Origin of the sequence: Robertmurraya sp. FSL W8-0741, assembly GCF_038004005.1 — a bacterium.
GTDB lineage: Bacteria > Bacillota > Bacilli > Bacillales > Cytobacillaceae > Robertmurraya > Robertmurraya siralis.
On the sequence record NZ_JBBOQG010000001.1, the window covers coordinates 1 to 57,671 of the forward strand.

General features: G+C 40.1%; 53 protein-coding genes, 11 tRNA genes, 1 rRNA gene, 1 pseudogene and 1 riboswitch. Of the genes and pseudogenes, 12 read left to right on the forward strand and 54 right to left on the reverse strand.

Translation table 11 applies throughout. The features are described 5' to 3' along the window. The 13 genes from NST02_RS00005 to NST02_RS00065 all read right to left on the reverse strand — a co-directional run. Positions 1-1,256, reverse strand: a 16S ribosomal RNA gene (locus NST02_RS00005); the annotation flags it as partial. A 135-nt stretch (positions 1,257-1,391) separates the two neighbouring features. Beyond that, a tRNA-Gly gene (locus NST02_RS00010) sits at positions 1,392-1,465 on the reverse strand. Positions 1,466-1,687: 222 nt separating this feature from the next. Further along, positions 1,688-1,764 (reverse strand) — tRNA-Pro (locus NST02_RS00015). 5 nt (positions 1,765-1,769) lie between these two features. Continuing rightward, a tRNA-Arg gene (locus NST02_RS00020) sits at positions 1,770-1,846 on the reverse strand. A gap of 74 nt (positions 1,847-1,920) precedes the next feature. Next, positions 1,921-2,006: transfer RNA gene (locus NST02_RS00025), tRNA-Leu, on the reverse strand. 69 nt (positions 2,007-2,075) lie between these two features. Beyond that, positions 2,076-2,157, reverse strand: a tRNA-Leu gene (locus tag NST02_RS00030). A gap of 91 nt (positions 2,158-2,248) precedes the next feature. Continuing rightward, positions 2,249-2,321 (reverse strand) — tRNA-Lys (locus NST02_RS00035). A gap of 159 nt (positions 2,322-2,480) precedes the next feature. Beyond that, a tRNA-Gln gene (locus NST02_RS00040) sits at positions 2,481-2,555 on the reverse strand. A gap of 14 nt (positions 2,556-2,569) precedes the next feature. After that, a tRNA-Asp gene (locus NST02_RS00045) sits at positions 2,570-2,646 on the reverse strand. 154 nt (positions 2,647-2,800) lie between these two features. After that, a tRNA-Glu gene (locus NST02_RS00050) sits at positions 2,801-2,875 on the reverse strand. Between the two features lie 13 nt (positions 2,876-2,888). After that, positions 2,889-2,979 (reverse strand) — tRNA-Ser (locus tag NST02_RS00055). Between the two features lie 14 nt (positions 2,980-2,993). Next, a tRNA-Asn gene (locus tag NST02_RS00060) sits at positions 2,994-3,068 on the reverse strand. A gap of 288 nt (positions 3,069-3,356) precedes the next feature. Continuing rightward, the gene (locus NST02_RS00065; RefSeq protein ID WP_095311793.1) at positions 3,357-3,818 is read right to left on the reverse strand and encodes a SprT family protein; all 462 of its coding nucleotides are present in this window, start codon (positions 3,816-3,818) and stop codon (positions 3,357-3,359) included. 94 nt (positions 3,819-3,912) lie between these two features. Here NST02_RS00065 and cmpA point away from each other — a divergent pair, with 94 nt between their 5' ends. Beyond that, entirely contained in the window at positions 3,913-4,026 is a 114-nt protein-coding gene (gene cmpA / locus NST02_RS00070; RefSeq protein ID WP_087946650.1) for a cortex morphogenetic protein CmpA, read from the forward strand. A 320-nt stretch (positions 4,027-4,346) separates the two neighbouring features. On the opposite strand, the gene NST02_RS00075 is transcribed toward cmpA, so the two are convergent. From NST02_RS00075 to acpS, 14 genes are all read right to left on the reverse strand, one after another. After that, the gene (locus NST02_RS00075) at positions 4,347-6,524 is read right to left on the reverse strand and encodes a Tex family protein (protein WP_095311791.1); all 2,178 of its coding nucleotides are present in this window, start codon (positions 6,522-6,524) and stop codon (positions 4,347-4,349) included. 405 nt (positions 6,525-6,929) lie between these two features. Further along, positions 6,930-7,526 (reverse strand): PP2C family serine/threonine-protein phosphatase, encoded by a 597-nt coding sequence (locus NST02_RS00080; protein ID WP_095311789.1) that lies wholly within the window; start codon positions 7,524-7,526, stop codon positions 6,930-6,932. Next, complete coding sequence (gene sigB / locus NST02_RS00085; RefSeq protein ID WP_095311787.1) at positions 7,523-8,317, reverse strand: RNA polymerase sigma factor SigB; 795 nt, start codon at positions 8,315-8,317, stop codon at positions 7,523-7,525. Before sigB ends, NST02_RS00080 begins: the two co-directional genes overlap by 4 nt. Continuing rightward, complete coding sequence (rsbW, locus tag NST02_RS00090; protein WP_095311785.1) at positions 8,295-8,771, reverse strand: anti-sigma B factor RsbW; 477 nt, start codon at positions 8,769-8,771, stop codon at positions 8,295-8,297. The genes sigB and rsbW overlap by 23 nt, the downstream gene beginning before the upstream one ends. Beyond that, on the reverse strand, positions 8,768-9,100 hold the full coding sequence (locus NST02_RS00095) for an anti-sigma factor antagonist (RefSeq protein ID WP_095311783.1): 333 nt from the start codon (positions 9,098-9,100) through the stop codon (positions 8,768-8,770). Before NST02_RS00095 ends, rsbW begins: the two co-directional genes overlap by 4 nt. A 57-nt stretch (positions 9,101-9,157) precedes the next feature. Further along, positions 9,158-10,168 (reverse strand): PP2C family protein-serine/threonine phosphatase, encoded by a 1,011-nt coding sequence (locus NST02_RS00100; protein ID WP_095311781.1) that lies wholly within the window; start codon positions 10,166-10,168, stop codon positions 9,158-9,160. A gap of 12 nt (positions 10,169-10,180) precedes the next feature. After that, positions 10,181-10,582 carry an anti-sigma regulatory factor gene (locus NST02_RS00105; RefSeq protein ID WP_095311779.1) on the reverse strand — a complete coding sequence of 134 codons (402 nt, stop codon included), beginning with the start codon at positions 10,580-10,582 and terminating at the stop codon, positions 10,181-10,183. Between the two features lie 4 nt (positions 10,583-10,586). Next, positions 10,587-10,943, reverse strand: a complete 357-nt coding sequence (locus tag NST02_RS00110) for an STAS domain-containing protein (protein WP_095311777.1) — start codon at positions 10,941-10,943, stop codon at positions 10,587-10,589. Then, a complete protein-coding gene (locus NST02_RS00115) occupies positions 10,940-11,773 on the reverse strand; it encodes an RsbT co-antagonist protein RsbRA (RefSeq protein ID WP_095311775.1) in 834 nt (277 codons plus the stop codon). The genes NST02_RS00110 and NST02_RS00115 overlap by 4 nt, the downstream gene beginning before the upstream one ends. A 956-nt stretch (positions 11,774-12,729) precedes the next feature. Then, positions 12,730-13,080 carry a type II toxin-antitoxin system endoribonuclease NdoA gene (gene ndoA / locus NST02_RS00120; RefSeq protein ID WP_019156408.1) on the reverse strand — a complete coding sequence of 117 codons (351 nt, stop codon included), beginning with the start codon at positions 13,078-13,080 and terminating at the stop codon, positions 12,730-12,732. Between the two features lie 4 nt (positions 13,081-13,084). Then, the gene (locus NST02_RS00125) at positions 13,085-13,366 is read right to left on the reverse strand and encodes a CopG family ribbon-helix-helix protein (RefSeq protein WP_095311795.1); all 282 of its coding nucleotides are present in this window, start codon (positions 13,364-13,366) and stop codon (positions 13,085-13,087) included. Between the two features lie 239 nt (positions 13,367-13,605). After that, positions 13,606-14,766, reverse strand: coding sequence for an alanine racemase (gene alr / locus NST02_RS00130; RefSeq protein WP_212934195.1), 1,161 nt, complete (start codon positions 14,764-14,766; stop codon positions 13,606-13,608). 290 nt (positions 14,767-15,056) lie between these two features. Further along, entirely contained in the window at positions 15,057-16,076 is a 1,020-nt protein-coding gene (locus tag NST02_RS00135) for a LolA family protein (RefSeq protein WP_095311771.1), read from the reverse strand. Positions 16,077-16,239: 163 nt separating this feature from the next. Next, positions 16,240-16,593 carry a holo-ACP synthase gene (gene acpS, locus NST02_RS00140; protein ID WP_095311770.1) on the reverse strand — a complete coding sequence of 118 codons (354 nt, stop codon included), beginning with the start codon at positions 16,591-16,593 and terminating at the stop codon, positions 16,240-16,242. Positions 16,594-16,763: 170 nt separating this feature from the next. Here acpS and NST02_RS00145 point away from each other — a divergent pair, with 170 nt between their 5' ends. After that, positions 16,764-17,492: a rhomboid family intramembrane serine protease gene (locus tag NST02_RS00145; RefSeq protein WP_340947548.1), complete on the forward strand. Its 729-nt coding sequence runs from the start codon at positions 16,764-16,766 to the stop codon at positions 17,490-17,492. Between the two features lie 207 nt (positions 17,493-17,699). Here the strand turns inward: NST02_RS00145 and NST02_RS00150 are convergent, their stop codons facing one another. From NST02_RS00150 to NST02_RS00180, 7 genes are all read right to left on the reverse strand, one after another. Further along, positions 17,700-19,154 (reverse strand): PH domain-containing protein, encoded by a 1,455-nt coding sequence (locus NST02_RS00150; protein ID WP_212934194.1) that lies wholly within the window; start codon positions 19,152-19,154, stop codon positions 17,700-17,702. Further along, complete coding sequence (locus tag NST02_RS00155; RefSeq protein ID WP_095311762.1) at positions 19,147-19,626, reverse strand: PH domain-containing protein; 480 nt, start codon at positions 19,624-19,626, stop codon at positions 19,147-19,149. The genes NST02_RS00150 and NST02_RS00155 overlap by 8 nt, the downstream gene beginning before the upstream one ends. Positions 19,627-20,023: 397 nt before the next feature. Then, entirely contained in the window at positions 20,024-21,463 is a 1,440-nt protein-coding gene (locus tag NST02_RS00160; RefSeq protein WP_408014807.1) for a DEAD/DEAH box helicase, read from the reverse strand. Positions 21,464-22,347: 884 nt separating this feature from the next. Further along, positions 22,348-23,046: an alpha/beta hydrolase gene (locus NST02_RS00165; RefSeq protein WP_095311757.1), complete on the reverse strand. Its 699-nt coding sequence runs from the start codon at positions 23,044-23,046 to the stop codon at positions 22,348-22,350. A 98-nt stretch (positions 23,047-23,144) separates the two neighbouring features. Beyond that, on the reverse strand, positions 23,145-24,509 hold the full coding sequence (locus tag NST02_RS00170) for a globin-coupled sensor protein (RefSeq protein ID WP_137744402.1): 1,365 nt from the start codon (positions 24,507-24,509) through the stop codon (positions 23,145-23,147). A gap of 282 nt (positions 24,510-24,791) precedes the next feature. Further along, positions 24,792-26,171, reverse strand: a complete 1,380-nt coding sequence (locus tag NST02_RS00175; RefSeq protein ID WP_095311752.1) for a UDP-N-acetylmuramoyl-tripeptide--D-alanyl-D-alanine ligase — start codon at positions 26,169-26,171, stop codon at positions 24,792-24,794. 371 nt (positions 26,172-26,542) lie between these two features. Beyond that, positions 26,543-27,619 (reverse strand): D-alanine--D-alanine ligase, encoded by a 1,077-nt coding sequence (locus tag NST02_RS00180; protein WP_340947553.1) that lies wholly within the window; start codon positions 27,617-27,619, stop codon positions 26,543-26,545. 367 nt (positions 27,620-27,986) lie between these two features. Here NST02_RS00180 and NST02_RS00185 point away from each other — a divergent pair, with 367 nt between their 5' ends. Next, complete coding sequence (locus NST02_RS00185) at positions 27,987-29,177, forward strand: dicarboxylate/amino acid:cation symporter (protein ID WP_095311748.1); 1,191 nt, start codon at positions 27,987-27,989, stop codon at positions 29,175-29,177. 478 nt (positions 29,178-29,655) lie between these two features. Here NST02_RS00185 and NST02_RS00190 read toward each other — a convergent pair whose 3' ends face one another. From NST02_RS00190 to NST02_RS00265, 16 genes are all read right to left on the reverse strand, one after another. After that, positions 29,656-30,276: a histidine phosphatase family protein gene (locus NST02_RS00190; protein WP_212934193.1), complete on the reverse strand. Its 621-nt coding sequence runs from the start codon at positions 30,274-30,276 to the stop codon at positions 29,656-29,658. A 12-nt stretch (positions 30,277-30,288) separates the two neighbouring features. Further along, positions 30,289-30,966, reverse strand: a complete 678-nt coding sequence (locus NST02_RS00195; RefSeq protein WP_340947557.1) for an AIR synthase related protein — start codon at positions 30,964-30,966, stop codon at positions 30,289-30,291. Next, positions 30,963-31,451 carry an ECF transporter S component gene (locus NST02_RS00200; protein ID WP_340947559.1) on the reverse strand — a complete coding sequence of 163 codons (489 nt, stop codon included), beginning with the start codon at positions 31,449-31,451 and terminating at the stop codon, positions 30,963-30,965. Before NST02_RS00200 ends, NST02_RS00195 begins: the two co-directional genes overlap by 4 nt. Further along, positions 31,432-32,025, reverse strand: coding sequence for a cob(I)yrinic acid a,c-diamide adenosyltransferase (locus NST02_RS00205; RefSeq protein ID WP_212934191.1), 594 nt, complete (start codon positions 32,023-32,025; stop codon positions 31,432-31,434). The genes NST02_RS00200 and NST02_RS00205 overlap by 20 nt, the downstream gene beginning before the upstream one ends. Next, complete coding sequence (locus NST02_RS00210) at positions 32,022-32,432, reverse strand: bifunctional adenosylcobinamide kinase/adenosylcobinamide-phosphate guanylyltransferase (RefSeq protein WP_340947563.1); 411 nt, start codon at positions 32,430-32,432, stop codon at positions 32,022-32,024. Before NST02_RS00210 ends, NST02_RS00205 begins: the two co-directional genes overlap by 4 nt. Then, the gene (locus tag NST02_RS00215) at positions 32,384-32,941 is read right to left on the reverse strand and encodes a histidine phosphatase family protein (protein WP_340947565.1); all 558 of its coding nucleotides are present in this window, start codon (positions 32,939-32,941) and stop codon (positions 32,384-32,386) included. Before NST02_RS00215 ends, NST02_RS00210 begins: the two co-directional genes overlap by 49 nt. 26 nt (positions 32,942-32,967) lie before the next feature. Next, the gene (gene cobS / locus NST02_RS00220) at positions 32,968-33,759 is read right to left on the reverse strand and encodes an adenosylcobinamide-GDP ribazoletransferase (RefSeq protein ID WP_340947567.1); all 792 of its coding nucleotides are present in this window, start codon (positions 33,757-33,759) and stop codon (positions 32,968-32,970) included. After that, positions 33,756-35,258, reverse strand: a complete 1,503-nt coding sequence (locus NST02_RS00225) for a cobyric acid synthase (protein WP_137744405.1) — start codon at positions 35,256-35,258, stop codon at positions 33,756-33,758. The genes cobS and NST02_RS00225 overlap by 4 nt, the downstream gene beginning before the upstream one ends. Continuing rightward, entirely contained in the window at positions 35,255-35,800 is a 546-nt protein-coding gene (locus tag NST02_RS00230) for a bifunctional adenosylcobinamide kinase/adenosylcobinamide-phosphate guanylyltransferase (RefSeq protein ID WP_235879542.1), read from the reverse strand. Before NST02_RS00230 ends, NST02_RS00225 begins: the two co-directional genes overlap by 4 nt. Next, positions 35,797-36,858 carry a threonine-phosphate decarboxylase CobD gene (gene cobD, locus NST02_RS00235; protein WP_212934188.1) on the reverse strand — a complete coding sequence of 354 codons (1,062 nt, stop codon included), beginning with the start codon at positions 36,856-36,858 and terminating at the stop codon, positions 35,797-35,799. The genes NST02_RS00230 and cobD overlap by 4 nt, the downstream gene beginning before the upstream one ends. Further along, complete coding sequence (cbiB, locus tag NST02_RS00240; RefSeq protein WP_095311724.1) at positions 36,815-37,795, reverse strand: adenosylcobinamide-phosphate synthase CbiB; 981 nt, start codon at positions 37,793-37,795, stop codon at positions 36,815-36,817. Before cbiB ends, cobD begins: the two co-directional genes overlap by 44 nt. Further along, a complete protein-coding gene (locus tag NST02_RS00245) occupies positions 37,792-39,261 on the reverse strand; it encodes an adenosylcobinamide amidohydrolase (RefSeq protein ID WP_212934202.1) in 1,470 nt (489 codons plus the stop codon). The genes cbiB and NST02_RS00245 overlap by 4 nt, the downstream gene beginning before the upstream one ends. Continuing rightward, the gene (locus tag NST02_RS00250) at positions 39,254-40,306 is read right to left on the reverse strand and encodes a FecCD family ABC transporter permease (protein ID WP_095311720.1); all 1,053 of its coding nucleotides are present in this window, start codon (positions 40,304-40,306) and stop codon (positions 39,254-39,256) included. Before NST02_RS00250 ends, NST02_RS00245 begins: the two co-directional genes overlap by 8 nt. A 24-nt stretch (positions 40,307-40,330) precedes the next feature. After that, positions 40,331-41,308 (reverse strand): ABC transporter substrate-binding protein, encoded by a 978-nt coding sequence (locus tag NST02_RS00255; RefSeq protein WP_095311718.1) that lies wholly within the window; start codon positions 41,306-41,308, stop codon positions 40,331-40,333. Positions 41,309-41,453: 145 nt separating this feature from the next. Beyond that, a riboswitch (cobalamin riboswitch) is annotated at positions 41,454-41,635 on the reverse strand. A gap of 160 nt (positions 41,636-41,795) precedes the next feature. Beyond that, on the reverse strand, positions 41,796-42,527 hold the full coding sequence (gene sfsA / locus NST02_RS00260) for a DNA/RNA nuclease SfsA (protein WP_095311715.1): 732 nt from the start codon (positions 42,525-42,527) through the stop codon (positions 41,796-41,798). A gap of 13 nt (positions 42,528-42,540) precedes the next feature. Then, on the reverse strand, positions 42,541-43,317 hold the full coding sequence (locus NST02_RS00265; RefSeq protein WP_095311713.1) for a hypothetical protein: 777 nt from the start codon (positions 43,315-43,317) through the stop codon (positions 42,541-42,543). 567 nt (positions 43,318-43,884) lie between these two features. Here NST02_RS00265 and mgtE point away from each other — a divergent pair. Beyond that, positions 43,885-45,243, forward strand: a complete 1,359-nt coding sequence (gene mgtE, locus NST02_RS00270; RefSeq protein WP_095311711.1) for a magnesium transporter — start codon at positions 43,885-43,887, stop codon at positions 45,241-45,243. A 379-nt stretch (positions 45,244-45,622) separates the two neighbouring features. On the opposite strand, the pseudogene NST02_RS00275 reads toward mgtE, so the two are convergent. Continuing rightward, positions 45,623-45,958, reverse strand: a pseudogene (locus NST02_RS00275) (transposase); the annotation flags it as partial. A gap of 250 nt (positions 45,959-46,208) precedes the next feature. Here NST02_RS00275 and NST02_RS00280 point away from each other — a divergent pair. The 3 genes from NST02_RS00280 (at position 46,209) to NST02_RS00290 (ending at position 48,605) form a co-directional block, all read left to right on the forward strand. Continuing rightward, a complete protein-coding gene (locus NST02_RS00280; protein WP_095311698.1) occupies positions 46,209-47,375 on the forward strand; it encodes an FtsW/RodA/SpoVE family cell cycle protein in 1,167 nt (388 codons plus the stop codon). Between the two features lie 87 nt (positions 47,376-47,462). Further along, positions 47,463-48,053 (forward strand): YqaA family protein, encoded by a 591-nt coding sequence (locus NST02_RS00285; protein WP_095311696.1) that lies wholly within the window; start codon positions 47,463-47,465, stop codon positions 48,051-48,053. Between the two features lie 117 nt (positions 48,054-48,170). Further along, positions 48,171-48,605, forward strand: coding sequence for a Dps family protein (locus tag NST02_RS00290; protein ID WP_095311694.1), 435 nt, complete (start codon positions 48,171-48,173; stop codon positions 48,603-48,605). 228 nt (positions 48,606-48,833) lie between these two features. Here NST02_RS00290 and NST02_RS00295 read toward each other — a convergent pair whose 3' ends face one another. Next, a complete protein-coding gene (locus NST02_RS00295) occupies positions 48,834-49,679 on the reverse strand; it encodes a hypothetical protein (RefSeq protein ID WP_340947576.1) in 846 nt (281 codons plus the stop codon). Between the two features lie 89 nt (positions 49,680-49,768). Then, positions 49,769-50,626, reverse strand: coding sequence for a VOC family protein (locus NST02_RS00300; protein WP_137744409.1), 858 nt, complete (start codon positions 50,624-50,626; stop codon positions 49,769-49,771). 98 nt (positions 50,627-50,724) lie between these two features. On the opposite strand from NST02_RS00300, the gene NST02_RS00305 reads away from it, so the two are divergent. From NST02_RS00305 to NST02_RS00320, 4 genes are all read left to right on the forward strand, one after another. Further along, positions 50,725-50,982 carry a hypothetical protein gene (locus NST02_RS00305; protein ID WP_340947579.1) on the forward strand — a complete coding sequence of 86 codons (258 nt, stop codon included), beginning with the start codon at positions 50,725-50,727 and terminating at the stop codon, positions 50,980-50,982. Positions 50,983-51,282: 300 nt separating this feature from the next. Then, positions 51,283-51,516 (forward strand): hypothetical protein, encoded by a 234-nt coding sequence (locus tag NST02_RS00310; protein ID WP_095311685.1) that lies wholly within the window; start codon positions 51,283-51,285, stop codon positions 51,514-51,516. Between the two features lie 53 nt (positions 51,517-51,569). Continuing rightward, the gene (gene adhE, locus NST02_RS00315) at positions 51,570-54,164 is read left to right on the forward strand and encodes a bifunctional acetaldehyde-CoA/alcohol dehydrogenase (protein WP_340947581.1); all 2,595 of its coding nucleotides are present in this window, start codon (positions 51,570-51,572) and stop codon (positions 54,162-54,164) included. A gap of 225 nt (positions 54,165-54,389) precedes the next feature. Next, positions 54,390-54,950, forward strand: a complete 561-nt coding sequence (locus NST02_RS00320; protein ID WP_095311681.1) for an FAD-dependent oxidoreductase — start codon at positions 54,390-54,392, stop codon at positions 54,948-54,950. A gap of 679 nt (positions 54,951-55,629) precedes the next feature. On the opposite strand, the gene NST02_RS00325 is transcribed toward NST02_RS00320, so the two are convergent. Continuing rightward, positions 55,630-55,950, reverse strand: a complete 321-nt coding sequence (locus tag NST02_RS00325) for an antibiotic biosynthesis monooxygenase (protein ID WP_095311679.1) — start codon at positions 55,948-55,950, stop codon at positions 55,630-55,632. 308 nt (positions 55,951-56,258) lie between these two features. On the opposite strand from NST02_RS00325, the gene NST02_RS00330 reads away from it, so the two are divergent. Further along, the gene (locus tag NST02_RS00330; RefSeq protein WP_095311677.1) at positions 56,259-57,275 is read left to right on the forward strand and encodes a DUF1646 family protein; all 1,017 of its coding nucleotides are present in this window, start codon (positions 56,259-56,261) and stop codon (positions 57,273-57,275) included. Positions 57,276-57,671: the final 396 nt, after the last annotated feature.

The following is a 57,671-nucleotide window of genomic DNA, read 5'->3' on the forward strand; positions in this document are numbered from 1 at the left end:
TCCATTGTAGCACGTGTGTAGCCCAGGTCATAAGGGGCATGATGATTTGACGTCATCCCCACCTTCCTCCGGTTTGTCACCGGCAGTCACCTTAGAGTGCCCAACTGAATGCTGGCAACTAAGATCAAGGGTTGCGCTCGTTGCGGGACTTAACCCAACATCTCACGACACGAGCTGACGACAACCATGCACCACCTGTCACTCTGTCCCCCGAAGGGGAACGCCCTATCTCTAGGGGTGGCAGAGGATGTCAAGACCTGGTAAGGTTCTTCGCGTTGCTTCGAATTAAACCACATGCTCCACCGCTTGTGCGGGCCCCCGTCAATTCCTTTGAGTTTCAGCCTTGCGGCCGTACTCCCCAGGCGGAGTGCTTAATGCGTTTGCTGCAGCACTAAAGGGCGGAAACCCTCTAACACTTAGCACTCATCGTTTACGGCGTGGACTACCAGGGTATCTAATCCTGTTTGCTCCCCACGCTTTCGCGCCTCAGCGTCAGTTACAGACCAAAGAGCCGCCTTCGCCACTGGTGTTCCTCCACATCTCTACGCATTTCACCGCTACACGTGGAATTCCGCTCTTCTCTTCTGCACTCAAGTTCCCCAGTTTCCAATGACCCTCCACGGTTGAGCCGTGGGCTTTCACATCAGACTTAAAGAACCGCCTGCGCGCGCTTTACGCCCAATAATTCCGGACAACGCTTGCCACCTACGTATTACCGCGGCTGCTGGCACGTAGTTAGCCGTGGCTTTCTGGTTAGGTACCGTCAAGGTACCGGCAGTTACTCCGGTACTTGTTCTTCCCTAACAACAGAGTTTTACGATCCGAAAACCTTCATCACTCACGCGGCGTTGCTCCGTCAGACTTTCGTCCATTGCGGAAGATTCCCTACTGCTGCCTCCCGTAGGAGTCTGGGCCGTGTCTCAGTCCCAGTGTGGCCGATCACCCTCTCAGGTCGGCTACGCATCGTCGCCTTGGTGAGCCGTTACCTCACCAACTAGCTAATGCGCCGCGGGCCCATCTATAAGTGATAGCCGAAACCATCTTTCCGCTTTCGAACATGTGTTCAAAAGCATTATCCGGTATTAGCTCCGGTTTCCCGAAGTTATCCCAGTCTTATAGGCAGGTTGCCCACGTGTTACTCACCCGTCCGCCGCTCAAGCAACAAGAAAGCAAGCTTTCTTGTGCAAGCGCTCGACTTGCATGTATTAGGCACGCCGCCAGCGTTCGTCCTGAGCCAGGATCAAACTCTCCAATAAAGAGTAAGATTAGCTCTTAGGTTTAAAATAAACGTTGGCTAGTTTCAGCTTCTTAAAGAAAGATAGCCTCCACTATAATTATTTGTTGACGTATGATTTGTTTAGTTTTCAAAGTGCAATTGTGTAAAATTTTATTGGAGCGGGTGATGGGAATCGAACCCACGACAACAGCTTGGAAGGCTGTGGTTTTACCATTAAACTACACCCGCATTTATTATTGTAATTTTACTTAACTTTCCTGCCCTATCTTGGCCTTACATGCCTCTAACTCTTCTTGATTATTCATAGATGATTAATCGTCGAGGCAACTCGTTGATAATTCATAGGAGCAAGGCTCGTGGCTGTGGTTTTACCATTAAACTACACCCGCATTTATTATTGTAATTTTACTTAATCTTCCCTGCTCTATCTTGGTCGTGCGTAACAACTCATGGTCGGGAAGACAGGATTCGAACCTGCGACCCCTTGGTCCCAAACCAAGTGCTCTACCAAGCTGAGCTACTTCCCGATGTATGGCGCGCCCGAGAGGAGTCGAACCCCTAACCTTTTGATCCGTAGTCAAACGCTCTATCCAATTGAGCTACGGGCGCATCCTATCCGAAAGACAACTTAATCATTATATCACAATAACAATCTGATTGTCAACAATTCTTTCAAAACTTTTTGGTGCGGCCGAGAGGACTTGAACCTCCACGGGGTTGCCCCCACTAGGCCCTCAACCTAGCGCGTCTGCCATTCCGCCACGACCGCATTATTCTAAAGAAGCGATAAATAATATTATACGCAAAAAGAATATTATTTTCAAGTGGTAATTAATGATGCGGGTGAAGGGAGTCGAACCCCCACGCCATGCGGCGCTAGATCCTAAGTCTAGTGCGTCTGCCAATTCCGCCACACCCGCAGACTATTATTTTTGCACTTGCAAAATAATAAAAAGTTTTTACTGACGTATATTAAGGAAAGTTATTTCTCCTCCGTCGAAAAAACTTTGATGAGCCATGAAGGACTCGAACCTTCGACCCTCTGATTAAAAGTCAGATGCTCTACCGACTGAGCTAATGGCTCTAAACTAAATAAGTGCAACTGCCAAATTCTTTAAGGCATCTGTGATGTCACCATCTCAGAAGGAGCATTCAAATAACGGATCGACTGGAATAAGATAACAAATTCAAAAATGAATTTACCTGGCTGCTGTACCGTTCTAAGCAATCACTTCTAAAAAATTGGCTGGGCTAGCAGGATTCGAACCTACGAATGACGGAGTCAAAGTCCGTTGCCTTACCACTTGGCTATAGCCCAATATTAAAAAGCAATGGCGGTCCGGACGGGACTCGAACCCGCGACCTCCTGCGTGACAGGCAGGCATTCTAACCAACTGAACTACCGGACCAATGTTTTTTCACTATCGTGAAAATAACTTTCCTTTGTCTTTTTCGACGTAGGAGAAAATAGCTTTCCTTCCTTTTTTCACACTAGTGAAAATGACAATTTTCCGCGTGAGCAAAATCTTTTCAATGAAATAAAGGAAACAGGTTGAGAAGAATTGGTGACCCGTACGGGATTCGAACCCGTGTTACCGCCGTGAAAGGGCGGTGTCTTAACCGCTTGACCAACGGGCCATTAAAAATATAATGGCGGAGAAGGAGGGATTTGAACCCTCGCGCCGCTCGCGCGACCTACACCCTTAGCAGGGGCGCCTCTTCAGCCTCTTGAGTACTTCCCCACAATCCAAAATGGTGGCTCCGCGGGTAGGATTCGAACCTACGACCGATCGGTTAACAGCCGATTGCTCTACCACTGAGCTACCGCGGAATAAAAAATATTCGTTCCTAAGCCCACTATCCCTTACCGATTGTCCTCATCTCAGAAAGACAAACCAAGCAGCAACTCGATGAGTACAACTCGCAGCACTTTCATGATGCTTTGCTCGTTGCTCTACCACTTAGCTACCGCGGAATAATGTGTTTTATACCGTCTCTCTTTTGTCGACTCTTCATATTATAATGAGATGTTATATCCAAGTCAAGAACAAAAATATAAGTAATTTCGACTTACACCTTTGTGCGCGGAAATATAAATTAACATCCTTTTTTCGAAATGTCAACCATTCATTTGGATAAGTTTACCTCGGCACTTTCCGCATACATATCGTAATACATCTACAGCTCTCTTTCTTTTAAAAACCTGACCACAATTGGAGCATTTATAAACATGTAGCTTATAACTGCGTTTTCTCTCCGGACCATCGGGCAATACGTTACAAAAACGGGGAGCTCCAACCTTTTTTAAAAGCTTTTTAAAGTCAGCATCGCGATGCCGATAGCCCTTTCCCTCCAAATGAAGATGGTAGTGGCAAAGCTCGTGCTTAATAATGCCGATTAATTCTTCCTCACCCAATTGTTCCAAATACCTTCGGTTTATTTCAATGTTATGAGATTTCAATAAATAGCGGCCACCTGTTGTACGCAAACGATTATTAAAAATCGCTTTATGTTTGAATGGCCTCTGGAAAAACTCCAGTGACAACTTTTCAACAAGCCCTTGTAGTTGAAATTCCTCCATAAAACGTATTCCTCTCCATTATAAGTAAACATGACAACCCATTATAGCATACATTGTATATACCCTTTGAATTTTAAAACTGGGAGGTCTCACCATGCCAACTTGGTTCCAAAATCAAATGCAAAGAGCCTTTCTTGAGAAAAACCGTCATCAAATTAAATTGCTGAATCAATGCTGGTTCTTTTACAGAAAAAAACACTGCTCCTGAACATGTACTGTTTACAAGCAATAAATTACGATACATCCCCTAATGCTTGAGCCATTGATAAAACACTTTTTTGGCTCATTTCGTGTGAAACCTAGTTTCACATACCTTTCAGCATAACTGAAAGGGTTCCATAAAGCGATAGGAGAAATCTCGTTTTCTCCCATCGTTTTATGGAGTCAGAAAGCAACATCGACATTTATAAGCCTAATAAATGAATTCTTTTTGACCGACCAAGATTCTAATCATTCAAAAAACCAAGGCCGTCAATAAACAAGCTACACAACTCTCATCCGAATCGTGCAGCTTGTCATTTTGCGCCACTATTCCTGTGGTGACAGCATTGTCAAGGCAACTCTTCCTTTTTTCACATCAACAGATTCCACCCATACAGTTACGACGTCACCAACTGAGACAACATCGAGCGGATGCTTGACAAATCCTTGTTTTAATTTAGAAATATGGACAAGGCCGTCTTGTTTCACACCAATATCCACAAATGCCCCAAAATCGACGACATTTCTCACTGTTCCCTGGAGCTCCATACCTGCTTTAAGATCTTCAAGTTTTAATACATCTTTTTTTAACAAAGGTTTTGGAAGATCATCTCGCGGATCGCGTTCAGGACTCATTAACGCATCAATAATATCCTTTAACGTAAGCTCCCCTATTTCAAGCTCTACAGAGATATCCTTTATATTAACCTTTGACAAAACGGTTTTTAACGCTTCTGAACCAAGATCATTCGTTGTAAATCCAAGATTGCTCAAAAGTCGCTTTACTTCAGGATAACTTTCCGGATGAATGCTTGTACGATCAAGCGGTTCAGTTCCATCGATCACTCTTAAAAAGCCAATTGCCTGCTCATAAGTCTTCGCACCCAATCTCGGAATTTTCTTTAACTGCTCCCTTTTACTAAACTTGCCTTCTTCATCACGCTTTTTAACAATATTATTAGCAACTGCTTTAGACAGCCCAGCTACATATTGCAGCAATGAAGCAGATGCTGTATTCACATTTACTCCAACCTGGTTAACAGTCGTCTCCACCACGAAAGTGAGTGATTCATTCAATCTTTTTTGCGAAACATCATGCTGATATTGCCCAACTCCAACAGACTTAGGATCGATCTTCACCAATTCCGCAAGCGGGTCTTGAAGTCGTCGAGCAATTGATACCGCACTTCTTTCTTCAACCTGAAAGTCAGGAAATTCTTCACGAGCGATATCGGATGCTGAATAGACACTAGCACCGGCTTCATTTACAATTAAATAAAAAATCGCCTTTTTTTGTTCCTTTAGTATATCTGCGATAAATTGTTCTGTTTCCCTTGATGCTGTACCATTTCCAATGGCCACAACCTCAACGTCATATTGATTCAGGATCGCTTCAACCTTTTCTTTCGCTTCCTTCGGTTTGGCACTTGGAGGGTGCGGGTAAACAACATCTATTTTTAAAACCTTTCCTGTTTCATCCACGACAGCGAGCTTGCAGCCTGTGCGATAGGCCGGATCCACTCCAAGCACGACTTTTCCTTTTAACGGTGGTTGCAGCAATAGCTTCCGCAAATTCTCTGAAAAGATATGGATGGCCTGTTCTTCCGCTTTTTCCGTTAATTCACTGCGAATTTCCCGCTCAATTGAAGGTTGAATCAAACGTTTATAGCCATCTTCAATCGCCTCTGCTACGAGCTGAGCCGTAATGGCAGTTGTATTTTTAATCCATTTTTTATTCAAGTAAGTTAAAATACGCTCCACATTCGGCTTAAGAGAAGTCCTTAAAATTTCTTCCTTTTCCCCACGATTTAACGCTAAAATACGGTGAGGGACAATTTTATGGACTGGTTCAGAATAATCATAGTACATTTCATAAACATTCTTTTCATCTTTTTCTGCATCTTTAATGGAAGATTCAATAATGCTCGACTTGAAGGTTTCCCTTCGAATCCATTTTCGCCCCTCAGCATCATCCGAAACCGTTTCTGCAATAATATCCTTCGCACCAGACAATGCCTCATCTACTGTGATAACTTCCTTTTCCTCTGATAAAAATTCTCTTGCTTTTTCCTCTATTGACCCAGCAGTCGGAAAAGTTAATATCCAGTCCGCAAGTGGCTCCAACCCTTTTTCCTTTGCAACAGTTGCCTTTGTTCTTCTTTTTTGCTTATAAGGACGATATAAATCCTCGACCTCCTGCAATTTTAGCGAAGCATCGATTTGTCGTTTGAGTTCCGGAGTTAGCTTGCCCTGTTCTTCAATCAAACGAATAACTTCTTCTTTTCTCTGCTCTAAGTTTTGTATGTAATTCCATCTTTCCATGATATTTCGTATTTGAACTTCATCAAGAGCGCCTGTTTGCTCTTTACGATAACGGGCAATAAACGGGACCGTATTGCCATCATTCAGCAAAGATATAACATTTTTTACTGATATAAATGATATTGCTTGCTCTGCAGCGATCATTTTTAAAATAGGTTCTTGCATATCCATTGTTTGCTCCACGAAACGTTCCTCCAACATTTATGATATTGTCGCCTTCTACTTATTCTAACAAAAGTAAGAAACCGATTGCACATCTGAAGGTCAAAGTGTTTTTGCCACAGCCGGTCGCAAACTGCGAGAACACAGAAATAAGGAATTTGCAGACGGAAAACAACCGCTTTTCAAATTAAGCAAATAACCTATTATCCCTAGCGTGGAGGCGGTCGAGTGCCATTCACTTTTACCTTTTCATTTTTGGTTCATTTTGTGTGATGCCAAAGTTTCACACGTCTTATTAGTGATGCTAAATGGTCCTCTGATTCCATGAAGCAATGAGAGAAAATAAGCCAAAAATCAAAACCGGCGTATAAAAAAGCACCTGGGACCTCTTCTTATGTTGAAGCGTGAGGAATAACAGGTACTCATTTAATATAATTTCCCAATGATAAAAGTCGCATCATCAGCGAAAGGAAATGGCCTATTTTTAATATCTTCCGCAATGCTGCTCAATGATCTGATTGGATTCAGCAAATTTTTTAACCCATTGAAATGAAAGCCATCCGAATAAATTAAAAAAGTTGAATATTGCTCATAAGCATAATTCTGTGTTCGAAAACTTTGCGGCCTACCAGATAAATAACCCGTTACTGGCAGCGGATATGTTAATTTCCCGGATGAAGAGTAGAGGAAAAAGCGGATATTCCCTACACAGCTATAAACAAACTCCCTCTTTGAGAAATATACTTTAAAAATAGCTACTGCAGCTCCCCTTTTTTCTGCTAATTCTGCATTACACCTCTCCATCATCGTCTCTACATCTTCATTGTGGTATTGCTTGACGATTGCTACGACAGCGGTAGCTGATTCATAGGCACTTTCTCCACTTCCGAGTCCATCTGCTAATACACAGACAAAATAATCTTCTGTACATAAATAAAAATAATCATCCCCGCACTGCACATTGCCTTCTTTTGTTCGTTGATAAGCGAATACTTCAACATCACCTGTAACGTAATGTTTCATGAATGACACTCCGTGTTAGTATCATCTGCTAATATCGCTTCTTTTAATTTTTTTATTGCTCTGCGCTGCAACCTTGACACATGCATTTGTGAAATACCCAATTTCTCGCCCGTCTCCTTTTGGCTTAAATTATCTAAATAGGTGTACTGAACAATTTCCCTTTCCCGATCTGTCAACACGTAGAGAACCTTTTCCAGCACCAATCTTTGATTGACTTTTTCATACCCTGAATCTTCTTTTCCTACAATGTCTAACAGGGTGACCGTACCGCCGTCTGAATCGGCTTCAAAAGTGTGATTAATCGACAAAGCTTGATAGCTTTTCCCCATTTCCATTGCTTCTAACACATCTTCTTCCGATACATCTAACGCTTGTGCAATCTCATAAATTTTTGGTGAGCGGTGAAGCGTTGTTGTCAACGACTCAACTGTCTTCTTAATTTTTGGTCCAATTTCTTTAATTCTTCTGGGTACATGAACACTCCACGTTTTATCCCGCAAAAACCGTTTAATTTCTCCAATGATAGTTGGAACAGCAAACGCTTCAAAGCTTTTACCCACTTTAGCATCATAACGTCTAATCGCTCCTAGCAATCCAATAACACCGACTTGAACCATATCCTCATGATAGGAGCGTCCCTTTGAATACTTTCGAGCAATATGTTCTATTAAAGGTTTATAATGCAGAACGAGTTTCGCCTGCGCTTCCTCGTCTTCATAAAGCTGAAAGGATTGAATATACTCATCTATCTCCTCTTTTGTTAGCTGATTAGGGTGAGATTGTTTTTGCACCACTCTCCACCTTCTCTCCCTCCAGGTATTTCGTCATTAAGACGGTTACACCTTCGTTGTGGTGAAATTCCACCTCATCCATCAATGTTTCAATCAGGTAGAGGCCTAATCCTCCCTCACGCATATACTCAATTGATTCTTTCTCCTGATCATACGGACCAATTTTTTTTCTTAATTCTTGCAAATCAAAGCTGGTCCCGCGATCAGCAACAATAATTTCCAACCGATCCTTATAAAGACTATAGCCTATCGATACTTCCCCTTTTTCTTGAGATTTATAGGCATGCTGAGCGGCATTCGTACAAGCTTCACTAACCGCAATCTTTAAATCTTCAATTTCATCGTATGAAAAACCCATTCTTCCAGCAATACCAGAAGCTGTAAGCCGGATGACTCCCACATATTCAGGCTTAGCAGGAATTTTCATCTCGATATAATCATAAGGTTGGCTCATTCTTTTTCACCTTCATTCTGACTGTTAATATCCATGATTTCTGCTAAACCAGTGATCTCAAATAATCTTATAAGACGCCTTGATAAGCCAATAAGTTTCAAATCACCATCTTTGGAACGAATGCTTTTAAAGACCCCGACAAATACTCCTAATCCTGTACTATCCATGTACCCAACATCAGTCAAGTCCACTACCATATTCACCTGCTCTTGTTCAGAAAGTGGAAAGAGGGTTTCTCGAAGTTTCGGGGCTGTATAAGCGTCTATTTCACCAGCTAATGTCACCTCTAGCAAGTTGTCATGTTCCATTACCTCTATTTTGATGTTCATAACCGACCTACCTCTCCCCTTATCAGTCTTATTCTCAATTACCCTTTACCGTAAATATTAAACACGTCTTTTAATAATAATGAGGGTAAAATCATCTCTTAATTGAAAATCTTGCAATTTCTCCAGATCTTTAAAGATGTTGTTGACAATTTCTTGAGCGGAACAATGAATATATTTTCGAATGTAGTTAAGCAAGGTTTCTTTTTCTACAAACCCCTCATCCGTGCGACACTCTGTTACACCATCCGACAACAAAATAATCATATCGCCAGGATGAATATTCTTTTCATACTGTCTGTACTTTGTCTTCTTATCAATCCCAAGCATAAGCCCTTTGGCATAAATCTCGGAAAACTCCTCATTTTTCCCATCGTAATAAAAACCAGGCTCATGACCTGCGGAAGCATATGAAAAGACGTGCCGTGCATAATCGTACATCCCATAAAACATCGTTATAAACATGCTCCGATCGACATTCTGTTCGACCACCCGATTTAAATTTTCCAATAGCATGCTCGGCTCATTCCGATTAGCGGGGATGCTGTCCATTGCGTACTTAATCATCGACATGCATAAAGCGGCAGGTATCCCCTTTCCAATGACATCGGCAATGGCTATACTGATGCAGTCATTCTCGTCCTCTACAAAATTATAATAGTCTCCGTTCATCAATCTTGCCGGTACACTTATCGCTCCGATGTCGAGCCCTTCAACTGAAGGAATCTTGGTCTCTAATAGGGTCTGTTGAACATTTGCTGCAATTTCAATTTCTGATCTAAGTTCTTTTTGCTGATCGCGCAGACTTTGGTGCTCTCGATAAGCAAAGCCGTATCCAAGCATAATCTCTAGTAAAATATCAAAGGAATGCACAACATATTCAGGCATATCCGGATATATTTCTTGTAAAATCATTTTATGTAAGCTAATGATCTCTTCAGGAGTAACCTGATTTTCGATCGATTTTCTACTGAATTTTTGTCCTATGTATAATGTTGATTCTGATTGTTCTTTTATATATTTCGTTAGAATGTCTCGATATTTCGCTTCCATCACTTCACGAAAAGGCATACAACGTTCCCCCTAGCGGATCCATTTAGTTGCAACTATTTCTGTTCCTTTTCCTTTGGATGATACAATATCGAATTCATCCATTAGTCTTTTAACTCCAGGTAATCCGGCTCCAAGTCCACCGGAAGTTGAATATCCATCTTCCATCGCCAATCGAATGTCATTAATCCCAGGTCCATTATCTATGGCTACAATTCGCAATCCCGCATGTCCCTTATCGTAGATCTTTTCGATACATACCCGGCCCTTGTTTGCATAGATAAAAATATTTCTTGCTAATTCACTAATAGCTGTAGTTATACGCGCTTGGTCGACAATGCCAAACCCAAGCTCCTTAGCAACATTTCGGCCTAATTGCCTTGCCGCAACGATGTCCCATTCAGTCTGGATATTTACGCAGGATTGGTTTTCCATTCAATTATTCCCCCAATTCCTGTTGTAATTTCTCCAGGCCCTTTTCTAAGTCTAAAGATGTCATAACATCATTCAAACTAATTCCTAGCTCGATTAATGTAATGGCTACGGCTGGCTGGATACCGGTAATAACCACTTTAGCTCCCATTAGCTTTGACATACTAATGACATCTCCTAATACTTTGGCAATGAACGAATCAATAAAATCGATGGAGGTAATATCTATAACAACTCCACTTGCCCCTATTTCATGAATTTTATGTAAAAGATCCTCTTGGAACTGCAGAGCTGTCTGATCGTCTAACTCCCATTGGATCGATACAAGCAAACAATCATATAATTTCAAAATGGGAATTCTCACGATTTTTCACCTACTTGTATGATTTTCTTATTCATTAACTCTAACGCCGCCTCCATCCCTTTTTTCAATGTATTTTTCGTAATAATTTGATTGAGGTCGATACCCAAATTGACAATCGTTTGGGCGATTTCAGGACGTATGCCCACAAGCATGCATCTTGCTCCTACCAACCTTACAGCATCCGCTGCCTGGATGATATGATGAGCTACCATCGTGTCCACAACAGGAACCCCCGTGATATCAATCAATACCACTTCGGAACGATGTTTGACGACTCCATTCAGAAGATTCTCCATAATCTGCTTTGCCCTTTCGGTATCGATTGCTCCAATCAATGGCATCACCGAAATTCCATCAAATACAGGGATTAGCGGTGCTGATAATTCTTGCAGAGCAATTTTTTGCAATGACACGGTTCGCTCCCACGTAGTCGAATAAATATTTACCACTTCATTCGTCATTGGATTTGTCCAGCGATCGATACCATAAAAAAGCTTCATTTCATCCTCTTTGCTAACAAGCTTTTCCTCTTTAATTCCTTCAAAAACAAGCGAAGCAAATACCTGAATACCTTCGGTTACAAAGCTTAGGGGCCAGCCAAGCTTCACGACTTTTTCAGCAAAATCATGCAAGCGCTCACTATATTCGTCATTTGTATCATTTAAATTCGAGCTAACCATTTCCACAAATTCACGGCTTGTGCTGACGAACACTTGGTTGGAGACAACCTTTAGCACACGTTCATCTGATTTCTCCTTCATCCGTTCAACCCATTCTTTTAAAATATATTCCTTTTGCTCCTGTATGTATTTATTAATAATCCTGTTCATGTTCTCATCTCCCATCCGACTTCTTCTTTTATTTTTATGATATCAATTGTCAGAACTTGAAACAATTTGATATTGGTCCCACTAAAGATGGACATTTATTGTCCTTACGACCTGCCCGCTTCTACACTAAGACTGTTTTATTTACCCATTTTCTCATTAAATAAACTCCTTCAAAAGGACTATTATAAAAGCAAAACTGACTATTGAAAGTCCATTTATAGAAAAATTTTTTGACACTAATACTTATGATGAAGCTAATAAAAAATATGGTGTTTCTAGTATGGGAGTAGGACAAAGTGAGGAATTTTTAGCTGTTGGCATACAATGACATTAAATATAAAGACGAAGTTCAGCAATACTTTGAAAGATACCTTTCAACACTTAGCATTACAACTTATATAAATAGATGTATTTTTATATGATGATGATTAAAAATTTGGGCTAGTTAATGAGGTTTTCTTTGTAATTAGCTGCATTGTCTGATGAAATTTACTTTTACAAGTAAAGATTTCTGACGGGAATAATAACAAGATATACTCCATATACCACTGCAGAAGTAGAACCACTTATTAAAGACGGTGGCTGTAACTAAATTTATACTTTCTAACCTATAAAAAAGGACAAGTTTTTCACTTGTCCTTGCAGCACACAGTATGATGAAAGATTTCATTGTAGCACGGAATTGCCCCCTCAAAAAAGGAACAAAATGACTCATAATTTACGTAAAATGGCTCAAACTTATAAGACCCCTTCCTTTAAGAAGAGCTAAATGGTGTAAAAAAACGCTCTTTTTTGCAAAGAGCGTTGTATATCAAAATTCATCTCGGTGAATTCAGATCAGATTTCATTATAGTGTTATTTTATTATTTATTCAAAACCTGAAACATCCTCCACAGATCGTGTAATACCCGGGTTAAAAACTTCCCATTTAGTCTATTTCTTTTTATTGAAGAAGGTTAAAATTCTATGAGACCTAAGCTTATTTGTAATGCTTCGTCCACTTTTTCCATCATCTCGTCATCAAGATGGGTAATCTTATCGGTTAATCGTTGTTTGTCAATCGTTCGAATTTGTTCCAACAGGATTACAGAATCTCTCTCAAACCCATATCGCTTCGCATCAATCTCAACATGTGTAGGCAGCTTTGCTTTTTGAATTTGTGCGGTAATTGCTGCAATAATGACTGTGGGACTAAAACGATTCCCGATGTCGTTCTGAATGACAAGGACTGGACGGACACCACCTTGCTCTGAGCCAACAACTGGGGAAAGGTCTGCAAAATAAACGTCTCCACGTTTAACAATCAAAGGATTATCCCCCGCTTACTAAACGTTCAACTGTGTGTTCTGCCTCATATTCTGCTTGAAAGCTTTCCGAAGCAATAGATAAATTGATTTTCGCCATTTCCATGTAACCACGTCTCATGGACTCACGAATTTGTCTCTTTTTCCGTTCGCGCAAATACATTTTTGTCGCCTGATAAATAAACTCACTTCTGTTAACATTTTCTTGTTTCACATAACCATCCAATTCAGTTAAAAGATGCTGCGGTAACTTTACCAAGATTTCTGTTGTTGCGCTGGACTCAGACACAAACATACACCTCCACCATCACTACACACCATTTTTTGTACTGTACTACCTTGTCCGTGGGGTTTCCAGTTTTTCTCTAAAGCTCTAAATGAGAAAGTCGTTTCATTCTATCTATACCATATTTTATAATACCATCAATCCACCTAGATGCAAAGGCAATTCATGAATTCTTCTGTATTATCGACCAAAAAAAGCAATTTTTATGCATAAATCATGATAATTCACTGACTAAAGGCATGTTAATGAAGAATAGCATTCTTCATATCAACCTGTTTGCCCGCCTGTATATACACCCTAGGCACCCGATTAGAGATCATGCAAGGAATTTCATAATTAATCGTTTCCAGTTTATCTGCAATCTCATCGATGGATATCATCTCCCCTTGGTTTACCCCAATCAATGTAACAATGGTTCCAACTGGTAACTCAAAGGGAAGCTTTATCATACATTGATCCATGCATATTCTACCCACTATGGGTACTCTCATACCCTCAATGAGCACTTCCTGTCCTTGAAGTTTTCGCAACCACCCATCTGCGTATCCAATCGGAACAGTGCCAATCCATTCTTCCTCCTTCGCTTCATACGTAGCACCGTAGCTAACCTTCTCACCAGGCAGAAGCTTCTTCACATGAATAAGCTTTGTCCGTAATGAAAAAGCAGGCATAAGCTGAAAAGGTAGCTCTTCTTTAATTGCTGGAGAAGGAGTTAAACCGTACATTGCAATTCCATAGCGAATACCATTCAAATACGGAGCGATGTTTCGCAGCGCTGCTGCACTGTTGCTAACATGGAGCATCTTCGGTCTTGTTTGAAACGCATTTACCAGCTCCTCAAACCGTTGCAGCTGCAGCTTGAAATAATGTAATTCAGGGCTGTCGGCCGTCGCAAAGTGGGTGAATACGCCCTCTAGCTCCATTCTCTTATCGTCCATAATAAGAGCCTCAATCGACTGTACAGTTGGACACTCTCGAACACCGATTCGTCCCATTCCTGTATCCAATTTAAGATGCAGCTTAATAGTCACATCTTCAGCCAATTGAGCTTGTGCCTCTCTGACCCACTCTTCTTGAAAAAATGTCAACGTTATATTGTTTTTTCCAGCGATATTAATATATTCAGCCCTCGTAGCTCCTAATACTAAAATCGGATCATTGATTCCTTTTTTTCTTAGTGCTAATGCTTCATCAAGAAAGGCTACCGCTAAATAAGATGCACCGCCCTCAATTGCCGCCTTTGCAATTTGTATATCCCCATGTCCATAGCCATTTGCTTTAACAACCGCCATTAACGCAACATCCTGCGGAAGCAAGGATTTCATTTGTTGCACGTTTTCTTTTACGCAATCTAAATCGATTTCTGCCCATGTATCCCGATAAAATTGATTCTGCTCTTCCACTGTTCCACTTCCTTCGATTCTCCGTACATGCTATAAGACAAATTATCAAACTGAAAGTGCAGAATGTCAAATAAGAAAAGCATTGGACCTTAAAAGAGTAAGCAAAGAAGGACCGCTCTTGCAAAACTACCCTTTTTATTGCCGTAGTAGTTCGTTTAAGGAAAAAATCGCTGCTTATTTTCAAACTTGGCAAGGGGTTCTTGTCCCGTCATTTTTCACATCAACAGCTTTTTATAATGAAAACGAAAAAGCCCTTCATCACAGAAGAGCCTTTTCTTGAGAAGATTCGATTATTTCACCATGTCTCCCTGAACTTCAACAGAACGGGCAAGCATTAACATTTCTTCTTCCGATAAATCTTTAGATGCTAATGTATAATCCACACCCTGATAAGTCCAAGTTAATGAGTTTGAGGACAGTGCCCCGATCGTGAAACCGAGATCGACCGGTTCCCCACTTACAGTTGTAGCAGCCATTGTAGTTGGGACCACCGTTGCTTTTTCTTGAATGAGCGTAAAGGATTTTTCCCCATCATATGTTAAAATTACTCTTTTTCCATTCTCCGTCTCTATCGGCTTTTCTTCAATAAGCGATACATCTGGAATTTCAGCAGTAGGGTATTTAACAGTAAATTCCTTATCGCCAAGGTCTGCCATTACTGGTACTTCTAATTGAGCACCTGTCATGTTTTTCGCCATGTCAAAGTCCTTTTTCTCAAAGGCTGCATTGAAATCGGCATTGGAAAATTCAACTGTGACAAGTGCATTTCGATCAGAGTCCATCACTTTTACGGATACTGGCGTTAAATCCTTTTTATTAAGTGTAATTTCCTGTAATGGGAGCATCTTATTATTTTGATAGCGTGTTTTAGTTTCAAACACATAATGCTCTTTGGTTGAAGTAAACTTCGCTTCCTTGTCCTCGATAATATCTTCAACCAATGATTCGTATAAATAGGCTTGACTGCTGTTTTCTGGCCAATCACTTTGGAAACGGAAGCTCTTATTTAATGCTGGCGTCAACACAAAGACTCCATCATCATTGCGAAGAATCATTTGGCTTTGATCCTTTTGGGCATTTTTCAAATCCACGCGATAGTAGGTAGGTTCCTTATGCCAAATTTCCACATCATAACTTTGAGGCTCAGCTCCCATCTGCAAAGTCATTTTCGCCTTAACTTTGTACCCTTTTAGTTGTTGAAGCTTTCCATTCAAGTCCTTCACAACATCCTCCTGTGATTTTGTCCCACAGGCAGACAATACTAGCATCGCCATCAGCCCAGCGAGAAGCAATACAACCCATTTCTTCATCCTTTCAACCCCTTTGTCTCATTTAAGCGTAGTTAGCTTCAGTGTTTGGAGAGAAAAAGACAGGCATTAGACATTGTAATCTTCTCGCCTACTTGTCTCCCCTATCGCACTATGAATATATGAGACAACCTTCAGGAATATGACGAGCCTTATGCGATGCTTATTAAATTTTTTCGATAACAACCTGTGCAACCGCGTATTCTTCACTGTGTGAAATAGATAAATGAACCCCTTCATTAAAAGGTTTTCGTATTACCGGCTTGCCATTTCTGTCAGCAGCAACCTCAATATCAAGAAATGATAAATTTTTACCGATTCCTGTACCAACTGCTTTAGCAAAAGCCTCTTTTGCAGCAAATCTCCCTGCTAAAAATTCAATTTTCCGTTTCCCTTTAAGAGCCTCAAATCGTTCTTTTTCGAATGGTGTCAAAATCCGCTCGGAAAACCGCGGCTGTTTCTCAATTATTTTTCCTATTCTGTCTAATTCCACAATGTCAATTCCAATTCCAGCAATCATCAACATCTTCCTTCTCATTTTTATAACCAGACAAACATATTATGTTTATATATAAACCTTTAAATGAAAATAGGTCTACGGCGAGCTTCTTTCTCAAATAACGTATATAATGTACATGTATGCAAATGGGAATAATCGAACTATATTTCCTAAACTAAGGAGGTTTTATTTTGTTTGTCCGAACGGAAAGCTTCAAGGAGTTTATCCGCTACTATCCTGTCGTTTCTGTTATTATTTTCTTACACATCATGATTTACATGCTCACTTCAATACCAGCTATCTTCCCTTCGGCTTCGATCTTCGAGAGCTTAATGGGCGTTAATCTTTATATTGTTCAAGGAGAATATTGGCGTCTCGTAACACCTATTTTTGTCCACAGCGGCATTGCTCATATGCTTTTTAACAGTTTTTCACTTGTTTTGTTCGGCCCTGGCTTAGAAAGAATCCTCGGAAAATCTCGTTTTATCCTTCTGTATTTAGCAACAGGAGTATTAGCCAATGTTGCCACGCTCATTTTGAAGCCCCTTACCTATACCCATGTTGGTTCAAGCGGCTCCATCTTCGGCTTATTCGGCATCTACCTTGCCATCGTGTTTTTAAGGAAGGAATTAATGTCACGCCATAATTCTCAAGTGATTTTAACCATTGCGGTCATTGGAGTCATTATGACCTTTCTCCAGCCGAATATCAATATTACTGCCCATATTTTCGGCTTGATAACAGGCTTTATTTTAGGTGCCATTCAAATTGGCAGAGGTAGAGCATTGACAGAATCGATTCGAAATATTTCATTGCGGCGTTCCAGTTACTCCGCAGGCAAACGACAGTTCCATGCAAAGCATCTAATTTGGATAGCTATCGCTTTACTTGCACTGCTCGGTTTATTAGGTGGATTCTAGAAAAAAAGCGCCTGTTTATCCGGCGCTTCAGAGTGTAAACAAAAACCCCAAAATATTAGATAGCAGTTACCTTCAGGCTAATTGAAAACGTTTGTCTTTCGAGGCGCAAAGCCTTGGAGGAGCGGAGTTACCATAGTAGGTAATGAGCACCTGACAAGGCGAAGCAACGAAGAAAGTGAGCGTTTGTCAATAGCCTGGAGCGCCTGTTTATCCGGCGCTTTTTTCATCTCTTGAATACCAATGATAAATCGTTAACACATCTTCTTCCTCTAAGTCAACGACACTGCCCCCAGCTCCGGAAAGTCCGGACATAACTGTGGCACCGATCGTTGCCAAGTCTCTTTTTCGCTGAAAATGGCTTTCCTTCATCGATAATGACTGTATTTTATTTTTTTGCATAAGAACTGTATTCTTAACGATGGAGCGATAGGACAGCTTTAACTGATTTTCTTCCAAGTGCCAGCCGGCATCTCGATAACATAAGTACCCCCATAATGCCAAAAACGGTAGAAACACAAGTGTTAATAATCCCCATAATTGAAAGAAGTAAAGACAAATAGGGACAACTGGAATCAATATAAGCGTTCCTCGAATGATATATCGTTTTAGCGCCCTTTTTGGTGCTGGTGTTACTTCATTGGAGACAATATAGCCTGGAATATTCTCTTCAATAATGTCACGGATGCGTGTTTTTTTAATAAAAGGAAGAATATTAGCTGAAGAACCTTCCGTATCACCTACTGAACCGCCAGCACTTTCAATATAAACACTTGCATAGCCCAATGGCTGTCTTAGCAAATTTTCACTAATCCTGATCCCCTGGATGCGGTTAAGAGGAATGGTTAACTGTCGTTTTTCTAACAGACCTCTTGTTATAATTAAATCATCATCCACTTTTTTCAATATGAAATTTCCGTATTTCAGGATCATTCCAACAACAGCCACAATCCATGCCAGAGCAAAACCAAGAAAAACAAGAATACTTACAAAAACAACCCCGCTTGAAATGATCTCTTCTATCTCATGAAAAACCGTTTCATACGGGATAATCTCCTCGAACTGGAAGATAAAAGCAAAGACGGCAGAAATCACTACCCCTACTCCACCTGACGTAGAAGCTAGTAACAACAATTCTTTCATCGTAATTTTATATAAGACTTCCTCCTCTAGCTCAGGGACATCTTCTGCTTCTAAGCTTGGATCTATTCGTCCATTAGCTCGACTTTTTTGAAGAATATCATGAATTTCATTTGCTTCGTTCTTTGTAATCGCCGTTAATACCGCCTCAGCCTCTAAACCGTTTGATCCGGCTGTTTCCACTTTAACTTTTACGAGACCGAGCGGACGATGAAGGAGCCCTTCTGAAAAATCCAAACTCTGAATACGCTCGAAAGGAATGTATCTTTTTTTGCGCACAAATAGACCATACTCGATGCGAAGCTCATTTTCTTCAATTCTATATGTATAACGAAGCCAGCTAATGATTCCTGAAGCAATAATGATCAATAAGACAACTCCCACTCCAATGAGTGGAAGCAACCCCATACCTGAGCCTCTGCTTCCAAAGACAACAATGAGTAGAAAAGGAATAATTAATTCTTTGAACATTTTAAGGGCATTCAACATTGCCGTTATCGGGTGCAGTCGTTTCGGCTCAAACATCCTCATCAGCCACCCTTGCCAGCTTAGAAATAAACACCCTTAATTCCTCTGCTTCATCAAGCTCTAAAGCCGGTATTTCATGGACGGTCGCAGCGGTTGAAACCGTAACAGTCGCTAACTTATATTTTCTCAAGAGCGGTCCTTGTACAGTATCTACGTGCTGAACACGAATCATTGGTACCAATGTTCTTCGAGTAATGAAAATTCCCTGTTGCAGCTCAATTTCCTGTTCTCTTACTTCATAACGCCAACGGCGCCATCTTATAGTTGGCAATAGGAAGATCATTAAATATACAAAAACAATGAGTACAAGTGCAGCAATTGCGATAATCCATATTGGCCAATCAAAAATAAGGGTTAACCCCGTCGTGCCACCACATAGCAAAAGCATAAAGATGCTGTAGATCGCCCCTGTTATCCGCCAAACAGGTAACGCCCGTTCGGAAATTCGTTTTTGTGGTTCTAATAACATAAAAATATCCTCCTAAAGCTATAAATGCCCATACTTAATTTAACTCGTGTACTTAAAAAGAGGGCATTTTTAATGTAACACAAAAATATGAATATAATCTTTATACGAAGGGAGAGGGATTTAGTTTCAATTTTGCAAATTCAGTGTTGTTCCACCTGTCCAGAAATCATTGTACCATAGGCTTTTATCCGTGAGGATTGCTTCATTTTAACCTAAGGAAAATAGCCTCTCGTCCTCAGACCCTTTTCACTATCGCTCTTAAACGAAGAGGAATCAAATTGACTGGACATAAAAAGCTCCCCCTAAGGCAAAACAGATTTTTATTTTGAATCTGTCAACCTAAGGGGGAGCATATCAATTTGGATCGCTATTAAAAATTGCCACAGCTTCTCCCGACTTACTTATAGCTGTTTGTTCTTGATTTATTATTGCTGCTTTGCCGTCTTCCACCTTGCCCCTGACCTTGCCCTTGTCTTGGCTTGTAGTTACCACGCTTACGGTCACGCGAGTCAAATTTTCCTCTTCTATCATTGTTCGGACGCTTATCTCTTCTTGATGGAAGCGGTTTTTCTTCCGTTAGCTTAACAGGTGTTGTATCCGGCTCTTTTGTTAACATTTTTAATACAGCCGCTACTACAGTGGTTGCATCCTGCTGCTCTAACAATTCCTCAGCAGCATGTTTGTAAAATTGAAGATTATTAGAATCAATCGATTGCAAAATTTTCTCCAATACGGCTTTTTGCTGTCCTTCTAAAGCCTCATCCAATGTCGGCGGCTTCATCTTATCCATTTTTCTCTTCGTCGTTCTTTCCACAACGGCAAGATAAGACTTTTCACGCGGAGTGATAAATGTCATCGCCACGCCTTCTTTACCAGCACGTCCTGTACGTCCAATACGGTGAACATAGCTTTCAGGATCCTGTGGAATATCAAAATTATAAACGTGAGTGACACCGGAAATATCCAATCCACGTGCTGCCACATCAGTCGCAACGAGCACATCAATTGAACCTTCCTTAAACTTTCGCAAAACAGATAAACGCTTCGCCTGACTCAAGTCTCCATGGATTCCTTCTGCCATATACCCACGTAAGTTAAGAGCCTCTGATAATTCATCAACACGTCTTTTTGTCCGACCAAATACAATTGCAAGCTCTGGTGTTTGAATATCTAAAAGTCTTGTTAAAATATCAAATTTGCTCTTTTCTTGTACTTCTAAATAATATTGCTCAATTAATGGCACTGTTACCTCTTTCGTTTTTACGCGAACGACTTGAGGATTCTTCATGAACTTCTCAGCCATTCTTTGAATTGGTGCAGGCATCGTTGCTGAGAACAAAAGCGTTTGGCGCTCTTCAGGTGTTTTTGAAAGGATCGCTTCAATATCTTCAATGAAGCCCATATTTAACATCTCATCAGCTTCATCGAGAACAACGGTATGAATGTTTTCTAAGCGAATGGTTTTGCGATTAATATGGTCAAGAATACGTCCTGGTGTTCCTACAATGATATGTGGATGGTTTTTCAACGCTCTAATTTGGCGATTAATATCTTGGCCCCCATAAATCGCAAGAACCCGTGCTCTTTTTCCATAGCCAATTTTATAAAGCTCTTCAGATACTTGAACAGCCAATTCACGGGTCGGAGCAATAACAATTCCTTGAATCACGTTAGAATCCTTATCAATCTTATCAATCAAAGGAATTCCAAATGCAGCTGTTTTTCCTGTACCAGTTTGCGCTTGCCCGATCAAATCTTTATTTTCTAAACTTAATGGAATTGTTTCTGCCTGTACTGGAGTTGCCTCCTCAAATCCCATTCTTTTTAATGATCTCATTGTTGCCGGGCTAATACCTAAATCTTCAAACTTCGTCAATGTTTTTCATTCTCCTTCTTCTTTAGAAAACTGCTTAGCGCCTTCAAACTATTCTAACATCCTTCACGATAATTAGAAAAAATCAACCAGTCATCCAACTAAGCGAGAGAAGCTAGGGACTTACGATGGGATGACATGCCTTCCCTCCTGTGGAGAATCTACATTTCACATACATTTCCCCATATCTCTCCTAAATATCTATCCGAGATTCCAACCTGTTATCTAAATTCATTTAGAAACCAAAATGGAGCTAACAGTTTTCTTTATTTAAAATTTAAATTTTCGAATCAATTTCATCCTGTAAGCAAATGAAAAAGCGAACCTTATATGATTATATCCAGTGGCACCAATCGATAATCCACCAAATTTTTTCATTCGCCGCCTTTAAAAATTGATCCTCTTTAAAAATTACATCCCGCTCTTATCTTTCACCAATAGAAAAAAACTTATTTCAGTATTCTCCATCAAATTTGTTCATAATCCCCTTATAAAAATTGAACTAGCAGATCTTCCATTGCGGGGTTTATTCAACATAACCATCTGTAAAGTGGAGGCTTTGCTATATGTTGGTGTTGATTTTGGCTCATTTTCTCCACCTCTTTAACATAACTGAAAGGCGTGCGAAACCAAGGTTTCACAAGAAATGAGCCATAACTCGTTTATTCAACAATATTGTTTAACAAAGCTAAAGTGAAAAAAAGACATTCTCCAAGTGGAGTATGTCCGAAATGAAATTCTCGATGACACTTTGAATCAATTTTAACACTTTAAAGAATTGAATGCAATGAAAGGAGAGGAAATAGGACACTAATATTTTATATTTCCCTTGTAAATAGTAGGAACTATTATGAATTCTTAGCATCTTGAAGAAAATCAACAATTTCACAAAAGAGCTTATCCCGTTCGTTACAATGACAAATAAGATGCTTTGATTCTTTTAGGAAAATCAGCTTCTTTTCAGGAGTTGCAATGTTTTCATATAAATAATGTGCACTTCTAGGCGGAACGACACCATCACTCTCCCCTTGAGCAATCAAAGTCGGGATGGTCACCCGATTGATCAACGGTTTGATCGTGGCGACAAGCTTTCTGAATTGGAGGGTAGCAGCAATTGGCGTTTCCTTTAATTTTCTGGAATACCTAATGAATAACTCGTTCTCCTTTAAGCGACCCTTTAATGTATCCTTTACCATTTCAGATACATCCACAAGCAGTTGCTTTGGATTTACATAATATGCAGCCGCGCTAAGTAGAATTAATTTTTCAATAGGATAGTGAACCGCTAAATAACTGGCAATTAAACCACCCATTGAAAAGCCTATTACATATACCTTATCACAGATTTTCAAGAGATTTTGCAGCTCTCGCTCCGCATGCTCGATCCATTGATTATAACTTATCCCTTTCAGAGCTAGATGCTCACCATGTCCCGGTAAAGTCGGGACGACGATATGCCAATCCGTATTTCTTCTAATATGTGTGACGAGAGGCTCTACCTCAGTAGGATTGCCCGTGAATCCATGTATACATAAGCAGCCGATCAAGTAAAACACCACCTCATGATTAGAGTATCAATGGGGATCTACCTATATTCTACACCTTATTCAACGATTGATACTAGTGATACACTTTTAAATGGATTTTAACTTTGAATCTTGTCGGTCAACTCCATATTCAAGTGACTTAATTGTTCAGCCATGGCAGCAATTTGATGAGATGACACCGCTATTTCATCAAACGTCTTCTTAAATTCACGAATAAATCCACTGAAATGATGAAGCCTTCCATCATTCGCAGTAACATTTTTCACTGAATCTTCTAGCAATTGCACAAGGCTTCGATTTGTCTCCCGAAAGTGACTGGCTTCTTCGATCATTTGCAGAAAGCCGGTGTCAAACTTAACAATCGTTTCTTGAACGGTACCGATTTGCCCTTGGATATGATCAAGCGCTTGCTCCGTCTCGCTTGCCAGTTTCCTTACCTCTTGAGCAACGATCGAAAAACCCTTCCCATGCTCTCCTGCTCTCGCTGCCTCAATCGCTGCATTTAAAGATAAAATATTAGTTTGATTAGATATTCCCCGAATCGTTTTCACAATTTGTCCAATATTTTTCTGACTGTTACTCATTTCGTCGGTCAGTATTTTTGTCTTTTCAATCAATTCAACAACTTTATCCATCTTCATTAGTGCTTCTGAAATGTCTTCTCTCCCTTTGTCCACAGTGGAAATGGTCACCTTAGATGATGCATTAATGCTTTCGATCTCCAGGAGCATTTCATTCACCACTTCTTCTTTGTTAGCTATTGCTGATGTCGTCTCCTCCACCGCGGCCGCCAAAGTTATCGACGAGTCGTTCAATCGGTTTTGAAGCTCCTTTATTTCATTCAATTTCATCATCGATGACGTATACGCTTCAATATATGTCTGAATCCCTATTTGCATATCAAAGGAACATAGCCTTTGAAAAGAGAGATAATATTTCATCACATCTTCCCATGAAGAGCATTCTTTTGTTAACAACAGAAGCATTTCATTTTGGATAAGGGTATAGGCGCCAATATACCACTCTGGAAATAGCCCAATATGATTATGAACCTGTCCTATTATTTTGCGGCGGCGGACATAATCCTCTCCAATTTGACCGGAGACCATATCCAGCAAGTATTGCGCTAAGGTTTTTTTCAATTTTTCTATCGTTGAATGTTTATTAATAATCTCCATTAAATTTGGCATTTCCTGAAGCTTTCCGTAAAATGCTTCAACGATTAATGGCGCATACTTTTCTAAAATTGGCTTTAACTCGGCAAGATTTTTAACGTCATCATCACTAAGACCAACGAATTCTATTTGCCTGCCGACAGATTGCCCTTTTAACTTGTTCAAACCCTGAGAACCCCCCGACAATAGCGGCTCCGTCGTATCCTCTTCATGAGGCTTTCCTTTACCAAATAGTCGAATTGCTCCCTCCTGCCCTCCTAATATACGCTTGAATGGACATCCACCCATGTTTTTCCTCCTTACCATTCATAGAACTTTAGACCTACATGAAGCCAGTATATAGGAACAAACTCGCCAGTTCACGATTACATCTTACAATATTATGAATATTATTTAGGGAATCTAAATAAAAAGGGACATTGCATGAATTTAAAGATTTGCTTACAGGGCTTTTGTTCAATAATAAAAACACAAAAAAGCAAGTGCCGAAAACCGAGGTTTTGTCTTCACTTGCTTCTTCTGCTTTGGATTATCTGTGCCAGCCTTTTCCACACTAGCTCTCTCCAAAAATTATTGTTTTTGTAGTTTCTGTACGATCTCTTCCAGCTTCATCCCACGGGACCCTTTTACTAAAATTAACGTTTGAGCATTTATTACTTTTTTTAACTCTTGCAGTAAAAGCTCCTTATCTAAGAAAGAGCGTACGCGATTTGCAGGAAAGTGTTCTCTTGCTCCCTTTGCAATATACTCACCCAACTTTCCGTAGGTAAACAGATAATCAATGTGGCTAGAATCAATTTCTTGTCCAACACTATAATGAAATGATGTTTCTTCCGGTCCTAATTCAAGCATGTCACCCAGAACAAGAATTTTTTGTTCATATCCTGATAAGCTTGTCACCAATTCGATCGCCGCTTTCATAGAAGTCGGACTTGCATTGTAAGCATCATTAATTATTTTTTCCCCGCAGCCGCCTTCTACAAGCTCCATTCGCATATTCGTTACCTTCAATGTTGAAAAAGCATCGTTCATCTTTTCATATGGAATACCGAAGTAATGGGCTACAAGCATAGCAGCTAATGCATTAAGAATATTATGTGTACCTAAAACCGGAAGTTCAAATTCATATGGCAGACTATTGACCTTGAAATGACTCCCCGTATCTGTCTGCCTAATATCCAATGGATACAAAGTGTTGTAATCAAAGCGCCCAAATGTACTCTGCTTCGCATCCCCATCAAAGTTCTTCAGTCTTTCAAACAATAGGGGCTCATCACCATGATAGACGATCAAACCGTTTTCCATTAACCCTTTGACAATTTCTAGCTTTGCATCAGCAATTCTTTCTCGCGAACCTAAATCCTGAAGATGCGCTTCACCGATATTTGTAATGATCACGGCGGAAGGTCGTGCTAATTTCGTTAAAAACTCAATTTCACCAACACTGCTCATTCCCATTTCGAGAACGGCAATTTCCGTGTCTTCTTCCAAGCCAAGGATCGTTAACGGCAATCCAATATGATTATTAAAATTTCCTTCTGTTTTTTGCACTTTGTACTGCAATCCTAAAAGGGACGCTGTAATATCTTTCGTCGTTGTTTTGCCATTACTGCCGGTAATCCCTACCACTTTTACATCAAGCTCTGAACGGTACTGGCGAGCCAACTCTTGCAAAGCCTCAAGAGTGTTCTCGACAACTATTACCGGCAAATGAACAGGCGGATTCGGTACATCCTTTTGCCATAACGCGGCCGCAGCTCCTTTTTCCAACGCCTCTTCTACATAAAGGTGCCCATCAACCTGTTCACCTTTAAAGGGGACGAATAAATTTCCCTTTTCAATTTTTCTTGAATCAATTGTAACTCCGCTAATTTCAATATTTGCAAATTGTTCAAGGTCGTGATCTACCTGTATCATTTTAGCTAATTGTTTCATCGTTTTCTTGATCACTGAAGAAACCTCCAATTAAGAAAAGCGCAAGCGCATCGCCATACAAACATGAAAGGGCTCGGCCTTTCAAATTTCCCGATTAACCGCGATCTACAGATGCGATACTAGTGGGGCAAAAAGTTTGTTTCGCGGATAGCAGCCTGCGCTAGACCATTCTCAAATTCTCATATTTATATGTTGTACAGAATTGAATCGATTTCATAATGTACAGCCGCTTTTTAAAAAACGAACTATTAAGTTTAAAGTCATTTATATCTGAGTTATTACAAATTAAATATCTGTAATATTCGATTTATGTTCGTTTTTTAACTTGAAGTGCGCAATTATGAAATTGACTCACTTATAAAACATAAAAAATATTACCTTAAAACTTAGAAGGAATATTTAATTTTTTGTTTTTCCTCATGCCTTTCAAGCCCGAGTTCAACGAGTCGTTCGATAAGCTGTGGATAGTCTACACCTGTATGTTTCCATAGTAACGGAAACATACTAAAAGGAGTGAATCCAGGCATTGTATTTACTTCGTTAATGTACGCCTGACCATCTTTCGTAAGGAAAAAATCCGCCCTTACCAAACCAGAACAATCAAGAGCTTTAAACGCGCGCAAAGCCAGTTCCTGAAGCATCGCATATTCGTCTTCCGCAATTTCTGCCGGAATAATTAAAGCGGTATTGCCATCCTCATACTTTGCCTTATAGTCATAAAATTCAACCTTAGGAATAATTTCGCCTGCAACCGAACATTGTGGTTTATCATTCCCTAAAACGCCAAGCTCTATTTCTCTCGCTTCAATACCTTGTTCAATAATGATCTTTCGATCGAACTGGAAAGCTTCCTTGAATGCCCTTTCCAGTTCTTCACGATTTGAACACTTACTAATCCCGACACTTGAACCTAGATTGGCTGGCTTCACAAAACAAGGATAGCCGAGTTCTTCCTCCACCACCCCATATGCTTTTTCCCGATTATGCTCCCATTCACTGCGGATAAACCACACATAATTAACTTGCGGGAGTCCTGCTTGTGCAAAGATGTTTTTCATGATAACTTTATCCATTCCTGCTGAGGAAGCTAAAACACCATTTCCTACATACGGGAGATTTAAGAGCTCCAACAAACCTTGAACCGTTCCGTCTTCTCCATTGGGTCCGTGCAGCAGTGGAAAAATAACATCAAATGACCCCTCACTTTGCTCAGCTTGAAAAAGCGTTGGTGCCAATGCCGTTGGAGGTAGAGCTTCTCCGTGGGAAAATTGAAGTGATGTCACACTCTCAACTTTTCCATTTAATAATGGCCCCTTTATCCACTCTCCATTCTCAGCAATATAAATGGGATGAATATCAAATTTATCATGCTCTAATGCATTTATAACTGCAAGTGCTGTTTGCAAGGAAACATGATGCTCCGCTGATTTCCCGCCATACAATAACCCTAATTTTTTTTTCATCAGACGTTCCTCCATTTTTCAGCCGAGCAATACAACTCTAGCCATTCTTAACTTTTACCTTCTTTCAAACCTTTCTCTATTTTATCACTTAATCAAAAAAGGACGAGGGTAAGAAGCAATATTTTTAAGTATTTTTTATCTTCATTCTTATATGTATGAAAGCAATGCTTGCTTTACACCTATTATACAACCTACTTGGTGAAGGAAGCGAATAACAGCGGAAAAAAGACTTTTGGTTCGGAATATTTTTCGAATTAATTGAATAATTTAATTTTACTGAAATAATTTTTACTACTTAACAGATGAAAAAAAAGAATGTATAATCAATCCATCTTGAAAAAACATCTGTTTTTCTTAGGAGGACATTATGAAAAAGCTCGGACTACTGCCTCGCATCATTCTTGCGATTGGGCTCGGAATTATCATTGGTTTAATCTCACCTGAATGGCTTATTAAAATATTGGCAACCTTTAACGGATTATTTGGAAATTTTCTCGGTTTTGCTATTCCATTAATCATAATAGGTTTCATCGCTCCAGGAATCGGAACAATGGGACGTGGAGCTGGTAAACTTCTTGGGGTTACAACAGGACTGGCCTATGGTTCAACAATTATTGCCGGACTAATAGCATTTTTTGCAGCCAACACACTCTACCCTACTATTCTAAGGAATCAAAGCCTTACATCCTTCGAGAATCCAGAAGAAGCTTTACTATCAGGTTATTTTCAAGTTGATATGCCGCCAATAATGGGAGTAATGACAGCATTATTACTAGCCTTTACTTTAGGACTTGGAATGGCAGCATTAAAGAATAATGCTTTGTTACACGTCATGAATGATTTCCGTTCAATTGTTGAAAAATTAATTGAAAAAGTGATTATTCCACTGTTACCTATTCATATTTTCGGGATATTTTCCAATATGACTTACGGCGGTCAGGTTGGCGACATCATGAGTGTATTTGCTAAAGTATTCGTCATGATCATTGCACTCCATGTTCTCTATTTAGTGCTGCAATATTTCGTAGCGGGCTCAGTCTCAAAAAGAAACCCTTTTCGCCTGTTAAAAGAAATGGCACCAGCCTATTTTACTGCACTTGGAACACAATCTTCCGCTTCCACGATTCCCGTAACTTTGATCCACACGAAAAAATTAGGGGCACGGACAAAAACGGCGGATTTTTCTGTACCATTACTGGCAACGATTCATCTATCTGGCAGTACAATAACCCTTGTCAGTTGTGCGATTGCTGTGTTGATGCTGCAGGGGCAAGAGATAACATTCACAGGGATCCTCCCATTTATTTTTATGCTTGGTGTAACCATGATTGCTGCACCTGGTGTACCAGGGGGGGCAGTGATGGCAGCGCTTGGATTATTAGAAACGATGCTAGGCTTCGATTCCACGATGCTATCGCTGATGATCGCCTTATACTTAGCACAAGACAGCTTTGGAACTGCTTGTAACGTCACTGGTGATGGAGCTCTCACAGTCATTGCTGATAAAATTTCTGGACAGGACGATCCGTCAGAACAAAACGCTGAAATAGCTAGTTAAAATAATGTAGAAACAAACTCTAAATAATTTGCTCAAGAACGCAGGCATTAGACGATATTGATTGACATACACTGGCCATCATCCTCGTTTCATAGCCTGCGTTTTTTATATAAGGGCTTTGTTAAACAAAATTGGTTTTCGGTATCCCATTATGGAATCAGAGAAAAATGAACCAACACCGACATATAACAAGTTTATATAAAAGCTCTTATAAAAATTGGTTATGTAAGATTAGAAAAAAATAATACGATAGCTGCAGCAAAACAAGGGGGCCCTTTATTTAAATAGCCCGCGGATCACTGCTTTAAAGACAATGAAAGTTCAAATAGCTTTCCTTCATCTCATCTGAGCACAGACAAAGAAGGACTTCACAATTTTTTTAAAATGGCTCTTGCACTAAAGGCAGAAAAAATCCCACACCCAAATGCGATTTTTCATTCTGGTTGTGGGATTAATATTGAAAATTTCCATAGCATCCCTAAAACAAATGCTTCTCCTCTTTATGGGCAAGATCTCCTTCAAGGAGCAGCGTTCGATTTCCATCTTTTATCGTGATAATTGTTAAGCTGGTTCCTTCAATAATAGGCGGATCCCACACAAATTCCAAAGAACGCCCCTTCAAAATCGTCTGGAGAACCTTAATAACGACCCCGTGGGTAACAACTAGGACATTTCCATTCTGATGCGCTTTTTCAAGATCCTGGAGAATAGAATCCACTCTTTGTTTTACATCGACAAAGCTTTCTCCTGTTCCTTTAAAAAGGTGGGGCTTTTCTTCATATAGATGGTGCAAATCCGGTTCAGTTTGCTTAATTTCTTCAGTCGTCCGTCCTTCCCATTCACCTAAATGAATTTCCATTAATCTTTCATCTGTTTTCAAGGGCATTGCCCGATTGCCCATAATGAGCTTTGCTGTTTCGACAGCACGCTTGCTTGGGCTTGCATAGACCATGTCAAAGTCTGTGTTCTTCAGGCTTTCTCCTAACAGCTTTGCATCTCTGACACCGTTTGCTGTTAAATTGGAATTCAGCCGTCCCTGCAGTCTTTTTTCCACATTCCATTCCGTCTCCCCATGCCTTGTTACAAATAGCTTCAGCAACTGTCTCCCTCCTTACTTTAAAAAATGAAAATACTGCCCTGCAATACTAACAAGCTCACTCTCTTTTTCTTTCGGATACATTAATAAAAAGCTAGTCGCCGGACCTCCTGATTTAAAAAAGTCAATCCCATCAGATGTTTTGACGAAATTTAGCTTCTCCAGTTCATAGGCTATCCCTTTCGAACCAATTGGCCATACAGTAACGTCCTCTCTTAAACTAAGCTGATAAAAAAGCGATAGTGGTGCCACTTGATCGGCAAATTCCATTACTTCATTTCCTACTAACGGCAAACCAATAAGAGCAACTTCAGACGACTCTGGTAATCTATTTATTTCTGTTGCCATGCCAATAACATTCAGTCCAACGGCTGACTGCATAAGTGGAAAATTGCTTTCCGTGCTCCCTGTAATTTGTATGTCCCTTATCCCTAACTCTGACAAACCTTTTTCCACCCCAACAACTAATTCCTCCCACTCGTCTTCACCGCAAAAATTGTGAATGGCCACAGCAAAAGGTTTGGCTCCCGCCGCTAAACACTCCATTACTGCTACTCGAAAAGAAAAATAGCCAACTATGTCGTAGGCTACCTTTACAAGATCATGTCCCTTCATGCCAATTCCACCGCTATTATCTGTTGTGATTACGAGGGAACCTTGTTCACCGATGGGAATGACGAGGGCATTTCTCATCCCTTTACCGCCCCTTTATCGTAGACACCCTTAAAAAAAGAATGTAATCTTGGAATTAAAAGAAGAGCAACAACAGTATTCACTACAGAACCAACCAATAAGGAAGGCAATAGGGCACTATAAAAGGCTAAGCCGTAGAAATAAATAAACGGAAGCGGAGCAAGAACCGTGTTTCCGAAAACAAAGAAGACGCTCGCGAGCCACTTTCTTTTCCACATATACGCAAAACAAAACGCCAGAATTCCCATTTCTACCGCTACAATAAAGTGCAGAGGTCCCATAGGCATCCCGCCTAAAAGCGCAGAAACTAAATGACCAAAGGCAGCCACAACGGCTCCTGGAGCACCGCCAAAAAAGACAGCTGCAAGTAAAGCCGGAAATGCATCTAACGCTACACTTCCAATGATCGCTGGAATTTTTATACTCGCACCAACAACAGAAAGGCCAATAAAAACAGCAAGGAGACTAATTTTCCTTCCGTTCATCTTTGCGCTTCCCTCCTCTAAACACATTCGCACTTCTTACATATTCAACGTCCTTCACATTTAAGCGGAAATTAACGACACGTGCTAAGGCAAAAAAGTAGTCGGAGAGCCGGTTTAAGTATTGGAGGCAGACAGTTGGTGCAGTATCATCCGCTTTTATTAAACTAACTACTAATCGCTCAGCTCTTCTTGTAACCGTTCTGGCGATATGAATCGTCGCAGATGCCTTAGCTCCACCTGGCAGGATAAAGCGCTCTAATTCAGGTGCTTCAGCAATAAGTTCATCAATTTTTTTTTCTAAATAAGCAATTGCTTCTTCCGTTAGTTTTGGTTCACGTTTTTTCGTAATATTTGCTAAATCACCACCACAATCAAACAGCTCATGCTGTATCTTTTCAAGATCCAAAAGAACATCCTTAAACAGAGTTACATCCAATTCCGTTACCGCTTGACCGACAAAGCAATTCACCTCATCTACTGTTCCATACGCTTCAACACGAATATCATCTTTGTCAACTCTTCCGCCAATAATGCTTGTTTGTCCTTTGTCACCCGTTTTAGTGTACAATCTCATTTTGAATCCTCCTTAATCGTTTGGTTTATGCCATACCAAATCACATCGACCCGCTCACAAAGACCAGTTAAATCTTGATAGATCCAGCCTGTACGATCACGCCAATCTCGATCCGCTTTTTCCATTGGAACAATTCCTTTTGAAATATCTGTTCCAATAAAAATTACCTTACGGGATGCATCTTCTTGCTCCCACCTATGCCATATTGCAAATTGACTCAGCCATTCTTCACGAGAATTCGAGCTTGCCTTCACCCACTGCTCCAATCCCTCTAAAACAACATGAGCAACATGAACATTTTGAATAAACGGTTCTCCCTTATAAGCTGATATCCATTTTGCTTGCGGGAATCGATCTTTTACCCATTTTCCTTTTCCATTAAAGGCACCTCCCGTAACGAAATGCATCGGTTTCCCCTCCTTAACTGCTCCACATCAAATAACAGCTCATAACCAGTGCCATGAACAATGCGCCAATCCCAAAACGGTTTCTGTATGGGGGAAAATCGACTTAATAAATATTTAATAACTCCACCATGGGTAACGATAAAGGGACGCGCTCCATCTTCCTCATGCAAATATCGGCAGATTCGCTCCCAGCCTGCGTCAACTCGATTGGCAAATTGCTCAAAAGATTCTCCATTTGGCGGGGCATGGATAACCGGGTTCTCAAGCCATTTTTGATAGCTTATGTCGTCCTTTAATTGTTCATAGGTCTTTCCTTGAAAATCGCCAAAATGCATTTCTCTGAATTCCATAACTGTTTTCGGCTCAGCTGTAGGAAATAAAAGCTTCATTGTGTGTAAACAACGATTTAAGTCGCTGCTCACATACAAATCATAGGCTTGCACATCTAGTTGATAGGAAGAAAGCTGTGCAATTGCCTCCATGCTTAGAGGTGAATCATTCCAGCCCATATATTGCTTCCTTCTATTTCCCTCCGTTAAACCATGACGAAATAATGTAATAACCACAGTGCCATCCATAACATGATTTCAGTCCCTTCCACTGAGGCCCCAAGCACGTCCCCCGTAATGCCTCCGAACCATTTCACCACTTTGACACGAATCAAATAATAGCAAAGAATGGCAACGCCAACGAGGATTATGAGCGGAAGCATAATCCCGCTCCAACCACTAATAAAAATGGTGGCAATTACGATAAGATACAACGGATATCCAGCTAATGAGCGACTATTTCCCGCTTCCTGAAAAAGAGCAGCCAAACCATCCTTTTTAGCTGAAGGGATCGTCACCAGCACAATGCCCATTACACTTTTCCCAAGAAACGGGATCAGCATGAGCAAAAAATAACTGGCATACGTCATTGAAGCTAGAATCTCATAAATAAATAAAAATCGACTGCTTAATAAAACGAAAACCGATAAAACGCCAAAAGCACCTGTTCTCGGGTCCTTCATAATCTCTAATCGCTTGGCCTGATCCTGATAGGAAAAGAACGCATCACTGGCATCCATCCACCCATCTAGATGGATGCCACCAGTCATCACTATGACCGCAAGCCAGAGCAAAAATGCGCTCGCTAAAAGCGAAAGCGGTGAATAATTGGTTAAAAAATATAATAACGCACTATAAACAATCCCCTGCAGTAAACCGACAAGCGGAAATGTTTTAATACTACTTTGCAAATGCTGATGATCGAGGGGAAGGGCGGTGCGCATCGGTATCGCAGTGAAAAATTGCAGATTCAATAAAAAGCCTCTTACAAATTTCACCCTTCTGTCCCCCAACCGCTTACGATTCTTTTAATTTTATCCCAATCCATATATTTCTTTAGCGTGAGAGCTAGTTCATCATATTTCGATTCTTTTAAGTCCTGGCGATACAGTATATTCCTTGTTGGAAGCTGCTTACTTCGCCGAATTTCATTTAACCAAAAATTTCTAAACTCATCATTGTGAAAGAGATGATGGACATACGTTCCGATTGTTTTTCCATCTTCACTGTAGTAGCCCTCTTCTTTTCCATCCTCTAAAATTAAAAAGGGTCTCCCCTTCTCGAGCGATTCAGTTACGCCAAGATGAATTTCATAGCCTTCAATCGGCCGACTGCCTTTCACTTTTATAGTTGGGGCGTACTTCCCTTTGAAGCGCACTGTTTTTTTGTCAGCTGTAAACACCGTTGTACTCGGAATCATCTGAAGCCCCTTTAAACGATTGCCAATAACACCTGTATCAGAACCTGCCACATCAACAATTTCTTGACCTAGCATTTGATATCCGCCGCATAAGCCAACAATGCGACCGCCATTTTCTACATATTCATTCAAACGCCCAGCTAGTCCTGACTCCAGCAAATACGTTAAATCGTTGATTGTGCTTTTCGTTCCTGGAATGATAACCGCATCAGGCTGACCAAAATGGGATAGATTCTTAATAAAGCGCACACTCACGTCCTCTTCATCATAAAACGGCTCAATATCACTGTAGTTAGAGATGAAAGGCAAGTGGATAACAGCAATATCGATATCGCCATTCCCATTTCGATTGGTTTGAATCGACAAAGAATCCTCCCCGTCAATCATGTGATTGTGAACATATGGCAATACCCCTAAAACCGGCACTCCTGTTCTGTCTTCTAACCACTTTACTCCATCCTCAAAAAGGCTCATATCTCCACGGAATTTATTGATAAAAACCCCTCTTACTCTCTTTCGCTCGTCTGGATCAAGCAGTTCCAACGTTCCAACCACATTCGCAAATACTCCACCTCGATCAATGTCTGCAACGAGGATAACCGGGACATCAGCAAGCTCAGCCACTTTCATATTGACAATTTCCCGATCCTTTAAATTGATTTCAGCCGGACTCCCCGCTCCTTCAATGACCACTACATCAAAGCCTTCTGCTAAATGCCCGAGAGACTTTTTAATAACTTTTATCCCTTCATCGTAAAAATGAGAACGATACCCTTTTCCCGATAAAGTTTGTACCGCTTTTCCTAGCAAGACAACCTCTGACTGCATATCCGATCTTGGCTTAAGCAAGATGGGATTCATCCATACGGTCGCTTCCGTTTTTGCCGCCTCTGCTTGAATTCCCTGCGCCCGTCCAATTTCTTTGCCATCCACTGTCACATATGAATTATTGGACATATTTTGAGACTTAAAAGGAGCAACCTTTACTCCTTCGAGGGCAAAGAGACGGCAGAGAGCCGTCACAACGAGACTCTTTCCTACATCTGAAGCCGTACCTTGAATCATCACACCTTTCATGCCATTTCCTCCTTCATTACAATAGGAATTCCAGCTTCCACTAAATAAGCCTTTTCAGACCGGGCAACAAGGACTTGATGTAAATTCCCTATTATTCTACTATATTCCAAAACAAGCTTATTCTCATGGTTAATTCCTTCCCACAATACTTCATTGCTCACTAAAATCAGCTCAGCACAGCAGGCTTGGACACTTTCTATTCCATGCAGCAATTTCGTCAATACTTGCGGATTCCAATTTTGTTGAGAAAACAATTCATTGTTTAACAGCGTCGTAACACAATCAAGAAGAACAATATCTTTACTAGTGAAAGACTCGGCCACCGCTTCAATCCCTGTCGACTGTTCCCATGTTCTCCACGACCATTCACTCTCTTCTCTTTCCCGCTGATGCCTTGCTATTCTCTTTGCCATTTCCTGATCACTTGCTACTCCAGTCGCAAGATAATGAAGTGCTCCACCTAGTTTCTGTGCCTTTTCCTTTGCGAGCTGCTCTGCAAAAGAACTTTTTCCACTTCTAACTCCACCTGTAATAAATATCATTTTCTCCATCCCTTTAATGCCGCAAGTAACTGGTTGTTTTCCGCTTTGCTCTTAATGGCAACCCGGAGCCAATGATCCTCTATTCCAGGAAAATTCATCGTATGCCGAAGAACGATCCCCTGTCGCAATAAATACACAAACAGTGGCAGCTGCGATTCGATATCAGGCCATCTCAAAAGGTAAAAATTCGTTTGCGACGGAGAGAACTCATATCCTTCCTTGTGGAAAAAAGCAAAAAGTCTCTCTCTTTCATTCTCGATATAATCGCGTGTCTCCTCAATAAACACTTCTTCTTTGAGGCATGCCTCCCCCGCACGAATGGCAATGCCATTAACACTCCAATGGGATTTATAGTTTTTAAGACTAGCGATTACACGCTCATCTGCCAATATGTATCCCAGCCTCAAACTGGGAATCGCAAACATTTTCGTCATTGAACGAAGAAGAATGACATTGGCATAGTGCTGCAAGATTGGAACAAGGGAGCGGTAGCTTTTGCAAAAATCATAAAACGCTTCATCTATTACTAAATAAGCTTCATGCTCTTTACATCGTTTGGCTAATGACAGCATTTGCTCAAACGAAAAACAAACGCCTGTAGGATTATTAGGATTACATAAAAAGACAGCCTCAACTTCATTTAATGGCAGCTCGTTCAATGAATACTGCCAGTTCTCGTCTAAAAAGTGGTAGACAATGTCGCAATGATTAGCCCGGCAGGCCTGTTCATATTCAGAAAAGGTTGGCTGGATAATGAGGATCTTTTTGCGCGCAAATAATCTCCCTAACAATGCAATAAGCTCTGCCCCACCGTTTGCAACCATAACCATTTCTTCCTCTAGCCCTTCCTTAGAGGCAATCATCCCCCTCAAAGAAGCTGCTTCCGGATCGGGGTACTCAGCAATGTCCGAAAACAAATCAAACCAAATTTCTTTTAAAATTTGCGGTGGTCCTAACGGATTAATATTCGCGCTCAAATCAACGATTTTCTCCGGAAGGGGCAGATTCATAGCTTTATAAATATAACGCGGATTTGCTCCATGTGCTGGCCAATTCAATTGCAATTCCTCCAATCCAGAGCAGAAGGATAAATAATATAGTTGTACTTGTTAAAATGCGATTTGTCAGCAGGATATGAGACTTTTCCAACGGTGTGTAAGCCTCACCCATTCGAGCCCGGTTGGAAACCAGTCCCTTATAATAATTCACTCCACCTAGTTGAACTCCCAGAAGAACTGCCACCGCTGCCTCAAGCCACCCGCTGTTCGGACTGGGATGTTTTCTTGCATCCCGCAGAAATATTCGCCATGCATCCGTTCTTTTTAGCAATAACGGTTTGTGGGCCATTAACATCATACAACCAGAAAGACGACTAGGCAGCCAATTAACGAGATCATCAAGCTTCGCAGAGGCCCAGCCAAATTGGAGAAAGCGTTCATTTTTGTAGCCGACCATGGAATCACATGTGTTAATCGCACGATACACCATGGCAAGCGGGGCACCACCAATAAGAGCCCAAAACAAAGGAGCAGTAACCCCATCGCTCGTATTTTCCGCCACGGTCTCTACCGTTCCTCTGACTAATTCGCTTTCACCAAGCCGCTCTGTGTCCCTGCCCACAATATAGGACAATTTTAAACGCGCTTCTTGCAAATCACCTTTTTGCAGCGGTTTGTATACTTCAAGAGCAGCTTCCTGCAGGCTCTTTCGAGCAATTGTTGTCGCAATTAATAGACTTTCCACTAAAATCCCTGCGGCCACATGTATTTGATAACTCAGCCACACAATACTAGCTGTTGCCGTCAGTACAGTGAGTACAATCAACAGCACCATTGCGGCACCTTTTATCCGCAGTGAATTCTTTTTATTCAAACGCTTTTCTAATAAGGAGATAAAAGTGCCCATCCACTTTACAGGGTGGGGCCATTTTGGCGGATCTCCGACAATTGCGTCAATCACCACGGCAATTGTTAACGCGATCAAATGATTGATCATAGCTGTTGCTTCCTTTTGCGACTGTTTTCAATAGCCTCTGTTGTACATTGAAACACGCCTTGACTAATGAGCTTTCCGAGTGGAGTGATCGTTCCGGCGAACTCTAGTTCTTTCCCTGTTTGCGTTGCTGCTATAAGAATACTATCCGTTGATGTTCCAGTGGCGATCGTGCCCGTAACAATATCCACTACCTTCAGATTCTCCATTGCCTTTACTTTTGCCTCCGTAGCCGTCATGACGCTTTGGATAAAAGCCTCCTCCGTCAGCTTTCCATTAATGAATATCCAGGTATTAATCGTTCCAGGTATGAGTTCAAAAGAGTGCTCAACACTTTTCGAAGCATCGACTGCATTGCCAACTCCTGCCGTCACAATCACGAGAACAGAAAAACCATCTGCCTTTAACAATTTGTAGGCAACATCCTCAACATGAACTGCCGTCATCATTCCGATTGTCTCCGACGGTTCAAAGCCCCGTTCTCTTAAAAATTGCCTCATTTCTTGGCGATGATCGGAGCAATCATAGCTTTTATCAACATGACGATTAACAAAGGTATGATGCCAGCCCAACCCTGAACCTACCACTCCCGATGACATGGTTCGCAACGGAATCGGAGATTGAAGAGAAATGTACTCCTTATTGATTTGCATATAACTTGGCTCAATGACAACATTTGCTTCATTCGCTCCATACTTTGGCAACAATACCATTTGTGGTACTGGAATGCTTGGATGGGGATGCTTTTCAACATCGGTATGGTAGACCTCTTTTATTTTTTCCACCTTCACTACTTCATTCGGAATATCATTTGAATGCACACCACCATTTTCAAGAAGCAAAAGGCGATCACAATAAAGACTTGCTAAATTCAGGTCATGGAAGATCGAAACAACGGTCAGTCCTTTTTCTCCCGTCCATTTTTTTAATAAATCCAGCAGTTCCTTTTGGTAGGACAGATCAAGATGATTCGTCGGTTCATCTAATAGGAGAATTTCAGGCTCCTGAACGAGGGCTTGTGCTAAAAAAACCCGTTGTCTCTCACCCCCGGAAAGGTCTTGAATGCTTTTATGCTGGAAAGAGGCAATCCCCGTTTGTCCCATTGCTTCTTGGACAATTCGTTCATCCTCAACACTCCAAGAGCGAAACCACCCATCTTGATGGGCGTAGCGGCCGAGAGAAACCGTCTCTTTCACCGTATAGGAAAAGGCCTGTGAAGAATGCTGGGATAAAACCGCAATCATCTTTGCTAGTTCCTTCATCGTATAGCTTTTAATAGACTGACCTTTTATCGTGATCCTTCCTTGCCGGAAAGGCAATATCCCCGAAATCATTTTCAGCAAAGTCGTTTTACCGCTGCCATTTGGCCCTAACACTCCAAATAGTTCCCCTTCTCCAACTTGAAATGAGACATTCTTCACTATCAGTTCTCTTGCATATCCACCTGAAAGCTGTTCAACCTTAAGCATCTGATCCACTTCTTTCTCCACTTCGTCTTTTCATCAAAATAATTCCGAAAGCTGGAGCGCCTATTAACGCGGTAATTACTCCGATCGGGAGTTCGATTGGAGAAATGATCGTTCGTGAGACCAAATCAGCCAATATGAGAAAACTGCTCCCTGTCAAGATTGATAGCGGGAGTAAATGGGTGTGGTCCGGTCCCCACAGCATTCTTGTTAAATGAGGAATCACAAGACCAACAAAACCAATCGTCCCCGAAACTGCTACCGCTGCACCAGTTAAAATAGAACCAGCAATTAAAATGACCATCTTCCTTCTCTGCACATTCACACCTAAATGCTGAGCGCGCTCTTCTCCAAAAGACATCGCATTGAGTTCTTTGCTGTTGGCAATAAGAATAATGGTGCCTAAAATAAAGAATGGGAGAATAATCTGTATATAACTCCAGCCTCTCATCGACACACTTCCAAGAAGCCAACCAATGATTTGTCGCAGTTCATCTCCTGTCAAAGCAATTAATAAGGAGATAAATGCCCCTAAAAAAGAACTGAATATAATTCCCGTTAAAATAATCGTCTCAACCTTCATCGCTCTATCAATTTTCCGAGCAAATCCCAATACTACAAATATCGTTAAAAAAGCAAAAAGGATACTGAGTAAAGGTAAAGTAAAAGCTCCTACAAACGGGAGCGAAAATTGAAAAAACAAAGTGAGAACAGCACCTACCGAAGCACCCGAAGAGACTCCTAATGTATAGGGATCGGCCAGTGGATTCCGCAAAAGACCTTGAAAGGCCGCCCCCGCAATTGCGAGTGCCGCCCCCACAAGTCCTGCCAAAATAACTCTTGGTAAACGAATACTTAATACGATATTCGTTTGCATCGGATCAATATGATCAATAGAAATAAAACGGAAAATTTCAGCACCGATGATCTGTACGATATTTCCAATCGGAACAGAAACTGTCCCGATTGAAATACCTAATAATATGGCAATAAGCAAGAAAGCGAGCGCAATTATATAAGCAAAAGCTCTTTGACCCATTCTTTTCATGGTTTTCTCTCCAAACTAAGCAGATCACTCAAATACTTCTGGGTAAATCGCTTTTGCCAGCTCCTCAAGGCCTTCTGCAAGCCTTGGACCAGAACGAGTTACAAGATCTGAATGCACATCATACACCTGCTTATTTTTCACCGCAGCTACATCCTGCCAACCCTCTCTTGAAAGCAATAAGTCAACGGCATTTTCTGTATAATATCCATAAGTTGTAATGATAACGTCCGGATTGCGTTCAATGACAGCTTCTTCGTCCAAATTCACCCAGCCTTCTAAATCCCCAGCACCGTTCTCAGCATGAATAAGGGTGAGCATCTCATCCATAAAAGTATTCTTACCGACAACAAAAATGTCTGGAGCAGGGCTAACTTCAACAATAACTGATTTTGGTTCGGAGATCTCAGCAGCTTTTTCCTCTATTTCTGCAATCTTCGTTTTCATGTTATTGACAATCTCTTCCGCTTTCTCTTGTTCACCTGTAGCAGTTCCAATCATTTCAATCGACTCATATATTTCATTAATCGTCGCTGCATCATTTACAACAAGCACTGTAATGCCTGCATCTCGTAATTGCTGCAAACCTTCCGTCGAATTATGAGCATTTGATGCGTGGGCCAAGACTAAATTCGGGGCAAGAGAAATAATCTTCTCAACATTCATTTCCATACCGCCGATTATTTCCTTTTCAAATACTTCTTCAGGAAAATTATCATGCTCAGAAACCCCGACAATTTCGTTTCCAAGACCAAGAGCAAAGGCAATTTCCGTATTGCTTGGAATTAACGATACGATTTTTTCCGGCTTCGACTCAATTACAACCTCTTCACCAATCGCATCGGTAATCGTTACAGGAAACGCTTCTTCATTGGCGTTTTCCGTACTTCCCTCAGTTTCCTCGACCGCATTGTTTTCTTCGGCGGGTTTTTCGGACTGTCCGCAACCTGCTAAAATTCCTATTGATAACATGAGTAGCAATAAAATTGAGTACCATTTCTTCATCTGTTTTTCCTCCAAAATTAAGTAGTCTGTTGTGCGTGCCAATGGATCGCATAAAAAAACATCTCCATTATAAAGAAATGGAGATGTTGGATTTGCAGCATTGGTGACAAATAGCTTCCAAACACCTCCCTATCCTCGTAGGTTTATGGTGCAGTCGAAATAGGCAGGTCTCCTGGCTCATGGTCATAGCAAGTCTGCTCCTTCCCATACCGATGTACAGTGGTATTTGCAGCATGCTCCCATTAACAGTGGCGGGACCGCGTTGGATTTTCACCAACTTCCCTTTTAAGTCTAAGAGAAAAATGCACTTTTCACATCTGGAGTCAAAATTGACATCTGAGTAAGCTTTATTTCCCTTAAAGACACCTATTACTGTAAACGAGGTATTTTCAATCTTGTTCTATGAAAATACACTCAGAGAGTATGAAATTTTCCGTTGCTTAAATTATACACTATTTTGCTTCAAGAAAAGTTAACAAATTGCGAACTATTCCAACTTAACCGGAATAGCACTCCCTAATCCAATCCCAGTAACAGTAATGTGACAGCAGCGTGCATAAAGCTTCACTCCAGCAGACTTCGCTTCGTTCAAAGCTTGAGCAAATTTAGGATCGATATGTTTCGCAGCAGTCACATAAGAAAGATCGTCGCGCTGAACGATAAAGAGGATTGCCGTTTCATAATATTTAGAAAGCTGTGCAAGCTCGCGCACATGCTTCGTCCCTCTTGCAGTGACGGCATCTGGAAACATTCCTTTCTCCCCTTCTGCTAATGTTACACTTTTAACCTCTAAAAGAAGCTCTTGTCCTTCTTTATTTTCTAGCAAGAAATCCCAGCGAGAATTACCCAGCTTATACTCCGATTTTTTATAAAACCAGCCGGCAAACTCATTTAATACTCCCGCTTTAAGCGCATTCTCAACAAGCTTGTTCGGGAGAGCGGTATGAATGGAAACAAAACTTGTATTCGTTTCATTTTCACATAGCATAGCTGTCCACTTCGTTTTTCTCGCGGGGTTATCATGATCCATAAGCCACACCGTTTTCCCCGGCAGCAAAAGTTCCTTTAACCTTCCAGGGTCAGCCAAGTGAACCACGGCCAGTTCGCCTTTTTCAGGCAATTGACAGTGGAGAATAAACCGATTCGCTCTTTCAATAAACGTTGCTTTTGTCAGCGCTCTAGGGAATGGCAGCCATAACCTCTCTTTTTCCTCATTCATTCCTCAGCGCCTCCTAGCTTGCGTACATTTTCCACTCACGTGTTTTTTTATCAAATACAAGCTTTGCATCCGGCTTTCCTTTTGCCATTTTCTCGTACTCCTCGTACATATCATCCATGTTATCAAAATCACCGAGCACCCAGATAGGAATCTCTATCACCGTTCTTGTTTGTACATTATCGTGAATAGAGATCAGAATCCCTTCTTTCATCATAATCTTCATATTCAGGATTAACTCCATATGAATCGGGGGAAATGGCCTTTTCTTTTTAATGCCAAGGAGGTTTTTGGCAAGTTTACTATCGGTCATTTTCGCTGCTAACACTTCTCCAAGCATGTGGTAGAAATCTTTCATATTTCGATAATAGACTTTATTCCACCAACCATCATCGTGAGCTAAATAAACAAAGCGATTGCGCAATTGCTGATAAAAAGGAGTTCGCAAAGCATCCTTCATATGACCAAGGAACAGAAGCTCCGCCAATTCCTGACCCGACAATTCGTTCAGTGCATCTTCTTCCTCAAAATCAACCCAACAGAAGTCTCCATACCCGTAGACGTCATCCTTTATAAGCTTCTCCATTTGCTCAAGAGGAACGTATTCTAATAACGTATGTAGATTGAATTCTCCGTCATCAAAATGATGCTTTAAAAGGAGGACATTGTTCATGAAGTCTTTAAGCGAGCGGGCAAACTCTTCAAATTCTATCCCATACGATAGGACGTAATGCTTTGTTTCATTCAAATGAACATATACAAGTTCCCGTTGATTGCCGTTATGTTTTTTCAAAAGAATAACCTCCGAACCTTTTGATAAGACTGATGATTGATGCACGAAACAGACAATGAAGTCCTGTTTATATGGTTTAGAATTATATAACTAGATTTTAACAAACTTTTCGGATAAAATCTTATTTTATCCACATAATTCTCATTTAGTGAAAATATTCCCTTTTCATTCTTATCATTAAAAAATTGTCCGAATGAAGGTTTTAAGTGTTTAATTAGTGGTACAACTAATAACACAGCCGCTTTACATGTTTGTTTTTAATGGATATATGTGCTTTTAATTGAACTCGACTTGACAGATACCCTGTAAGTTTGCACGAAAGTAGGAGAGAGACCCCTTTTGTTAAATCATAAAAGCAAAGCATTACCTTCTATATAAATTTCCACATCAATACTTGACAATAAAAAAATAATTATCGTATCAATTATACTTATCTTTTTCTATAATAATCACGAGAGTTGATGGCACACTCTGTATTGATAGCATCTATAACAAACAAAATTCCCATCAAAAGATGGAGCCTGTACTATCTTCACACAGCATTTTCCGGTAAAGGAGCGTGATCTCATGATTCAAAATATGACAGAAGATCAAATCACCCTATATGTAATCAAGGCATTAAAAGAGAATAAACGCAAAGAATTCGAAGCAATCATTGATGAACTTCAACCTTACGATATTGCTCAAATTTATGAGGATTTACCGGAAAAGCATCGAACACGCTTTTTATTTTTCTTAAATATTAATGTACTTGCCGATTTAATCCAAGAACTAAACAGCGAAGAACAGCTTGACATCCTGAATCGTCTTGGGATTGAGAAGTCTGGTAAGGTTCTCGACATGATGGATAATGACGACCTCGCCTCTCTTCTTGAAGATTTATCTCCTGAAAAAATCGCATCACTGCTATCGGGAATGAAAAAAGAAGAATCGCAAATTGTTCAGGATATTATGAATTACCCGCCGGAAACAGCCGGCCGATTAATGACCAATCGCTTTGTTTGGATTCGCGATTACTATACCGTCAGGGAAGCGGTAGATAAACTAAAGTCTTTTGCAGAGCTTGCCGAGACGATTAACTATTTATATGTCATCGACCAAAACCGGAAGCTTGTCGGGGTTGTGTCTTATCGCGATTTATTAATTGCTGAAATGCAGGAAAAAATCCGCGATATCATGTATGAGCGCGTTATATATGCATTAGAGGATACCGATCAGGAAGAAGTGGCGCGCCTGATTGAACGCTACGATTTCCTCGCCATTCCCGTCGTTGACAAGGATCATGTCCTTATCGGGATTATTACAGTTGATGATATTATTGACGTCGTCATCCGCGAAGCAAATGAAGATATCGAAAAGCTTTCTGCTTCCGGTAAATCCATTGATTTTGATACAAAATCGTTTGTTGCTGCTTATCGGCGTCTGCCATGGCTTATTCTTCTTTTATTTATCGGTCTCATTTCAGGAAGCATTATCAGTTCCTATGAGGAAACTCTTGAAAAGGTGGTTGCCCTCGCCTTTTTTATGCCGATGATTTCAGGTATGACCGGAAATACAGGAACGCAGTCATTGGCCGTTGTTGTCAGAGGGCTCGTATCAAATGATATTGATAAAAGAGTCATTATAAAGCTTATTTTAAGGGAATTAAGTGTTGGAGTCATTATCGGAATTACATGTGGTATTCTCATTTCAGTTATCGCCCTCATATGGCAAGGGAACTTTATACTCGGTCTCGTTGTCGGCAGTTCACTGTTGCTTACCCTTATTATTGGAACATTAGCGGGTACAGTTATTCCGTTAATTCTTTATCGTTTAAAGGTTGACCCTGCAATCGCATCAGGTCCACTTATTACAACCTTAAATGATATTTTTTCCTTGATCACTTATTTTGGCATTGCCACCATGTTTCTCAATTATTTATTATAAATCCTTATTAAAGCGGTACTGAAATTCATATTGAACGCTTATGAAGACTGCTTTAACTCTATAAGTCCTTTTTAGTGTGCATATTTATTTCCCTGCTTACGAGCGTTAGCTTAAAAAATGTCGACAACGGCTCTAACATATGACCAATAAAAATCACGAAGATCCCGTTCTTCATGACAAACTGTCGACAAAATCCATCGAAAGAGCTCCATATCGATGGATTTTATCATTTTTGGACTGGAATTCGCTAAAAACGTTGATTTCCTCTCCAGACGCTTGCTTTCCAGGGGGCGTGCGCCGAGCCTCCTCCTCGCGGATGCTCGTGCGGGGTCTCGGCTGTCACGCTATTCCCCCAGGAGTCAAGCGCCTTCCGCTCCCATCAACTCGTTTGGCACCCCCTAAAAGCAGGTGGCCAAGTCCAAAGGGCCATGTTCTCTACGTTCATGGCAGCAAACGTAAGCATCGCCTGCATATTAAGACCTCGTAAGGTTGTCCATCACATCCCCTGCTTTTCCTTCGCATCCGCAAAGACACGTTCAATCGTCTCTTTGCGTTTCGCGTAGATCTATTTGATTTCATCGTTGTGACGTAGATGTTCTGCCTCTTCTATGTAAGCTCCCCCAATAGGACGTTGTATAAGCTTTGAAGGGTATTTCCTTTCCGTACACGGGGATAGAAACGGACATTCTGCACAAATCGATGTATTTGATTTATATATCGTAAGTCACCTCAAAAATTTCTTTCTTCATATATTCAAAAAGAGAAAGTGGATTGGAGCGGAGGGTGGCGACTCCTGCGGGAAAATCACGAAGATCCCGTTCTTCGTGTTTTTTTATGAAAAATTAGAAACCATTCATCCTGTAAATACGTCTTATTACGTGTGGCTATTTCGAGGTTATCTCTGTTAATATTAAAGAATAGACATAGAAGTATAGGGAGAATAAAAGAGACTAGGTGTTGGAACAATGGATAAAAAGAATAAGGTTGCTGAAAAGTTTGACTGGACATTAAGCTTTATTTTGCTATTGTTCTTTCTTACTAGCTGCGCAGCCATATATAGCGCTCAAACAACGGAACAATACATTGAAAATTATTTTTTACGACAAATTGCTTATTATGTTATCGGGGCCATCATTATCGCAATCGTGATGTTTTTTGATAGTTATCAATATCGCAAGCTAAGCTGGTATTTATACGGATTTGGAATTTTACTTTTAGTTGTACTATACCTGTTACCCCCTTCAGATTTTACACCGATTAGAAACGGGGCAAAAAGCTGGTTTGTTATACCTGGATTGGGCTCAATCCAGCCTTCGGAATTCATGAAAATCTTTTTAATTCTTACATTAAGTAAGTTGATTGCTGATCATCATGAAAAAAATCCACTTAAAACGTCTAAAACCGATTTTATTCTGTTTATTAAACTTGGGTTGGCGACATTGCCACCACTCGCTCTTATTGCAGAACAAGATTTAGGAACTGCATTAGTAATCATTGCAATTTTCGTAGGAATGATTCTTATTTCCGGAATGACATGGAAAATTCTCTTACCTGTTTTTTCAGCAGGAGCCGCTCTCGTGGCAGCAGTTTTTTATATTGTCATCCATTATCCAGAGCTATTGGAAAAACATATTGATACCTATCAATACAATCGGATTTATTCCTGGCTTGACCCAGAGAGTTACCAAAGTGGAGCAGGCTACCATTTGTATAAATCACTGCAAGCGATTGGCTCAGGGCTAATTACCGGGAAGGGCTTTGGTGAAAGAGTTGTTTATATTCCAGAGAGTCATACCGATTTCATTTTTAGCGTTATTGGTGAAGAATACGGCTTTGCAGGGGCAAGCCTTGTGATCGGATTGTTTTTCATTCTCATCTATCACCTGACTAAGACAGCACTTGACACGAACGATCCATTTAATACGTATATTTGTGTCGGTGTGATCAGTATGATTGCCTTCCATGTTTTCCAAAACATCGGAATGACCATTCAAGTGTTACCAATTACCGGGATACCACTTCCATTCATAAGTTCTGGGGGTAGCTCCCTTATGGCAAACATGTTTGCGATGGGACTCATTTTCAGTATACGGTATCATCATAAATCATATATGTTTGGCTCAGCAAAATAAACATCGTTATGACAGAAGTAGAAGCGGAAATTTAAACCGTTATTTAATTAGCAATTACAACATACAACACTCTTAAGGGGCCTAATAATGTCAGAATTGATTCATACAATTGAAGAATGGCTTATGGAATATGGGATCTGGGGGCTCGCACTCGTTTCATTTGCAGACTCTTCTTTTTTTCCCATTCCACCTGACGTCTTGCTCATTCCCATGGGGATTGCAAAACCAGACAGCGTTCTATTTTACGCCTTTATTACCACACTTACTTCTGTAATAGGGGCCTTATTAGGATGGTATATTGGAAAAAAACTCGGGAGACCCGTGTTAACTTATCTATTCAAAGAGGATAAAGTTCAAAAGGTTGAACATTACTTTACAAAGTATGGCCCGATGGCAATACTAATGGCGGCATTAACGCCTGTCCCTTATAAAATCTTTACCATTTTTGCTGGTGTCTCTCGTATTCGTCTCCGCACACTCGTCGTATGGTCAATTATTGGGAGAGGCGCCCGTTTCTTTGCTGAAGCGTTACTCATCCTGTTCCTTGGTGCGCAAGCAAAAACCTTCATCGATGAGAATTTTGCCATGATCACGATCGTAGGAGCGATTGCGATTGTAGCCATGTATTTCATTTTTCTTTATCTCCAAAAACACAACCATAAAAAAACCCTTAAGTAAACATTTAAGGGTTTTTATTTATAATTATTATAAATAAAAAATTATTATAATTAAGTATTGATTTTAATTTAGTATTTGTTATAATTAGTATATAAAAGAAATAGGAGGAATGTTAAAATGAATTTACAAACCGCTTTAAATGTACAAATCTCTAACTGGAGCATCTTATACACAAAGCTTCACCGCTACCACTGGTATGTAAAAGGGCCCCTATTCTTTACACTACATGAAAAATTTGAAGAGCTATACAACGAAGCTGCCTTAACTGTTGATGAAATTGCTGAGCGCTTACTTGCTATCGGTGGACGACCTGTTGCAACAATGAAAGAATACTTAGAAACCGCAACATTATCAGAAACAGGAAATGAAGAAAAGGCAAGCGAAATGGTTGCTGCCCTAGTTTCTGATTACAAAGCAATTAAAGAGCAATTAGTCGAATTAGCATCCTTAGCTGAAGCGCAAAATGACGTCAATACTAACGACTTAGCTATTGGATTAATTGAAAAAATTGACACACATATTTGGATGCTAAACGCTTACTTAGGAGAATAACGCAAAACAGAAAAAGAGTCAGTGAGTTAAATCACCGACTCTTTTATTTTTGTCTCTGTTAAATCACATTGTTGATAAAATTTGGGACACATCTCGTGTAAAGCCAAGATTTCCAAAGCCTTTCACTTATGCTGAAATGTCCTCTGTTTCCATGAATGGACTTTTTCTATCGCTTCATGAAGTAGAAAATGCGCCAAAGCATCAAGACAAACTAGCACGCCTTCATGTTTAGTGATTTTCCTTTTCCACCCCATTGTAAATCAGTCGTTCGTAAACTGTAGACATAAGAACCATAAAGACATGAATAATGACATTCAAATATGGAATAGAGAAATTCTTCTTGACCACCCCTGAACGAAAAAGAATGGAATCAACAGTTAGTGAAAACATCAAAATTCTCCATTTTCCCATCCATCCACCTTTGCGAATCGACCAGGCTGAAAATATAGAAAGTACGAAACTGTATAATGGGGCATAAATAAAATGCTCCTCCAACCGATGTACTCTTCCCTTTCCAAAGCGGAAATTCCCCGTCAATGCGGCAAGGTAAATAATATTTGTACCTGTCCCCATAATGGCAAAAAATAAAGATATAAAAAGAATAAGCGGATTTCGTCGCTGCAATTGTTCATACCATTTATCGCTTAGAAAAAAAAAGATCGGTAGCATAGAAGACGTATGAAACGGATTCCACCATCTCGTCTTATAAATTTTCAGCTTCAAAAACAGCCGCTCAACGAGATGAAAATAGAAAATAAATGCCGACTTTATTTTCCAATTCAGCTTAAATGCCGTTAAAAATACACCTGTAAACGGAATATAGATGGCTTGTGATAAAATGGCTCCGAGAAAATTATCGAAATAGTTATTTTTTAAGATTTTCGGCTTGTAGCAATAAGCGCGAAATAGGTGAAGCACAAAATACTCAAAAATATAGGCCATCCCCATATTCGCCATAAGCAATACACTTATCGTCTTACGATCTTTCTTTTTTATAAACGAATATAGCAGGAGAGATGAATGGATGACAAATAAAAAAATAAATGGATATTTATTTCTGCTTTTTCGTTTCATTCGTATCCCTCCTCTTTAGTACTCCTTATTTTTCGAAGAAGACGGGACATTATACAACATTCATGTCAGATTATGCGAGCTTTCTTTGATCAAGCCTTTGTTGTGAGGACAAGCCTAGTTCCTGACGGATCAATTAACTTGATTTCCTCCCCTTCAACCTGAATTGAATCATGACGATTGTTCAGACGCTTTATTGTTTGCATCATCTCTTCCTTATTTGGATAGATCAATGTAAAATACTCGAGACCTGCACTCTTTTCTGAAGGTGGTTGCGCTCCTCTCCCATTCCATGTATTTAAGCCGATATGATGATGATAGTTTCCGCTAGAAATAAACAGTGCTTGTTCACCATAGCGAGTAACGATATCAAACCCTAGTCCATCACAATAAAACTGTTGGGCAGCGTGCAAATCTGCTACATGCAAATGAATGTGGCCAATTATCGTCTCTTTTGGAAGTCCCCGCCAAACTTCTCCATTCCACTGTTGGAATAACTCCTCCACATCTAAAGGAGCAGTGTCCATCTGGACCATTCCCTCCGACCATTCCCATTTTTCCGATGGTCTGTCTGCATAAACTTCAATTCCATTTCCATCTGGATCTGCAAGATAAATCGCTTCACTTACCAAATGGTCAGAAGCCCCTTGTAGAGGATAACCACTTTCCATTAAATGCTTTAAGCAAGCCGCCAAATCTGCTCGCGTTGGAAGTAACAGAGCAAAATGGTATAGACCTGTTCTCCGTGCTTCTTTTGCTGTAACCTGCTCAGGTTCCAAAATCGTCAATATTGGCGTCTTTCCATCTACAGTAAAAACAACCATTGTTCGAGATTCTTTTAAAACCTGTAAACCTAAAATTTCCTGATAAAATGATAAAGCCCTATCTTTATTTGTTACCTTTAAATGCACCTGTTCCACATACACATTTGGAGATTGATGAAAATTCATTTTAATTTGCCCCTTTAACATTTTTCTCTAACTTCCATTGCTGTAGTTCTTATAAATTTAGTATACTAGGTACTAACAAAAGTAAGGAGTGATCTGCTTTGACAAAATCAAAAGCCCGCAAATACCGTGATAAAATCGCTCGCGAGGGACAAAGAAACCCAGAATGGAATAGGAGCCCTTTTGCCTTTGCCGATATGCGTACACGAAAAACAAAAACAAAGAAGGATCATTTGTATAAGACTAAGCACAAGAACCAATCATTTACGGAAAAGAATGATGGTTCTTTTTTATTATTAGCTTTGATAAAAAATGTTTGGTTCATTTCATGTGAAAGCAAAAAATCAACACCAACATAATAATAAGCCATCTTACTCCTTTCACATAATAAATTTCATAGCACAAAATAGAACGAAATATGATATTTTCCCCTATTTACCCAACTTAATCCCCAAACAAATATTATATTGAAATAATTATTTATCGATTTCAATCGTCCTATTCGTGGAAAACAATTAAATTGAATATCGTTAAAAACCCATATCATTTGTTGTATCCGTTTTCAAAATAAAAATTCAAAGTTTGTTCAATATTTCACAAACTATTATTTAAATAGTATGGTATTCTACATGTAGATAAACAAATAAGGAGTGAAGACAATGATCATTTGTGAGTGGAAAGCTTTTTCTACAGATACTGAAACCTATACTCAAGCAGATTTTGAAAAGCTGGTTGGTGATGATTTTGAAGCAATGATGTTTAAAGATGACGATCCCATTCCTTCTTATATTTGGACAAAAAATCACGTTTTTCATATCAGAAAAAACTCAAAAATTTTAACTGATATTTCTTTTGAGAAAATTCCAAGAAACCCAGATTGTGTAAAATCATAATCTTTTTTTTAATAAAACTTTGTGAAATATTTCACATGTAGGAGGAGATTTAAATGGCTATTAAAGAGAAGGAGTTACCAAAAGTGCAAACTGTTGCTGAAATGGTTGATCAATTAGTTCAGAACGGGCGCCGTGCTTTGCAAGAATTTCAAAACTTTGATCAAGAAATGATTGACGAAATTGTTAAACAAATGGCCCTGGCAGGTTTAGATCATCACATGCCGTTGGCAAAGCTTGCCGTAGAGGAAACAGGTCGTGGCGTGTATGAGGACAAAATCATCAAAAATATATTTTCCACAGAATACATTTATCACAATATTAAATACGATAAAACGGTTGGAATTATAAATGAAAACGACCATGAAGGGATCGTGGAGATTGCTGAACCTGTAGGAGTCATCGCTGGCGTGACGCCTGTTACAAACCCGACATCCACTACGATGTTCAAAGCGCTTATTGCGATTAAAACGCGAAATCCAATTATTTTCGCCTTCCACCCTTCAGCTCAAAAGTGCAGCAGTGAAGCCGCAAGAGCTTTGCGTGACGCCGCTGTTCTTGCGGGTGCGCCGGAGCATTGTATTCAATGGATTGAGAAGCCATCTTTAGATGCAACACAGCTATTAATGAACCACTCAGAAGTGTCGCTGATCTTGGCCACTGGCGGATCAGGGATGGTGAAATCAGCTTACAGTTCCGGAAAGCCAGCCCTTGGTGTCGGCCCAGGAAACGTTCCTTGCTATATTGAAAAATCGGCCGATGTCTATCGAGCTGTTAACGACCTCATTTTGTCGAAGACATTTGACAACGGCATGATTTGTGCCTCAGAACAAGCCGTTATTCTTGATCAAGAAATATACGACACTGCGAAAGAAGAACTACGCGCACACGGCTGCTACTTTTTAAACGAAGCCGAAAAAAATAAAATTGAAAAATTAGTTATTCGCGAGCCACACGGAACGATTAACCCCGATATTGTCGGAAGACCTGCAGCTAAAATTGCCAAAATGGCTGGGGTAAATGTTCCGCTCGATACAAAAATTCTAATTGCCGAGTTAGAAGGTGTCGGTCCACAATACCCACTTTCAAGAGAGAAATTAAGTCCAATTCTCGCCTGCTATAAAGTGCAAAATCTTGAAGAGGGCTTAACTAGATGCGAACAAATGCTAGAATTTGGAGGGCTGGGACACTCCGCCGTTCTCCATTCAACAAATGAAGAAGTCATGAAAAAATTTGGTTTAAGAATGAAGGCTGGACGAATTATCGTTAATGCCCCATCTTCACAGGGAGCAATCGGAGATATTTATAATGCATACATTCCTTCCCTTACGCTTGGATGCGGTACTTATGGAGGAAATTCAGTATCAACTAACGTCGGAACGATGCATTTAATCAACATTAAAAAAGTAGCGAGAAGGAATGTCAATATGCAATGGTTTAAAGTTCCACCAAAAATTTATTTCGAGAAAAACTCCATTCAATATTTAGCAAAAATGCCCAATATTTCAAAGGCTTTAATCGTTACAGATCCAGGAATGGTGAAACTGGGATATGTGGATAAAATTCTCTATTATTTAAGAAAACGACCTGACTATGTTCATTGCGAGATTTTCTCCGATGTCGAGCCAGACCCATCCATTGAAACGGTTATGAAAGGAGCAGAATTGATGGCTTCCTTCCAACCAGATGTCATCATTGCCCTTGGCGGTGGATCTGCAATGGACGCTGCAAAAGGAATGTGGCTATTTTACGAGCACCCTGAAACAGACTTTTTTGGACTAAAACAAAAGTTTCTTGATATTCGCAAGCGGATTGTTAAATATCCAAAGCTCGGTGAAAAAGCACAATTTGTTGCCATTCCAACTACATCTGGGACCGGGTCTGAAGTAACATCTTTCTCCGTTATTACGGATAAAAGAGCAAATATTAAATACCCGCTTGCCGATTATGAATTGACACCGGATGTGGCTATTGTCGATCCACAGTTTGTCATGACTGTTCCAAAGCATGTTACAGCTGATACTGGAATGGATGTGTTAACCCATGCGATTGAGGCATACGTATCCGTTATGGCAAATGATTACACTGACGGTCTCGCCATTAAAGCCATTCAACTAGTTTTTGAATATTTACCGAGAGCATATCGCAATGGCAATGATGCCCTTGCCCGTGAAAAAATGCATAATGCGTCAACGATAGCAGGAATGGCATTTGCCAACGCCTTCCTAGGAATTAATCACAGTCTTGCGCATAAGCTAGGCGGTGAATTCCACATTGCTCACGGTCGAGCTAATGCCATTTTATTGCCGCATGTCATTCGTTATAATGCGACAAAGCCGAAGAAATTTGCATCGTTCCCTAAATATGAAAAGTTTATCGCCGACAAACGCTATGCAGAAATTGCGATGGCACTGGGACTTCCGGCCCGCACTACTGAAGAAGGAGTGGAAAGCTTAATTCAAGCAATTATTAAGCTCGCTGAAGAATTGTACATTCCACTAAAAATAAGAGATAACGGCGTCAATAAGAAGGAGTTCGAGAGCAAAGTCGAATTTCTTGCAGAAAAAGCCTTCGAGGATCAATGTACAACTGCTAATCCTAAGCTGCCATTAGTCTCTGAATTAGCTGAAATATATAGGAAAGCTTGGTAATTCGAAATAAGGCATACAAGATTTCTACTGACTGAGAGAGGACGCCCATTACATGGGAAAGAGTCCTCTCTTTTTTCTAATTCTTTGATGCTATTTGCTTCAAGCAAATATTGGGTTATTTTTCAAAAAATTTGTTAAAATGATCGATGAAGAAGATTGTAAATTATTTAAAACAAACGCAGAATCATGTTATTCATCTTACTAAAATTGAGGAGGAATTAGCAGATGTATGATGTAGTAATTATTGGAGCAGGCCCTGCTGGAGCAAGTGCAGGAATTTTCACAGCAAAAGCTGGCAAGAAAACAATGATTTTGGATAATGAAAAAAGCGTGACAAAGCGTGCATGGTTAGAAAATCACTATGGTGCTCCTGCCATTTCTGGTCCTGATTTAGTCGAAACAGGTAAAGAGCAGGCGAAGAAATTTGGTGCGGAAATTGTCGAAGCTGAAGCAAATGAAATAAAAAAGAACGGCTCACAACTAACTGTCGTTACAGAAAGTGGTGAATACGAAGCAAAACATGTAATTTTAGCTACAGGCATGGCTGTTGATCTTGGCGAAAAATCAGGCGTAACGACAAAACCTGGTACAGAACCAAGAATAAAGGCAATCTTTGATGTTGATCCATCTGGAAAAACAAATGTGGAAGGCATTTGGGCTGCTGGGACATGTGCAGGGGTAAGCATGCATACGATTATCACTGCCGGTGACGGAGCAAAAGTAGCGATTAATATTGTCAGTGAATTAAATGGCGAACGCTACGTAGACCACGATATTATGAAGTAAATCTGTAAAGAAAAGAGAAGTAGAAGTGGTTCAGTTACAATGGAGAAAAACATAAATAGCAGAACAAATAACCAGTGGATTACACTGACAAGATCAAACAGTAAATAGCATATTAAAAAAGTTTAGAGCTTTTGGCTCTAAGCTTTTTTAATTTCACTGTCGTTTTTACTCTACTAAAGCCACTATTATTGAATAAACTTCTTATCAAATACCATTAAATTTTAAAATAGTAGCGTTCGAGGCTCGCATCCACAGGGGAAATGGAATAAGTAATTAAAATAGCAATTATGACTTAACTAAGGATTGAAGAACCTTGGTCTTGGCCCATTAATTGTAAAGAGTGATTTAAACCTCCCAAAACCCACTTAACCTTATATAAAATAGGCTTTGTTAAATAGAATTGTTGTTAAAATGATTTTAGGCTCATTGTATGGAATCAGAGAGAAAATGAGCTTAAAAATCAACACCGACATATAACAGAGCCATAAAATTAAAAAAAATCGGGTACAAAACCTTTGCGATTTCATCCTTACTATACTATTTCAATTGTCTCTCCTCATTATCCAACTCCTCGAAAAAAGAAATAAGTCCCTTTTATGTGCCCTTATATTTATGCTAGATTATTATAATCGTTGCTATCATTGTGTTAGCTCGTTTCTAGCTATTTTATAATCACGGGCTACTTAACGGCTTGCTTAACTGTTACTACTTCATATTTTCCGCCTTCTGTGCTGACGATATAGTCTGGTTTCGGTTGTCCGAGGTTTGCTTTATGGCCAGCAATGTGAGCGTCACTCTTCTCCCAATTCTTCCAATCTTCTTCTGACTCCCAGCGAACTTGCACAAGAACCTCTTCATCACCCCGACGCACTTTTTTAACCATTACCGTTAAATCAATAAAACCAGGTTGTTTTTCTATGATTCCTTCCCTACTGAAACGCTCCACTACTTTATCCGCATTGCCTTCAGTAACGATTGTTTTCCTCATTTGCACAAACATATTTAAGCTCCCCTTTCAACGATCCATCATTTGAATGATAATCCCATTATAAATGATAATCATTTTCAATTACAACTAATCACACTAAAAATTGAATAAACACCTGACACAGAACACATCTAAAATTTTTAACCATGCTTTTAGCTATATACTTCCTTTCATTTAATCAAAAAAACCCTTTATACTGTATGCTAAGTAATTCTTAATTATTTATATTGGACATATTTGTACTTGCCACGCAATGGTATATTTCGGCAAGACAAGCATATGTATCATTTTAGGACAAAAAAATTGGAAAGGGGGTCACCATGACAGGGTTAATTTTCATTTTACTATTAGTGCTTTTTCTTCCTTTTTCGGTAAAAATGATTGAGAAGAATCTTGAATTTTTTTTATTTTTTATGGGAATCAGCGCCGTGTGGGTAAGCGGGATATGGGAACCTTCATTAATCATGAAAGCAATAAAGGACCCAGTAAAAATAACTGTGGCTGTTTTGATTGCCGGACTTCTATTCAAATGGTTGAAAAAACCATTAGAAATAATGATTAAAAAAATAAGCGAATCGATGCCCTATCCATTGTTTTTTGCTCTTGTTGTCATTGTGCTCGGCCTTCTCTCCAGTATCATTACAGCCATAATCGCTTCTCTCGTACTCGTAATCATTGTTTCCGTGCTACGTTTGCAGAGGAAATCAGAAGTAAAACTTGTTATTATTACCTGCTTTTCAATTGGTCTCGGGGCTGCCCTAACACCTATCGGAGAACCACTGTCCACTATTATTGTGAGCAAATTGAATGAAGATATGTTCTTTCTATTGGGGCTGATTGGGCGAGAAGTAATTCTTGGCATTATTATGTTGGGAATCGTTGCCGCTCTTTTTGTCCAGCCACAATTTAAAAAAGCTCGGCTCGTCTCTGACAATCCGGAAACGTATCAAGAAATTTTCATTCGCACTGGAAAAATATATGTATTTGTCATGGGCTTAACCTTGCTAGGTGCAGGATTTCAACCGTTAATTGATGCCTATATTCTAGGGCTGCACGAAAACGTTCTGTATTGGATCAACATCATCTCATCTGTTTTAGATAACGCTACATTAGCAGCAGCAGAAATCAGCCCATCAATGAGTCATCAAACGATTAAAGCAATTCTTCTTGGTCTCATTATTAGCGGTGGGATGCTAATTCCGGGCAATATCCCAAATATCATCTCATCAGGAAAGCTAAAGATTACGAGTTCAGAATGGGCAAAATTCGGCTTGCCTTTCGGACTTATTACGATGGCGATATACTTTTTTGCCCTTCTTGGAGACAAGCATTTTTAATTCGATTGGGGGAAGTTTTTCTTCCCTTATTTTTATTTTGAATTTGGTAGCCTCCCACGCTCTGACACTTAAAATAGACCAACAAAATGAAAACAAGGTTTGGGTACACTGTGCCGAATGCCACAATGACAAACCATTCCCAAAAACCCATGGCTCGGTAATAAGTCAATGCTTCATAAATTAAAATAACCACTTTCCCAAAAAAATTTAACGAATTTGCTCCAATCATTTCTTCCTAAAAACCGCGTAAAAGCATATTAACCGGGGATCAGGATCATATAGGTAAATCCCTCCCGCCGTTCAACCTCTTTTGAAAAATACCAATATCCATGATATTTATATTCACTCACCATATAAAACAATCCTTGAAAGGCAATCATGAATGTCCAAATCTCA

Excerpts from the sequence above, each read along its gene's own strand:
- NST02_RS00065 (WP_095311793.1), bottom strand. The coding sequence starts at position 3,818 with ATGGAGGAATTTCAACTACAAGGGCTTGTTGAAAAGTTGTCACTGGAG.
- cmpA (WP_087946650.1), top strand. The coding sequence starts at position 3,913 with ATGCCAACTTGGTTCCAAAATCAAATGCAAAGAGCCTTTCTTGAGAAA.
- NST02_RS00080 (WP_095311789.1), bottom strand. The coding sequence starts at position 7,526 with ATGAAACATTACGTTACAGGTGATGTTGAAGTATTCGCTTATCAACGA.
- rsbW (WP_095311785.1), bottom strand. The coding sequence starts at position 8,771 with ATGAGCCAACCTTATGATTATATCGAGATGAAAATTCCTGCTAAGCCT.
- NST02_RS00095 (WP_095311783.1), bottom strand. The coding sequence starts at position 9,100 with ATGAACATCAAAATAGAGGTAATGGAACATGACAACTTGCTAGAGGTG.
- NST02_RS00100 (WP_095311781.1), bottom strand. The coding sequence starts at position 10,168 with ATGCCTTTTCGTGAAGTGATGGAAGCGAAATATCGAGACATTCTAACG.
- NST02_RS00105 (WP_095311779.1), bottom strand. The coding sequence starts at position 10,582 with ATGGAAAACCAATCCTGCGTAAATATCCAGACTGAATGGGACATCGTT.
- NST02_RS00115 (WP_095311775.1), bottom strand. The coding sequence starts at position 11,773 with ATGAACAGGATTATTAATAAATACATACAGGAGCAAAAGGAATATATT.
- NST02_RS00135 (WP_095311771.1), bottom strand. The coding sequence starts at position 16,076 with ATGAAGAAATGGGTTGTATTGCTTCTCGCTGGGCTGATGGCGATGCTA.
- acpS (WP_095311770.1), bottom strand. The coding sequence starts at position 16,593 with ATGATTGCTGGAATTGGAATTGACATTGTGGAATTAGACAGAATAGGA.
- NST02_RS00150 (WP_212934194.1), bottom strand. The coding sequence starts at position 19,154 with ATGTTTGAGCCGAAACGACTGCACCCGATAACGGCAATGTTGAATGCC.
- NST02_RS00155 (WP_095311762.1), bottom strand. The coding sequence starts at position 19,626 with ATGTTATTAGAACCACAAAAACGAATTTCCGAACGGGCGTTACCTGTT.
- NST02_RS00160 (WP_408014807.1), bottom strand. The coding sequence starts at position 21,463 with ATGAGATCATTAAAAAGAATGGGATTTGAGGAGGCAACTCCAGTACAG.
- NST02_RS00170 (WP_137744402.1), bottom strand. The coding sequence starts at position 24,509 with ATGGGTGGATGTCCATTCAAGCGTATATTAGGAGGGCAGGAGGGAGCA.
- NST02_RS00180 (WP_340947553.1), bottom strand. The coding sequence starts at position 27,619 with ATGAAAAAAAAATTAGGGTTATTGTATGGCGGGAAATCAGCGGAGCAT.
- NST02_RS00185 (WP_095311748.1), top strand. The coding sequence starts at position 27,987 with ATGAAAAAGCTCGGACTACTGCCTCGCATCATTCTTGCGATTGGGCTC.
- NST02_RS00195 (WP_340947557.1), bottom strand. The coding sequence starts at position 30,966 with ATGAGAAATGCCCTCGTCATTCCCATCGGTGAACAAGGTTCCCTCGTA.
- NST02_RS00200 (WP_340947559.1), bottom strand. The coding sequence starts at position 31,451 with ATGAACGGAAGGAAAATTAGTCTCCTTGCTGTTTTTATTGGCCTTTCT.
- NST02_RS00205 (WP_212934191.1), bottom strand. The coding sequence starts at position 32,025 with ATGAGATTGTACACTAAAACGGGTGACAAAGGACAAACAAGCATTATT.
- NST02_RS00210 (WP_340947563.1), bottom strand. The coding sequence starts at position 32,432 with ATGCATTTCGTTACGGGAGGTGCCTTTAATGGAAAAGGAAAATGGGTA.
- NST02_RS00215 (WP_340947565.1), bottom strand. The coding sequence starts at position 32,941 with ATGGGCTGGAATGATTCACCTCTAAGCATGGAGGCAATTGCACAGCTT.
- NST02_RS00225 (WP_137744405.1), bottom strand. The coding sequence starts at position 35,258 with ATGAAAGGTGTGATGATTCAAGGTACGGCTTCAGATGTAGGAAAGAGT.
- NST02_RS00230 (WP_235879542.1), bottom strand. The coding sequence starts at position 35,800 with ATGATATTTATTACAGGTGGAGTTAGAAGTGGAAAAAGTTCTTTTGCA.
- cbiB (WP_095311724.1), bottom strand. The coding sequence starts at position 37,795 with ATGATCAATCATTTGATCGCGTTAACAATTGCCGTGGTGATTGACGCA.
- NST02_RS00245 (WP_212934202.1), bottom strand. The coding sequence starts at position 39,261 with ATGCTTAAGGTTGAACAGCTTTCAGGTGGATATGCAAGAGAACTGATA.
- NST02_RS00250 (WP_095311720.1), bottom strand. The coding sequence starts at position 40,306 with ATGAAAAGAATGGGTCAAAGAGCTTTTGCTTATATAATTGCGCTCGCT.
- NST02_RS00255 (WP_095311718.1), bottom strand. The coding sequence starts at position 41,308 with ATGAAGAAATGGTACTCAATTTTATTGCTACTCATGTTATCAATAGGA.
- sfsA (WP_095311715.1), bottom strand. The coding sequence starts at position 42,527 with ATGAATGAGGAAAAAGAGAGGTTATGGCTGCCATTCCCTAGAGCGCTG.
- mgtE (WP_095311711.1), top strand. The coding sequence starts at position 43,885 with ATGATTCAAAATATGACAGAAGATCAAATCACCCTATATGTAATCAAG.
- NST02_RS00280 (WP_095311698.1), top strand. The coding sequence starts at position 46,209 with ATGGATAAAAAGAATAAGGTTGCTGAAAAGTTTGACTGGACATTAAGC.
- NST02_RS00285 (WP_095311696.1), top strand. The coding sequence starts at position 47,463 with ATGTCAGAATTGATTCATACAATTGAAGAATGGCTTATGGAATATGGG.
- NST02_RS00290 (WP_095311694.1), top strand. The coding sequence starts at position 48,171 with ATGAATTTACAAACCGCTTTAAATGTACAAATCTCTAACTGGAGCATC.
- NST02_RS00295 (WP_340947576.1), bottom strand. The coding sequence starts at position 49,679 with ATGAAACGAAAAAGCAGAAATAAATATCCATTTATTTTTTTATTTGTC.
- NST02_RS00300 (WP_137744409.1), bottom strand. The coding sequence starts at position 50,626 with ATGAATTTTCATCAATCTCCAAATGTGTATGTGGAACAGGTGCATTTA.
- NST02_RS00310 (WP_095311685.1), top strand. The coding sequence starts at position 51,283 with ATGATCATTTGTGAGTGGAAAGCTTTTTCTACAGATACTGAAACCTAT.
- adhE (WP_340947581.1), top strand. The coding sequence starts at position 51,570 with ATGGCTATTAAAGAGAAGGAGTTACCAAAAGTGCAAACTGTTGCTGAA.
- NST02_RS00320 (WP_095311681.1), top strand. The coding sequence starts at position 54,390 with ATGTATGATGTAGTAATTATTGGAGCAGGCCCTGCTGGAGCAAGTGCA.
- NST02_RS00325 (WP_095311679.1), bottom strand. The coding sequence starts at position 55,950 with ATGTTTGTGCAAATGAGGAAAACAATCGTTACTGAAGGCAATGCGGAT.
- NST02_RS00330 (WP_095311677.1), top strand. The coding sequence starts at position 56,259 with ATGACAGGGTTAATTTTCATTTTACTATTAGTGCTTTTTCTTCCTTTT.